A 48368-nucleotide genomic window follows, 5' to 3' on the forward strand; every position below is an offset into this window, starting at 1 on the left:
TTCAAGATCAAAAGATCGCAGCCTGCGGCAGCTCCTACATGGGGTGGATCAGGATGAAGTCGAGGCGGACTCGGTTTGCCTGCTCAGGCGCGACAGCAGCAATCGATCCAGCAGCCACACCACCACCAGCGAAGCCCCCACCAACGGGAACACCACTGCCAGCGCCAACATGATCACCACCCCGGTTTTCCACTTCGGCAAATCATGGCGCAGCGGCGGCACACCCAATTTGCCTTGTGGCCGACGCTTCCACCAGATCACCACACCGCTGACGGCGCTGAGCAGAATCATCAGGCAGATCAGCAGCACGACGATCTGATTGAAGGTGCCGAACATCTTGCCTTCGTGGAGCATCACGCCGATTTCGGTGGCGCGGGCGACGCTGCCGTATTGTTCGAAACGCACATCGGCGAGGACCTTGCCGGTGTACTGATCGACATGCAGGGTCGCATCGTTGCGCGGGTCGTCGGCGAACACGGCGATGGTGAACACGCCGGTGGCGGTGGTCGGCAAGGTGATGCTGTAACCCGGCTCGACTTTGCGCTGGGTGGCAATGTTCTGCACGTCTTGCAGGCTGATGGCGGGTGCTGCGGGGCCAGCGTTGGTGGCGCCGTGGTTCATGTGTTCGGCGTGGTCGCCGGACATCGGCATCGGCGTGTTTTCCATCGCCCATGGCACGGTCTGGCGCGTGGCGGTGTTCAGGCTGCGGGCTTCGACGTCGGAGGTCGGCACGTTGTCCCACATCGCCGCCGGGAACACGTTCCACACCTGCGCGTATTGCTTGCCCCAGAAACCGGTCCAGGTCATACCGCTGAGCAGCATCACCAGCAGCAGGGTTGCGCCCCAGAACCCGGTGACTGCGTGCAGATCGCGCCACAACACGCGACCGCGACTGTTCAGCCGCGGCCACAAAATGCCCGCGGCCTGACCGCGCGGCCACCACAGGAACAGGCCCGACACCACCAGCACCACGCCCCAACCGGCGGCCATTTCGATGAGGCGGTCACCGACGGTGCCGATCATCAATTCGCCGTGGATGGCTCGGGCGATGGCTTGCAGGTTCTGCTTGGCATCCTGTTCGCCGAGGATGTCGCCGTGGTACGGATCGACGAATACGTTGAGTTCCTGGCCGGCGTTCTTCACCACAAACTGTGCGCTGCGTTCGGCGTTGACCGGCGGCAGGTATTGGGTGACCTGGCCTTGTGGATAAGCGCTTTTCACCCGTTGCAGCAGGTCATCGGCCGGGACGGTGTGATGGCCGGCGGGGACGTTGAGCAGGCTGCTGTACATCAGCGAATCGAGCTGCGGTTTGAACAGGTAGATGATGCCGGTCAGGGCCAGCATCACCATGAACGGTGCGACGAACAGGCCGGCGTAAAAATGCCAACGCCAGGCCAGGTTGTAGAAATTCGGTTTGGGCTGTTTCATCACGTGTGCTCCGCTTGGCGAATTTTTTTAGATCAAAAGATCGCAGCCTTCGGCAGCTCCTACGGGGTGTACGCGCTCCCATGCAGGAGCTGGCGCAGCCTGCGATCTTTTGACTTTTCTTGTTAGAAACTCATGTCGACCTTGGTCCAGAGCGTGCGCCCCGGTTCATTGATCGCTTGTGGGTCGTTGGCCGGGTAGCCGAATCCGGCGTTGCCCGCCAGGTTCAGGTGTTCGGCGTAAGCCTTGCCGAACAGGTTGTCGACGCCGCTGCTGACCTTCCAGTTCTTGTTGATCCGATAGGCACCGTTGAGTGAGAACACGCCGAAGCCCGAACTCTTGTCGTAATCCTTGCCGACCACGTTGCCCTTGTTCTGGTCGATACGGTTTTGCGCGGCAACCACCCTCCACAGTGCGCCAGCGCTCCAGTTGTCTTCGGTATAGGTCAGACCGAAGCGGGCATCCAGCGGCGGCATTTGCGGCAGTGCCTTGCCGTCGCTGCTGTTCTTGCCCCAGGCGTAGGCCAAGGTCGCATCGGCTTTCCAGCGGTCGGTGAGTCTGTACGCGGCACCGAGTTCACCGCCCATGATTCGCGCGTCGATGTTCTCGGCGCGCGAGGTGCTCATGCCCATCATCCCCGGCGTGTAGTCGAAGAGGATGTAATCGCGGACCACGCCGATATAACCCGAGGCCCAGGCTTCGAGGTCGGCGCTCTTGTAGTTCACGCCGAAGTCGAACTGCGTGGTCTTTTCCGGCTTGATCGAATCGAACGCATTGACCGATCCGGCCGGACCGGACTTGGGCGAAAACAGCTCCCAGTAATCCGGGAAACGCTGCGCATGACCGAGGCCTGCATAGAGCGTGGTCGGGCTGTCAGCGAGGTCATGCTCGTAGCGGATGAAACCGCTCGGCAGGGTGTCGGCGCGGGTGTCGTCGGCGGTCGGGTTGGGACGGGACATCATTCCCGAACCGGTGGTCTGCCGGTAATCCTTGGCCGAAGCGCGGTCGACGCGGGCACCTGTGATCAGGCGATCCCGGTCGGCGGCGTACCAGGTCATTTCGCTGAACACGCCGTAGTTATGGAAATCGGCGTCCTTGCTGTACGGCTGATCCTTGTAGGTATCGATGCCCATGCCGCTGCGTTGGCGGTGTTCGTTGGTCTGCGCGTCGAGGCCAGTGATCAACTGGATATCAGCCCAGCGCCAAGTGGCTTTGATCCGTGCTCCGAGGGTGCGGCGGTCGACATTGGATGCCATGGGACCTGCCATCATGCCGGTGCCGGATGGTGTGCGCAGGGTGTAGTTGTCCATCACGTGGTCGGCGTAGTTGTAGTAGACCTGCGCTTCGAGTTTCTCCAGCACGTCAGTGATGTTGGATTTTTCGAAACGCAGGCCGAGGCTTTCCCGCAGGAACTGCGAGCCGTCCATGCCGCGTCCGGCGTAGCGCGCTTCGCCGTCGCCCTTGCCGGCGGTGAGTTCGATCAGGGTGTCGGCGTCCGGGGTCCAGCCGATGGCGACGTCGCCGTTCCACTTGTCGTAGCGCGAGGCGACGATGTCGTTGTTGCCATCGCGGTAATCGTCGGAATGCGCGGTGTTGCCGATCACCCGCACATAGCCCAACGGCCCGCCGGCAGCGGCGTCGACGACCTTGTCGAAGCGTCCGTGGGAGCCGGCGAGAATGCTCGCGTTCACGCGGGTGCCGAGTTCGCCGAAGCTTTCCGGCTCGCGATCAAACAGCACCGTGCCCGCTGATGCGCCCGGACCCCAAAGCACGGTTTGCGGGCCTTTGATCACGGTCAGTTTGTCGTAGGTTTCCGGCGAGATGTATGAGGTCGGCGCGTCCATCCGGCCCGGGCAGGCGCCGAGCATCATGCTGCCGTTGGTGAGGATGTTCAGGCGTGAACCGAACATGCCGCGTAGCACCGGATCGCCGTTGGTGCCGCCATTGCGCACCAGCGCGAAGCCGGGAATGGTCTTCAGATAATCGCCGCCGTCGCTGGCCGGCACCGGTTGGCGCGGGTCCTTGGGATTGGTGACGATGGTCAGTGGCGAGCTCGGGGCGATTGCGGTAATCACCGTCGGGCTGAGTTCTTCGTTGTGCGCGGCGTGGTCGTCGGCCAGCACCAGCGGGGACAGCAGGACGCCGCAAAGGACGGCGGTAGCGTGCCTGAAACGAATCCGCGATTCGTTCAAAGCGAAGGACGCCGGGGCAGAACCCGAGCGTGAAACAGCAGCAAACCTGGACATGACAATTTCCATCAAACAGTCGTAAACGACACGGCCGGCAGCCTGAAGCTGTCTTCTCAACCGTGTGCAATCAAAGGTGCGTGTTTACGTTGCGACGGGCGGGGCGCGGCTGCGGGCGCCGGGGAAGAAGGTCTGCCGGGCGTGGCCCAGGCGTGGGGCGGGTGGGGTGAAGGTGTTCAGCGGCGGGATGTTGAAGGCGACGAAATCGCCGCCGCCGGTCAGTGCCGGGCAATTGAACAGCAGGCTGCAATAGCCGCACTTTTCCCACAGCACGTGGTGCGAGGATTGTGGCGGGCAGTGTTCGGCTGAGGGCTTGGCGTCGTGGCCGCTGTGATCCATGCCCGGCATGTCCATCGACATGTCCATGCTCATCGGCATGGAAGCCGAGGCGTGTTGATCCATCGGCATCGACTGAGAAATCAGTGGGCCGATGAAGATCATCAACATGGCGAACAGGGCGATCCAGCTGCCGCGGGTCAGGTGTTCAGTCTGACGGCGTTGCCGGGAGGGCCTGGCGCTCAGCGGGCGCATGGGCGGAGTCTGCCGGAAGGCTTACTGGGCGTGCGCGTGGGCCTGAGTGGTTTCCGGTGGCTTCTTCTGCACCGAGACTTCAACGGTGACGTCACCGGCCTTCTCGAAATGCAGCGTCAGCGGGAAGCGTTTGCCATCGCTGAGCAGGCTGCGATCGGTCGGATTGAGCAGCATCACGTGCCAGGCCATCGGCGCGAATGTCACGTTGCCGCCGGCCGGGATTTCCACACTCGGCACTTGCTGCATCTTCATCAGATCGCCTTGCATCACGTGCTCGTGCAGTTGCGCTTCGGGGGCGATGGGCGAGTCGACACTGAGCAGCCGATCGTCAGTCTTGCCGGCGTTGTGAATGATGAAATACGCGGCGACCGTCGGTGCATTCGGTGGCAACTCTTGCGACCACGGATGGGCGATTTCCAGCTCGCCGGCCTTGTATTCGTGAGCATGGGCAAAGCACGCCGGCAGCAGCAGCGCAGCGATTACGATGAGTTTGTTCCACATGGCAGTTCTCCAGAACGATTTGAAACGCAGGTCAATTGCGCGAACAAATCAAACCAGAGGGGAAGCGCGGGGATTGAGACTCGGCCATTGCTGGCGTGGCGTGGGTGTTTGCAGCAAGGCGGGCGCCACGCTGCGATTGCTTTCGTAACGGGCGAAATACAGCTGTGGCGAGTGCCCCGGCAGCGCCACCAATGGCGCCGAGCCCGAGCAGCACCAGCAATGCTGCATGTTCGAATGCGTGTCGTTGGCCGGGGCTTTCTGATCGGTGGTGCCGATATTGATCGCCACCATTTTGGTTCCGCTGCCGGTGCAGAAACTGCTCCAGAGCAACTGTTCGACCGGTGAATTGGCCGCCTGCGCCATCGCCCCGGTCATCGGCATGGCGAGCATGTTGAACAGCACTGCAAAGCAGGCGATCCAGGCAATTGCTAGCCGGTGTCGGTTCATGGGACAGATCCATTGGGTGGGCGATCAGGCGCGGCTATTTAGCCTGATCAGGGCCGATAAGTAAAAAAGCGTCGTGCGGTTTGGTGTCGCAGCGAGTTCACAGTGTTACGGCATGCAATCGCAAACCCAGAGCCTTCATGACTTTCATGATAGTTGCGAATTCGGGATTGCCAGTGCTACTCAGCGCTTTATAAAGACTTTCGCGGCCCAAACCTGCATCCCGTGCCACTTGTGTCATGCCTTGAGCTCGGGCGATGTCATTGAGTGCTGCGCGGATAAGGACGCCGTCGCCTTCATCGTCGTCAAAACAGGCATCCAGATACGCCGCCATATCCTCGGGAGTTTTGAGGTACTCGGCGGCGTCAAAACGGGCGAATTCTTCGCTCATGATTTACTCCTCATTTCCGATGTTATGAGCCATTTGCACGGCGCGTTTGATATCTCTTTTTTGTGTCGATTTGTCGCCCCCGATCAACAGCAGATAAATCACTTCACCTCGGCGTGTGAAGTACATCCTGTAACCAGGGCCGTAATGAACACGCATTTCATAAACAGTGTCACCGACGAACCCGCAATCGCCGAAGTTGCCATGTTCGGCTGTTTTAATTCTGGAGATGATTCGGCCTTTCCCTTTGATGTCTTTCAAGGAGTCGAGCCATTCGGAAAATATGCGGGATCGTTCAAAAGCGATCATGTCGGGATCGTATTCCTTGGGATACAAGCTGGCAAGCCGCTTTTCTTGGCTGGCTGCTTGTCGGGATTAAAGGAACCGAAGTATTGGAGTGACGGTGTAGTGAAGGACAGTCGGCTGCGTCCTCAAAATTTGCAGGTAAATTCACAGATAAATAAGAAATGATGAAAAGTCTTACGACGTCAGGGCTTCAAGGACTTCAGACGCTGATCGAAACTCCCGATCAACCCCCGGCAACCCTGGTCGCTTCAATACAATCACCGGCACCCCACGCTCGCGCGCCACTTCCAGCTTCGGCTCGGTCGCGGTGCTGCCGCTGTTCTTGCTGATCAACACATCGATCTGCCGCCGCTCGAACAGTGCGCGCTCATCCTCAAGCAGAAACGGCCCCCGCACACCGATCACTTCGCAGCGTTCATTGCCCGGGTAGACGTCGAGGGCGCGCAGGGTCCAGAACTGGTCGGCGGGGATTTCATCGAGGTGTTGCAGCGGTTCGCGGCCGAGGGTGAACAGCGGTCGGCGAAACGGCTTTAGGGCAGCGATCAGCTCGGCCCAATCGCTGACCTCGCGCCAGTCATCACCGGGCTGCGGTTGCCACGCCGGGCGACGTAATGCCCAGCAGGGGATGCCGGTCAGTCGCGCGGCGGTTGCGGCGTTCTGGCTGATCTGTGCGGCATATGGGTGCGTGGCATCGAGCAACAGGTCGATGCCTTCGTCACGAATGAATTGCGCCAGTCCTTCAGCGCCACCGTAACCACCAACACGCACCTGACAGGTCAGATCTGTCGGCACTCGGCCGACGCCAGCCAGGCTGTAAATATGTTCCGGCCCCAGCGTGCGGGCAATCGCCAGCGCTTCGGTCGCGCCGCCCAGCAACAATATCCGCTTCATGCAAAACCTCCGGCATGCCCGACAATCCCGCCCTGACGATCAATCGCAAACACCTCGACCTGTACCTGCGCGGGCACCACGCTACGGGCGAAATTCAACGCATGGCGGCAGACCTCATCACCGAGGGCGACCCCCGCCGCACTGGCCATGGCCAATGCCTGCTGGCTGGTATTGGCCTCGCAAATGCTTTGTTGCAACGTCTCATCGGCGCCAATCGCCGCCGCCCACTCCGCCAGTTGCGGCAAGTCGATACTCGAATGCCGCGAGTGCAGATCCATGTGCCCGGCGGCCAGTTTGCTGATCTTGCCGAAGCCGCCACACAGGCTGAGTTTATCCACAGGCACTTTGCGCACATGCTTGAGCACCGCGCCGACGAAGTCGCCCATTTCGATCAGAGCGATTTCCGGCAGGTTGTAGACCCGACGCATGGTGTCTTCGCTGGCGTTGCCGGTGCAGGCGGCGATGTGCAAATAACCGTTGGTTTTCGCCACGTCGATGCCTTGATGGATCGAGGCAATGTAGGCCGCGCAAGAGAACGGCCGAACGATGCCGCTGGTGCCGAGGATCGACAGCCCGCCAAGAATGCCCAGCCGTGGGTTCATGGTTTTCAGCGCCAGTGCTTCACCGCCCTCGACGTTGACGGTGACGTCGAAGCCGCCGGCATAACCAGTCTCGGCGGCGAGCAGTGTCAGGTGATCGCTGATCATTTTGCGTGGCACCGGATTGATCGCCGGCTCACCGACGCCGAGCACCAGTCCCGGCCGCGTCACGGTGCCTACGCCGGCACCAGCATTGAAGCGAATCCCCGGTTCGGCCATTAGCCGTACCCGCGAATAGAGCAGAGCGCCGTGGGTGACGTCGGGATCGTCACCGGCATCCTTGATCGTCCCGGCCTCGGCGCCGTCATCGGTTAAACGACAGAATTCCAGGCGCATCTGCACCTGTTTGCCTTTGGGCAATACGATGTGCACCGCATCGGCTGAAATCCCGCCAAGCAACAGGCGCGCGGCGGCGAGGCTGGTGGCGGTGGCGCAGCTGCCGGTGGTCAGGCCGCTGCGCAAGGGCGCGGGTTGTTCGGCGGTTTCGTCACGCATCAAGGGGTTTGACCAGATCGAGCAGGGTGATCGGCAACGCCTGACGCCAAGTGTCAAACTCGCCGAGCGGCTGCGCCTGGGCGACATGAATGCGCGTCAGCTCGCCACCGTAACGTTCACGCCAGCTCATCAGGGTCACTTCGCTTTGCAGGGCCACCGCGTTGGCGACCAGTCGGCCACCGGGTTTGAGCTGTTCCCAGCAGGTTTCGAAGACTCCTTCACGGGTCACGCCGCCGCCAATGAAAATCGCATCCGGGCGCTCGAGTCCGGCCAATGCCTGCGGTGCCTTGCCGCGAATCAGATGCAGGCCGGGCACGCCCAGTGCATCGCGGTTGTGCTCGATCAATTGCTGACGGCCATCATCGGCCTCGATGGCCAAGGCGCGGCAACTCGGGTGCGCGCGCATCCACTCGATACCGATCGAACCGCTGCCGGCGCCGACATCCCAGAGCACTTCGCCGGGGGTCGGGGCGAGGCGGGCGAGGGTGATGGCGCGTACGTCGCGCTTGGTCAACTGGCCGTCGTGCTGGAATGCCGAGTCGGGCAGACCGGCCAGGCGCGACAGGCGCGGGGCGTCGCTATCGGCCTGGCACTCGATGGCGATGACATTGAGGTCGGCTATCGGCGCGTCGTCCCAAGCGTTGGCGGTGCTGTCGATGCGCCGCTCGGCGTCGCCGCCAAGATGCTCGAGAACGCTCAGGCGACTCGAACCAAATCCGCGCTCACGGAGCAATTGCGCAACAGCCGCCGGGCTCTGACCGTCATTGCTCAGCAACAACAGCCGCACACCGCTGAACAGTTGTGCATTGAGCGCCGCCAGTGGTCGGGCCACCAACGAAAGCGTCACCACGTCCTGCAACGGCCAGCCAAGACGAGCGGCGGCCAGCGAGCAGGAGGACGGCGCCGGCAGGATCAACATCTCGTCGCTCGGCACCTGACGGGCGAGGCTGGCACCGACACCGTAGAACATCGGGTCACCACTGGCCAGCACGCAGACCGCTTCGCCACGCTGCTCAAGCGCCGGTGCAAGGGAAAACGGGCTGGGCCACAATTGCCGCTCACCGCGAATACACACCGGCAGCAGATCCAGTTGGCGCTGGCCACCGACGATCCGCGAGGCGCCCAACAGGGCACGCCGGGCGTTTTTGCCCAGGCCCTTGAAGCCGTCTTCACCGATTCCCACTACCGTCAGCCAGGGTGACATCTATATTCCTCTAAACACGCCGTTCCGACGGGCAGTCTTTTCATGCCAGCGGACAAAGCAGGCATAATACCGCGCCTTCGCCCGCGAAGCGCCTTTCCCACGCAGCCGGTCCGCCCCTTGAACGAACGCCCGATGTCCACCGCCTTACGCCCCTCGGCCTGTCCGGGGTTGCTGCGTATCGTCCAGGCACTGGACGGCGGTATCTGCCGGATCAAGCTCAATGGCGGGTCGATCAGTGCCGATCAGGCTGACGCGGTGGCCGAGGCTGCCGAACAGTTCGGCGCGGCGATCGAAGCGACCAACCGCGCCAATCTGCAGATTCGCGGGATCGGTGAGCAATCCGCAACGCTGATCGAGCGTCTGCTCGCCGCCGGTCTCGGCCCGCGCACCGCCGCCGGTGATGACGTGCGCAACCTGATGCTCAGCCCGGCCGCCGGCATCGACCGGCAAATGCGCGTCGACACCCGTGCACTGGCCGAGCAGATCCTCGACACCTTGCAAAGCCATCCACGCTTTCATGAGTTGAGCGCCAAGTTCGCCGTGCAACTCGATGGCGGTGAAGCGCTGGCGATGCTCGAACATCCGCATGACCTGTGGTTGTCGGCGTTTGAGCGCGACGGTGAACGATTGTGGGCATTCGGCCTGGCCGGGTGCCCGACGGATCGCGCAGTCGGCGCCGTGGCGGCAGAAAACGGCCATGCGCTGGTGGTCGCGGTGCTGGAATTGTTCCTGCAACTGGCCCGCCCCGAGCAAACGCGGATGCGCCATTTGCTCGATGAGTTGCCGATGCTGGCCTTTCTCGACGCCCTGCGCACGCGCGTGCCGATCAAGTCGGTCAGCCAGTGGCAGCGCACTGCCGTTGCGCGGGATCTGCACATCGGCGTTCATCCGCAACATACCTCGGGGCGGGTGTACGTCGGCGCCGTGCCGCCGCTCGGGCGTCTTGATCCGGCGATGTTGCGCGCCGCTGCACAACTGGCTCGGGAGTACGGTGACGGCAGCCTGCGGTTCACGCCATGGCAAAGTCTGCTGCTGCCGAATGTCGAAGCGGCCGATGCACCTGTGGTGCTTGAGGCACTTGAGCAGTCGAACCTGCTGACCGATTCCGGCGAGCCGTTGGCACAACTGATCGCCTGCACCGGTGCCAATGGCTGCGGCAAAGGCCTGGCCGACACCAAACAGGATGCGCGCCATCTGGCGACGCTGCTGCCCTCGGGTGTCAGCGTGCACCTGTCCGGTTGCCCGCGTTCGTGCGCTGCCGCTCATCGTGCGCCAGTCACTTTGCTGGCGGTCAGCCGCGGTCATTACGACCTCTATTTTCGCGATGCCACGCTGCCGGGTTTCGGCACGCTGCACGCACGCAACCTTACTATTGAAGCGGTCGCGACCCTGCTCGCCGCCCGCTCTCGGAGCCCCCTTGATGCTTGATTACATCCGCGACGGTCAGGAGATCTATCGCAACTCCTTCGCGATCATTCGCAGCGAGGCCAATCTCGCGCGAATCCCGGCCGATCTGGAAAAACTCGCGGTGCGGGTCATCCACGCCTGCGGCATGGTCGAGGCCATCGACGGTCTGCAGTTTTCCGAAGGCGCGGGCAAGGCCGGGCGCGATGCGCTGGCCGCCGGTGCGCCGATCCTCTGCGATGCGCGGATGGTCTCCGAAGGTGTGACCCGTGCGCGCCTGCCGGCCAACAACCAGGTGATCTGCACCCTGCGCGACGACAGCGTGCCGGAGTTGGCCCGTGAGTTGGGCAACACCCGTTCCGCCGCCGCGCTGGAACTGTGGCGTCCGCACCTGGAAGGCAGTGTCGTGGTGATCGGCAACGCGCCGACCGCGCTGTTCTATCTGTTGGAAATGCTTGATGCCGGGGCACCGAAACCGGCGCTGATCCTCGGCTTCCCGGTGGGTTTCGTCGGCGCCGCCGAATCGAAAGCCGCGCTGGCCGCCGACAGCCGTGGCGTGCCGTTCGTGATCATGCAAGGGCGCCTCGGTGGCAGCGCCATGGCCGCCGCCGCCGTCAATGCCCTCGCCACGGAGATCGAATGATGCAGGCCAAAGGACGTTTGATTGGCCTGGGCGTTGGCCCCGGTGATCCGGAACTGATTACCGTCAAGGCCCTGCGCCTGTTGCGCGAATCGCCGGTGGTGGCGTACTTCGTCGCCAAAGGCAAAAAGGGCAATGCGTTCGGCATCATCGAAGCGCATCTGCAAGACGCACAGAATCTGCTGCCGCTGGTCTATCCGGTGACCACCGAAGCGCTGCCGGCGCCATTGTCTTACGAACAAGTGATCAGCGATTTCTACGATGAGGCTGCCGAAACCGTCGCGGCACATCTGGATGCCGGGCGCGACGTCGCGGTGATCTGCGAAGGCGATCCATTCTTCTACGGCTCCTACATGTACCTGCACGATCGCCTCGCCAGCCGTTACGAAGCGCAAGTGGTGCCGGGCGTTTGTTCGATGCTGGGCGGCGCTTCGGTGCTGGGTGCGCCGTTGGTGTATCGCAATCAGAGCCTGTCGGTGCTTTCCGGCGTATTGCCCCATGAAGAGCTGAAGCGACGTCTGGCCGATGCCGACGCGGCGGTGATCATGAAGCTGGGGCGCAACTTCCCCAAAGTGCGTCAGGTGCTGGAAGAACTCGGTCTGGCCGAACGCGCGCTGTACGTCGAGCGCGCAACCATGGCCAATCAGAAGATTGTGCCAATGGATCAGGTCGAGCCGATGTCGTCGCCGTACTTCTCGCTGATCATCGTGCCGGGCGAACGGTGGCAAGGCTGATGACTCAATCCACCCCCGCCATCGTCATTCTCGGTCAGGGCAGCCTGGCCACCGCACGGCGCATTCAGCAGGTCTATCCGGCGGCGCAGATCCATGGCCTCGTCGGGCGCGTCGAAGGCGCCGATTGCACCTATCAGGAGTTCGGCGCGACCCTGCGCGCGTTGTATCAGCAGGACACGCCGATCATTGCCCTGTGCGCGGCCGGGATTGTCATCCGCACACTCGCGCCGCTGCTGCTGGAGAAAGGCGCCGAGCCACCGGTACTGGCCGTCGCCGAAGACGGCAGCGCGGTGGTGCCGCTGCTTGGTGGTCTCGGCGGGGTAAATGTCATGGCGCGGGACATCGCTGCCGGGCTGCAAGTCGCAGCGGCCATCACCACCAGCGGCGAGTTGCGTTTTGGCACGTGCCTGCTCAACCCACCGAGTGGTTACGCGCTGGGCGATCTGGAACTGGGCAAGCGATTTGTCTCCGATCTGTTGGCCGGGCACAGCGTGCGCGTCGAAGGCGCTGCGCCCTGGCTGGATCAGGCGCAATTGCCGGAAGATCCGCAGGCGCAGCGCTCGATTCATGTCGGCAGTGCCGAGCGTGTGGCGTGTGCCAATGAGTTGTTGATTTATCCGCGCAGTGTCGCGGTGGCAGTCAGCGCCGAAGTGGCGGATTTGCCGAACGTCGTCCGCGCGGCGTTGCAGCAAGCGAATCTTGCAGTGCAGGCGCTGGCCTGTCTGTTGGCGGCCGAGACCGAAATGGCCTCGACGAATCTGCATGAAGCGGCAATGGAATTGGGGGTGCCGTTGCGCTTTGTCTCGGTATTGAACGATATCGAGGCGACGGTATTGGCGGCTGTGCCACAGGCGAAGGTCGTCATTGTCAACGACATGGCAATCGCTATTGCCGAACAGCCTTTGGACGTCGCGCAAATCGGCCGTGCACGTGGGCGTTTGGCGGTGATCGGTCTCGGTCCCGGCGCTGCCGAACTGATGGTGCCGGCGGTAAAAGCCGAACTGGCCCGCGCCACCGATGTGCTCGGCTACGAAACCTACGTGCGCATGGCCGGGCCTTTCCGTGATGATCAAATCCAGCACTGCACCGACAACCGCGAAGAAATGCAGCGTGCTCGTCACGCCTTCAGGCTGGCGGCCGAGGGGCGTTCGGTAATTGTTGTATCGTCCGGCGACCCGGGCGTATTTGCCATGGCGGCGGCGGTGCTGGAGGCGTTGCACGAGTCCGATGATCCGGCGTGGCACAGCGTTGACCTGGAAATCCTGCCGGGTGTCTCGGCCTCGCTGGCCACCGCCGCGCAGGCCGGTGCGCCGCTGGGCCATGACTTCTGCGTGATGTCGCTATCGGACAATCTCAAACCGTGGTCGATCATCGAAAAACGTCTGGACCTGGCTGCCGAAGCGGATCTGGCGCTGGCGTTTTATAACCCGATCTCCCGCGCCCGTCCGTGGCAACTGGGCCGGGCACTGGAAATCGTCGCACAGCACCGCACGCCGCAGACCCCGGTGGTTCTGGGCCGTGACATCGGTCGCCCGGGCCAGACCTTGCGCACCACGACATTGGGCGCGTTGACCGCGGACCAGGTGGACATGCGCACGATGGTATTGATCGGTTCTTCGACCACGTGCACGTTTCCACGGGCAACCGGTGGGGATTGGGTTTACACGCCGCGTTGGTATGGTGAAAAGCCGATTGTCTGAGTTTGCCTTTATTGATCGCCGGGGGAAGTTGTAAATAACTTCTCTCGTCGTGACATCAGGTCAACACTTGCGAAGTTGAATGCCGGCAGTAAGACAAGGCCACGCCCTTTCCGGGGGACGTGGCCTTTTCGTTGTTTACGACAAAAGAAATAACAGGCGCAGTTGTTGCTGAATCATACCGTTGTGCAATTTGAATGTTGGTCGATGTTTCATTCGACATTATTTGAGCTTGTTCAAGTTTGAGTGCGCCGTGTTTATTCAATAGTTTTGCCCGACTTAGAACTGTTGAATCAAGGAAGAATACGGATGAGTGCTACGGGAAACACTGCAGGCGAACTTTCATTCACTTCGGCTGCAGAGTATTCGACACTTCAAGGGGCATTGAGCGAGTTTGCCGACTCAGGCGAGTATGCGGCGCTGGCCGAGTCTCATGAACTTGCCAGCAAGACCTTCACAGCGGTCGAAAAACTGCTGCCGGCGAAACTGTTTCAGGAGCGACTCGAGGCCTTGATAGATCGCAAGTCGACGCCGGTGCCTATGGCCATCCATCGGATTCGAACCCGGTTGAATCGCTATGTGGCGAGATTGTCAGCCACGGTGGACATGCTGAACGGCGTTGCCCGGCCCGTGCCGAACATCATGCACTTCGTCTGGGTCGGTGGCAGTGAGGTGGGCAACAATCAGCGCGATTACTTGAACATCTGGCGCAAGGTGCTGGAGCCGCAGGGATATCGGTTCAATCTCTGGTACGACAGTGATGCACTGCTCGCTTTCGAGATGAATCGGGTGATTCTCGACAGTGCAAGAGCGGATGCGATGGCATCGGAAGGCGATAAGGTCACCAGGCCCCTGCAGTTGTCGCAGATGATTGAAGACCGCGCGCGGGTATTGAAACATCAGATGTTCGACTACCTGAACCAGCCGCAATGGGCTGGTCGGGCGGACGAGGCGCGTATCGATCTGCTGGTTCGTGCTTACGGCAAGGATCGCGCGACGCTTGAGGCTTTCCGTCGGCAGTGCCTGGAGACGCATCAGGCCATGGTCGGCACGGACTTGCAGTTGCGTGACGTCCGCCACGAATTTGCCGGGCATTTCCTACAGGATGTCTATCAGCGTGAAGTGGCCATGCGCGGCAATTTTGCCGCGGCGAGTGATGTCGTGCGGTTGCAGGCCGAGTACCTGGAGGGGGGGCGCTACAGCGACATGGATTACTTGCCGCCACTGGCCGAGACGTTGGGCGGCGTGGATATCAGTGGTTTTGATGGCAATCAGCGACTCGGGGTACTGAAACTTTTACTGGATCACAACCAAGCGCTGATGCCCGGCCGGGATCCGCACCGCTATACAGAGATAACCGGCGAAATTGGAGCTCGGCATAAAGAGGCATTAACCACTTTTGCGCGCGGTAAACCCGGTATTCATGAGGTTTTCGTCGCACCGCAGGAGCGCGCAGTGCCGCAGGATGCCCTTCGCTTGGGAACTGCCCATGGCAGTGCGAATACCGGGGAAATGAACGCGCATTTCATCGCCCACCCGGGCAGTGCCATGACCCTGTCTTACATGCAGATGATTCGAAGCAATTATGACTGCCTGCTGGAAGTGGAGAGCCGCTTGCTCGCTGCCGGCATCGATATTGCGGATGAAGGACGGGCGTTGCCCATCATTCAAAATGTGGTCAATGAAACGGCGGCCGAGGGCAAGTTTCCCGATTCGAAAACTCACTATTCGTCAGCGAAGCTGATCGATGCCATTCGCACGTATTATCAGGATGGTATTCGGGTCGATGCACGCGGCACCATTGCCCTTACCGGGCCGGGTGCAGCGGCGGCAGGACTTGGCAAATATATCGAACAGCGTCTGCAATCCGATCATATCGATGAGGTTCGCAATCGACTGAAACTGGTCGAGGGCTATAACGTTTCCACGGAAGAGGAGCGGATCTCCGGCTGGACCGTGAATGGCGATGAAAACAAATGGCTTGAGCAAGAGCAGGACAAATGGCGCAACGGCAAACTCAAGTCACGTTACGCCGGTCAGTTGGCGGATCTGCTGAGGCCGCAGACCCTGACCTTTAAACAAGGCTGGCCGGTGATCGAAGGCAAACCGGTGCTGTTGACCTCGGTGCTGCAACAACTGATGGATGACTTGGGCGAACCGTTCATTCGCGCAATGAAAGACAAGTTGAGCGGCGATGTCACTTTCAACGAAGCTTTTGCCATCGGTTTCGATGCCCGCCAGCAAATTCTCGCCCAGCCTGCCCTTGAACTGCCGCCGTCTTACGGTGCGGAGTCCACCAGTAACCTGAACGAACTGTTGGTCCGGGTTGCCCGCGGCTCGCTCGCCGTCGAACAACTCAGCCCGTTGCTGCGCGTGATGCTGGGCGGAATGTTCGGCGCGGCGAGCCTGGATATCGATGGCTTTGCCGGTGCGTGGAAGGACCTTTCCAGCCTCGCGGCGCAAACCGCCGAAGATGGGCTGTTTGCCCGCTTCAACGCTCTCGAAAGTGCCTTGCGCCAGCACGCGTCGCCGGCCTTCAAGGCAGGCCTGGCAAGCGCTGAACCTTCCACCACGTACACCGCCCGCGAACTCAAGGTGCGTGCCTTGGGCGAGCCATTGACGTTGCGTCAGTGGGGTGAACGTATCGCCCGGATCAACAGCACGGCGCGCCGTGAATATCACGCGCAGATTCTGCGCAGCGGTGAGGCGGTTCGTACCGAACTGTTCAAGGCTGGCGCCGTGTCCGCCAGGAAAGTGCCGCAGGACCTGCTCATGACCATGCCGGGCGATCCTGGTCGTCGATGCTATCCGCTGGCACTGATGATGGCGGCAGCGCTGACCGGTGGTGAGGCGGCTGAGCGTGCCCTGATTGGCCGGGTAGCGAACGTCAGCCATGCCCCGGAGGACGCCGACTCGCGGGCTTTGTTATTGGCGCTGGACGAATTGCAGGCTGTGCCGCTGACAGCCGTGGGCAAGCCACACGGCCATCATGGCCTGGACTCCATCGCACAAATGCTGGAGGCGAAAACCGCTTCGACGGTCATGCTGCTCGACACCGGCAATCACGCGTTGCTGGTGGGGAAAACAGTGCAGGGCAGCCAGACGGTTTACCGGTTTTACGAGCCGAATTTTGCGATTTACGGGTTTGCCCGGGTAGAGCAACTTAAAGAGGGCATGCAGCGCTACCTGAGCAGAGATAACGCTGCAATGGCCCGGCTATACGGTCTCGCGGAGGGCGACCGTGCGCGGTTCAATGTTGTCGAGCTCGATACCACGGCGATCATCGGCCGGACACTTTTGTCGAATACGCCGCTGGGCAGCTTTTTGCAAAACGCTCCGATTGTCGATCCAGGCAGCGCTTCGGTCTGGCAAAAACAAGCCGTTGGACGCCAGCGATCGCTGGGTGAAAACGCCCGGATGGGCGCCAGTCTGGCGCAACTGGATGCGCGTTATTGGGCGCAGGCATTCGAGCAGGCCACCGGTCAGTTACGTACCGAAAACAAGTTGGGCGGTGAGTTTCTGCCGCTGCTGGAAACGCTGCAGAAGCACCCCGACGCCGGCTACAGCGTGACGCTGGTAGACGCGCGCAATCCGCAAAACGCTCGAGTCGTTACCACCACCGACGCGCGCTTCAGCAAAGTCCAACAGCACATCCAGCGTCTGGTGCAGTCCCTGGCCGGCAAAAATACTGCAGCGGGCGAGGCCGACGGCGGTAGTCGGTTGAGTTTCGCCTTTGCGATTCAGACGCTGATTACCGAGATGCGCCATCGCGAATACCAGGCCGGGGAAGAGCAGGTGCCGGCGTTGTCGATCGCCCTGCAGGTGCAGGTCTATGTCAGTTATGCCCAGTTAGGTTATGGCGTATTGAACGATGCGGCACAGATCGTCAGTCTGGTTCGTCAAGTGGCTGCCAGTGAGCAGGCATTGGCGCTGCGCCAGTCATCGCTGTCCGGTCGGCTGCTGGGCCGGGCCTCCGTAGCTGCCGGGATTGTCTTCTCCGCCGTCAATATAGGGTTTGACCTCTATGGTCTGGCAGTGGCGACCAATCAGGAACAGCGTTCACGGTTGGCCACGCAGCTGGTATTCAATGTCGCGGCCCTGGCGCTGGATATCACCGCATTGGCGGTTGGCGGAGCGGTGGGCGGTGCCGCTGCGATTCTGTCGGTGCCGCTGCTCGGCGTCGGCATTGGTGTGACGGCGATCGCCAGCAACCTGGGACAGATCAGCGACAAGGCCAAAGGCGTGGGTGCGTACTTGCGCAAGATCCAGGACGCCTATGGTCCTGGCGTTTACGCGCGCAAGGACGGTGCGCTGAGTTTTGAACCCGAAGCCGTCATCACCGAGCTGGACTTGCAAGGCAACCGGATCCGTTTCGACAGTCAGAAGTTTTACCCCATGGATCGCGGCGGACTTGAGTTGCCGCAGTTCAACAATCACCCGTCGCGACTGCATCAGGCGATCGATATCCGCGAGACGCTCGGACTGCCGCAAGTGGTCAGTCTCATCCGGCCGGCGCCCGGTGACGTAGAGACGGTGGTGCTCCCGTGTACACCGCAGTGCTACTTCGGTTATGAGTACCAGGTCGGAACGTCCGGCTATGCCTATGAGCCACAGCCTGGCGAGTTGGCGCGCGAGCCCCGGCAAGCAAGCGAAAAGGCCTCAGCGAGCTTCCTCAGCACGCTTCTGCCATTTGGCGTCCTGGCTGATGAGCTCCACCAGCCACTCATGCAAACCTGGTATCCGAGCCTGCGCAACAGTACCGTCAACAAGCTGGAGTACGACAGGCATGGCAACCAGCGTTTCTATTTCTTCGCCAACACACCGTTCCCGCACATCCTCTACAAGCTCTACCCGTTCAACAAGCCCACACGGATTGTGGTGACGCTGGACGAACAGGTGCGCCAGTTGCTGGTGCCGACATTGCCGGCAGAATGGAAACAGTGCATTTCCTACGAGATCTTCAGCCGTTCACCAGGTGCTCGCCAGCTCTGGTTGACTCCCGGTCTGGTTGCCGTTTTCCTGCGCAATTACGCGGCGACCCAGTGGGTACTTCATGCGCCATGGGTCAGCGAAAACAAGGTGCGATTTGAAGAGTCGTTTCTCAGTGTCGATGGAATACGGATCGAGGGTCAGGTGGACTTCATCCAACTGAGCAATGGCGAGATGTTCAGTCTCGACTGGAAAAACCAGCGTCTGCTGCTGGTGTCTGTCACCCAGGAGCAACAGGATTCGCAGGCTGCGCTGCTGGCACGCGTTCGGACACGCGTGGTGGAGCGACGCGTTGCAGCGGCTTTTGTGCCGTTACACAAATTCCGGGTGCCTATGGACGCTGCGCTGCGGCCCGTCCTGGTCACCGCCTATTACGACGTTGCGCGTGCCCGGCTGTTGTATGCGCGCAACCTGCCAGAGGATGTCAATGACGGCGTTGTATTGGCTGCAGCCAACGCCGGGCAGGCATGGTTTTATCACCCCGGGCACGCGACGGTCTGGCGGGTCGATGCGATCACCGGCACGGTCAAGCATCGCTACCGACTGATGAACCCTGGCGGTGGTGCAAGGATCATTGGCTGCGAACAGACTGCCAACGGCCTGCGTCTGCGGCAGAAAATGCTTGAAGTCAACGGAGGGGTAGAGATCGCATTCGAATACCTGCTGACTGAATATTCTGCAGTGCTTGCCGGCATCCATACATCAGCCGCCTGGAGCGATTACACGCCTAGGCGTCCGGCCGATTACTGGCATGCATTGGTGGCTCGCTTCAATACGCCGCAGACCTATGCCGATGGCACGTCTGGCATGGCGTCGAGCCTGAGCACGTGGGGGCCCGCCGGGTTCGTGCAGATTCGCAGCCATGAGAAAGAAACGCTGCGAGATCTGGGCTGGATCCGTCTGGCTGACCGGCTGTATTTCCAGTTGGCCCATAGCACCGGGCTCAAGCTGGACACGATCCTGCTGACCTGGGATGACGGCTTGGACGATCTGCCGCTGTTCTACAGCAAGCAGGCCCGATTGCTGCGTCGTGGAGCCGGGCCGGCGGGTGGGCAAGTCGTCGCCGAGGATGTCATCGATGTCAGTTCATTCGCTGAGCGCTACATCGCAACCCGGGCAGACGGACGCCTGTTTGAGGTCGACAAGCAAGGCGCGCTGCAATTCGTTGGCATCGGCGCCCACTGGTTGCGCAGCCATGCCGACTGGCTCAGCGCATTACCGGCGCTGGCCGATGCTTATCGGGATGCGCCGTTTTCGATCATCGGGTTGAGTAACGTTGCCGGCCTGCACTCAGTGGCGGCGTGGTGTATCGGCGCGAAGGTATTGCTCGCTGAGGTCGGTGAAGGTACGGAGCTGGCTTTGCTTGGGCTGACGCCCGACAAGCAGGCCGCGTGGCTGCTGGACATTTCGGCGGGGCAGCTTTATCGCCAGGCGCTGGTGCAGATCCAGACGTTGCGCGCAGCGTTTGCCAACGGCCCGCGGTTACTGGATCGCACGTTGCTGCCAGTGGCGGAAAAAGTCTGGGGGCAATGGTCATTCGCCGAGGTGCTGACGCAGGGGCAAGGGTTGCTCGGGCGTACCCGCCAAGGCGTTAACCTGGAACTGCTCGATCAACAGCCGGCACGTATCGTCGGCGTCGAAAGACAATGGTCGTTAATCGCCGGGCAGACCGCCGAGCAGTTGCAGGCCCGCTTGAAGGCGTTATTGAGCGGACAAGCCCATGCACCGGTTGTGCACGTCGAAGACTCCCAGGGTCGCTATACGTACTTTGTGCCGGAACTGGATCGCCTCTTTGATATTTCGGGTCGGGCCGATGGTCAGTGGTCGGTGTTTCTTGGCGCGCGCGACACATCGGTGGCCATGCTGTTCGACCCGATTGACAGCCTGATCTACAGTCGCGGGGCGGCGCAGGGCGTCTGGGTACAAGACAGTTACGCCCGACGCGAAGGCGAGCTCCTGGCGCTCGAGGTGAGTGGTGAGGTCACCGATATCATGGCAATGCTGCCTGACGGGGTCGAAAAACTGATTCTCACCTATGGTGCCAAGGCATTGAGCTATCGGGTGTCGGAACAAGCCTGGCAACGGCTGGACTGCATCGTAGTCGATCGCCAGCGTCCGCAAGGTGCAGTCGATACGCCTATCTGTACTTTGGTACTGGACGTGGACGCTGCCGAGCGCCTGTTGGTGTCTTTGGTCGACGGGCAGTTGGTAATCTCAGACCCGGATACGGCCCACAGCCTGATCGTGCGTAATGTCGCGCCGGAAGGTGACGAGTCAGGCAGGCTGCTGCAGATAAGCATCAGGCTCGGCGCGGTGGACTACCGGCGAGGTGTCGACCAGTGGCTTGATGCGCTGGCATACGTACAGTCCGATGTAGAGGTTGCAACACTGGAGAAGTTAGTAAAACAGCTGGCCTGAAATATACAGCGAAACTAAAACGTAAAAAGGTCGTGGTCGCGAGTTCACGACCTTTTTACGTTTAATTGTTTTTATTTGTTTTAGGTTGTTCAGGTTTTAAAGGTATTGATGCTCGGCGGAAATATACGGAAAGCGATTGTTCTGATGATTGATCAGATATTTAAGTTGCACATGATTTCTGAAAATAATTGAGTTTGTTCTTTTTTGAGATTTGCCGATTTAATGATTAGCGTGGTGCTCGTTACTATTCTTTTGAAAGATTTCGAGGGCATCATGCGAGATATTGAAGTTGCAGTTGGCGAGAGTTTTGTGAACTTTGCAGCGCTCTTTGCGCGTAGTGATTTTGAACAGGCGTTGTTACTGCATAAAAACAACAAGCATTACGACGCGCTGCTGCGCTATTACGCCGCCTGTGCCGGCGCCCAGGATTCACAGCAGTTGCTTGAGCCGTTGCGGCTGTTACGTCAGACGCTGGAGCCTTTGCTGGGATCGAGTCGGGTGAGACGCGAGGTGGAACCGCCGTTGCCAACCGAGCAAGCGTCCGCCCCGGATCTGGCGCGAATTTACGAGCGGGTCGAAGCCTTCGAGTCGCGGGTGCATGTGGGGGTCGAACTGCTCAAAACCGCGCCGACACGCGTTGCAAAAACGCTGCACTTCGTCTGGCTGGGGGGCGGGCTTGGCGAGATTCAGCGTGATTACCTCAATGTCTGGAAGCAGGTGCTTGCCGGGCAGGGGTACACGCTCAATCTCTGGTACGACAGCGATGCGCTGCTGGCATATCAGACCAACAAGCTGATGGTCGAGGCTGCCAAGGCTGACGCCCTGGCCCATGTCGGCGATAAAACCGTCGATGAAAATGCGCTGGCTGACCTATACGAAGAGCGTGCCATTGTGCTGAAGCGGCAGATGCAGGCACACCTCAATGAGGCTGTGGCCAAAGGGCAATCCGCCGATGACGCACGGATTGATCTGCTGGTTCGCGCCTATGGTCAGGATGCGGCGTCATTGCAGGTACTGCGCGAGCAGAACCGTCGCACCCTGCAAGCCATGGCCGGAGGCGATCTGCAGTTGCGCGACCTTGACGCGGCGTCTGTTCCCTTGCAGCTTCAGAGCCTCTATGAGCAGGAAATGCGTTTGCGCGGCAATCTGGCGGCAGCTTCGGATATCGTGCGGGTCGAAGTGCTGTATCGCGAGAGTGGCAGCTATGCCGATGTCGATAACTTGCCGCCTTTGGTGGCGAAGTTGGCGGGGGTCGATCTTGAGGTTCTGGGTGTTGACGCCCGCCTGGGTATTTTGCAGCTGCTGCTCAACCATAATCCCGATTGGATGCCGGGCCGTCAGCCCTCCAACAGCTATGCCAAGCGCATCCCGGCAGAGCACCGTGCGGCGTTTGAAGCGTTCGCTCAGAGCCGCCCGGCACTGAGCCAGGTTTTCCAGGCACCGACCGATTTGCTGGCTCGCCCCTTCATGTTGCGAGCAGTCGCCGAAGGCAATTCGATGACCAATGCGTTCCTGATGGCCCATGCCGGATCGGCGACGCTGCAAGCGGTGATCGAACGTATTCGCTTCAACTATCAGTTGGTCGACGACACGCTACGCCAAGCGGCGCAGCGTGGTGTCGCACTGACTGACTCTGAAGGTGTGTTGTCGTTGGCGCAGACGATTCTTGAACAGACTTACGGCCCGTTCCGCGAACTGCCGAATCAGGAAGAAATGCTCGCAGGCTTTCTCGCCAGTGCGGCTGCGAGCTACTTCAGTGACGGGATCCGGCGCCAGAGCGAAGGCACCATCTATTTGACCGGCCCGGGTGCGATACGCGACGCCATGGCCGATTACGCCAGAGTGCATCTCACTCCGGAGCAGGCCAGGGAAATTCGCACCGAGGCCGCCATTGCACGCTACGCCTCGGTCAACCGTGCCACCGAAGAAGAGCTGGATCACTCCTGGAAAGACAACGCGACCGATCCGGTGAAATGGGTCGAGGATGAGCAGGCGCGCTGGAAGCAAGGCCATTACAAAACCCGCTACAAGGGCGATGTCGCGCAATTGCTCAAGGGTTCGAGCATTGAATTCGAGCAGGGTTGGCCTCTGATTGAAGGGCGTGCGGTGCTGCTGACCGATATCTTGCAGCGTCTGGTCGACGGGCTCGGCGATCGCTTTGTCGAGGCCATGCGTCAGGGCTTCGACGGGACGATGACGTTCGAGGATCCTTTGCCCCTGAGTTTTGCCGATCGTCAGCTCATCAAGGATCAGCCGCTCAGAGCGCGACCTGCGGCTTTTCCGCCAGACAGGCGATTCCTGAATCTGGGGCTGGATGAAGTGTTGAGCGCGATGGCCCATGGTGAGCTGACACTGGCCGAGACAACGCCACTGCAGCGTTTGGCGTTGGGCGTGTTGCTGGGAATCGACTCGCTGCACAGCCAACGCTTTGACGCGTACAGCGGTGATTTGGATAACCTGGCCAACAGTGTTCGTGAGCTGGGTGCTTCGAGTCGCTATGCCGTCATTGAACGACATCTGTATACCCGCAAAGATGCAGCGTTCCTGAGTGGTCTGGCCGGCGAGATCGCTGAATCGGCAGCATCGGTCAGCGCGCTGGATCTGAAAAAAGCTGCGCTGATAAAGGCGCAGACCCTGCAACAGTGGGGACGCTACGTTGCACAGATACAACAAGTGGCCACGCTTGAACATCGCTTGCAGATTGGCCAGCAGATGGATCAGGTCTTCAGTCAAATCGAAGTCAGCGGCGTGAAACCCGTACCGCAAGATCTATTGCTTGATGGCGTTGGCGAAACGATTGGGGGGCGCTGTTATCCCCTGGCCTTGATGATGGCCGCTGCCATTGCGACGGGCGAAACGGCTTCCCATCACCTGCGCGAACGTTTTTACCTGGCCGTTCTTGAGCCACAGCAGAATGATTCGATTGTTTTTGTACAAGCGCTGGAGGAACTGCGAGGGACCCGGCTGAGTGAGGTGGGCACGACGCTCTCGCGGGCTGATCTGGGTCAGATCACCACGGCACTGGAGAACCATACAAGCACCCGAACGTTGTTGCTCAACTCGGACAATCACTCGATGCTGGTGGCGAAAACCGTAGAGGGTGAAAAGGTCCTCTATCATTTTTACGACCCCAACTTCGGCGTGTTCGAATTCGAGAGTGCCGCGATGCTCAAGCGGGCGCTGGAGCACTTTTTCCTGAAGATGGGCATGGCCAAATATTATGCGGCCTACGGTGCCGAGATCCGGCCGACGTTCGACCTGATCGAGTTGCAGGGCGAGCGCGTGGCGGCCTTGCCATTGTCCACCGGGTTCGAGGTGGCGAAGATGCTCAAGGGCGAGCCGTTGCCCGGGCAGCCAGCCGGCAAGTTGCGCCAGCGTCTGAACAGCGCTCATGGTCGATCACTGGTCGAAAATTCTCATCTGGGGGCCAGCCTGCTCGGGCTGGACAGTCATTGGTGGGGGCAGCAGATCGCTCATGCGACGACGGCGCTGCAAGACCTTCATACGTCGGCCACGCCGTTGGTGCCATTGTTCGACACCCTGGAAGTCACCCCTGAGGGCCAGTATCGATTGCATATGATCGACCCGGCGCAGCCTGAACGTGTGGTGCAGGTTGTCAGCGACGACCACCGACTGCTGCGGATCAAAAACTGGTTGTCCGAGCAGTTTACAACGCTGGCGCGCAAACCGGTCGCAACCGTGGCGGTACTGGATCCGACCGAGGCTGGCAGTGTTCATACCCTCAATGCCGGTTTCGCGATCCAGGCGCTGATGAACGCCTTGCGCGGACGTGAAGGCGAAGGCCGCACGCTGACCACCGCGGTACGTCTGCACGCTTACCTCAATTACGCGCAGTTGCTGCATGGCAATGTCGTGGATGTAGTCGGTCTGGTTCAACTGGTCAAAACCGCGTTGGGGGAAGAAAAGATCATCGCCCGCACTTGTGCCTCAGTGGTCTCAGAGGCGTTGGGGCATGCAGCCAATGAAGGTATCGGGGCCGTGCTGGGACTGGCCAACGTCGGGTTTGATATTTATCAGTTGGTAACCGCTGGCGACGATGTTGAAAAAGCGCAATTCGGCACGCAGCTGGCGTTTGACTCCGCCAGTCTGGCCTTGACGGCCGGCGGGATTGGAGCGGCAGTAGCTGGCGCGTCGACTGCCGCTGCGGTGCTGGGCGGCGCCGGGGTGATTTTGGGCGGGTTGGCTGTGGGCGTGGCGGCGCTTGCCCAAGGGTTTGCCGCCATCGCACGCAACGCCCAGGAAGTCGGGACGTTTTTTGCGGATCTGCAAGAGGCCCATCGCGGCGTCGGTTATCGCTTCGATGCCGCCCTGAAGGCGTGGGTTGTGGCGCCGGCGCTGGTGGTCAAAAGAATCGATCTGGCAGCCACTGCGCTGATACTCGACAGCCCCAGGCTTTACCCGTTACGCGACCACTTCGGTGTGCCGGATTTCGACGCCGACTACTCCCGGGCGATCAATGTACGCCAACACCTGGGTTTGCCCGGGCAGCTTGCGTTCGCACCGGCCGAGGGACAAGCCATCGTCCTGCCGTGCACCCCCGAGACCTGTTATGGCTATGAATACAAGGCGCTGCCGTTTGCTTCTTCGCGGCACGACCGCGGTTTCGACATCGCCCGCCGTCTGGAAAAACGGCAAGCAAACGGCAACTGGCTTTTTCTGTTTTCGTTTTACTCATTTCCTTCGCACTACATCGTCAGCCGTCTGCTTCCTCAGTATCGCGAAACCGTTATCGAGGTTCTTCTGGACAGGACTCAACGCACGCTCGTGGTCCCGTCGCTGCCCCGCGCCTGGAAAAATCAGGTGTCATACAAGATTTTCGGCGTTGGCGCGCATTGCACACTGGCGCTAAATCCAGACGCTCACATAGAACTCGTGTCGTCGAGCCAGTACTCCTCCAGATGGGTACTGGAGGCCGGTTGGGCGCGCGAAAGTGATGTCCGGATCGAGCAACTGGGCGATCTGTATATCGGTAATGTTCACGTGAAAGTGACCGGTCATGGACGTCATTCGCTGCTGATTCGCACGGGCGATCACCAATTGTTCAGCGTTAACCGTGGCAAGCGTCAGTTGGATGTCATCCAGCAAAGCGCTCCGGAGGGGCTTGATGAGCAAGCGTTATTGACGCATTTCAGAGCGCTGGCCCGCGAGCATCGCCTGGTACTGCCCTACACGCCGGTGCATGACTGGCTGATCCCGTTCGAGTCGCCGCAGGCGCCGCGCTCCACCACCGCCTGGTATGACGCCCGGGAGGACCGTTTCGTCTACATCCGCAACGAAGACATCGCCGATACCGAGGATGCACAACTGGCACTGGTGGCCGATGGGTATGCGTATTTCTATCTGCCGGACAGCTATGACATCTGGCAGGTCGATGCCGTCAGTGGGCTGCTCAGGTATCGCTATCGGTTGATCGTGGCTGAGGGCGAAAGCCTGATTGGCCCCGTCGAGATGGATGCACATGGCGTGATTCATGTCGAGCAGACTGTCACCGGCGCCCATGGGCCCCGACGGTTCAATTACCTGATCCACCGGCAGCAACTGCTGCTGGGTTCCGTCACCCATGACATGGCGCCGGAGCTGCAGGCGACCGTATTCGCCAGCGAAATCCTGGGCGACTGGGCATCGGTGCTGGGCGAGCACACAGTGCTTCGTCCCGTCGCTGAGCGAGACGGTGAGACCACCGTCGACTGGCAACCGGCGACGTACGTTTCCGTCAGTTGGACATTCGACACGGACAAGCGCGATATCGTCTGGATTCGCAGTCTCGATCGTTTGTTGATTCATCCATTGCCTGAGGCGCGTCATGCCCGTGGCTGGCCGGACTCGATCAAGAATCTGGCGGACCTGGTGCTGTTGCCGATGGCGCAGCAAAAAAATGTCTACTTCATCTACAACCGTCTGGAGCAGACCCTTTGTCGCCGGCAGCGGGTGGTAGTGCAAGGTGTCGAACAGTGGTCGGATCGCTGGGTGCAGCCGCCAGGGCTCAAGCAAATCGTGGCGGTCGAGAACGGCTACCTGATTCTGGACGACGAGGGACGACTCTTTAATCTGTCTGCCCAAGGCGAGTTCCCCCTGTACGGTGTCGGTGAGCAGTGGCTGAAGGATCATACGCACTGGTGGCTGGCGCTGGAGCCGCTTGCCAAACGTTATCCGGTGGACAGTTTTGCGATCGTCGGTTTACGCAACCTGGCCGGAGACGGCAACCTGAGTGCCTGGTGTGTCAACGGCCGTCTGCTCTTGTGCGATCCGGGACGCGACGTTCCAGTGCGCTTGCTGGGCATGGCCTCCGATAATCGGGCGGCCTGGCTGTTCAATATGTCCACAGGTGAAATCTGGACACAGGGGTTCGTTGAACCACAGCAGCTTGTCCGGGCATTTGGAGAAGGGGCGCAACTGCTGCACAACGACGTTCTGCCAGTTCCCGAGCGGGCGTGGCGTGACTGGCGGTTTAGCGACGTCGCCGTGGATGGCTCCGGGTTGCGCGGTACAACCGTTGACGGCGTAACGCTGCAACTGGGGCATCAGCAGACAGCCTTGGTCACCGCTGTCGACCGTCGTTGGGTGGCGGCACAAGGCGAGCAACTGGTAGAGCACATGAAAGCCTTGTTGGCCAGGGTTGAACATGGCGCATTTGTGTCAGTGGAGTCTGCGCCTGGCCATTTGCAGTGGTACGACGTGCGCAGCGCTCGGCTGGTGAGCATTGCCGCCGACCGCCTGCCTGCGGACGTTGTCATGCTGGGCACCCGCAATCAGGTCAATGTCTTACTGCACGAGCGTCGGCAGGGCACGGTGCAGGCGTATCCAGGCCTGCACAGCTTCGGGCCGTTCGACTATCTTCAGCGCGATGCACAGGTCATGACCCTTGAAGGCCACGACAAAATAAATGATCTGCTACCGCTGATTGCCGACGATGTCAGAACGCTGGTCGTGCGATTGGGACAGGGCGGTGTGACCTGTCATTTGTCGAAGGACGCCTGGTCGAGACTGGACGCGGTTGTCGTCGACTGTCGCCATGCACTGGGGCAATCGCCGGCGATCCCGGGCAAGTTGATCTGGGACGTCGACACGCCGGATAACCTGTTGTTCGAGATCGTGCAGGAGCATTTGGTCATCGTCGATCCAGCCAATGAGCATGCACTGATATTCCGTGATGTGGGCTCATCCGATCCGTCATTGCGCGGGGAAGTATTCCTCGCCTTCAAAGCCCGGCAATCCTTGCCGATCTCCGCGTGGGTGCGGCAGTTGCAGGCCAGGAAAGGACGTGGCAGCGTGACATTCCGGGCACTGACCGCCGAGCCGGCCATTGCCGGCTAAGCCCGCCTCACGATAGAACGCCGCGAACAAGGCTGTTCGCGGCGTTCTGCTGTCCGATCATGGTTCGAGGCACTGGTTCAGGACACCAGATAGCCTTTGACCCCGGTGAAGATGATCTGCGCTGCCAGTGCGCAAACAAACAAACCCATCAAACGACTGACAATCTGCAAACCCTGGTCGCCGAGAATCCGCTCAATGCGGTTGGACAGGTAGAGCACCACGCCGACGGTGAAACTGGCCAACGCAATACTCATGATCGCCGTGAGTTTGTCGTCCCAGTGCGGCTGGCTGACCCCCATCACCAGCAGTGCACCGATAGTGCCGGGGCCAACGGTCAACGGAATGGTCAGCGGTACGATGGTCACGTCCTGCTGCACGTTGTCGGTTTGTACCACGGACTTGCCTTGCGCCATGCCCAGCGCAGAGATGAACAACACGCTGCCGGCACCGATACGGAAGGCATCGACCGTGATGCCGAACACATCGAATATCACCCGCCCGAACAAATACAGCAGCACACTGGAAACCAGAGTGGCGATCGCCACCTTCCAGGCCAGGCGCCGTTGCTCCTTGCGCGAATAACCACGGGTCAGGCTGATAAAGCAGGACAACACGAAGAACGGGCTATAGAGCACCAGCATCTTCAGGTAAACGCTGAACAACACGTGGAGCATGGTCTTGGCTCGCAGCAGGAGAGTGTGGGAAGGAGTCTATCAGTCGTTCAATGACTTGTGGGTGTCATGACTTTAAAGTCTTTTGAAGTTGTTGTGTTATTGGTTGGTTATGTGTTGTTTAGTTGCTTTGGTAATTGGTGTTACATGTTTTGGTTTGTTGTTGGTTAATGCTTTGGTTATGGTTGTTTTCACAAGTTCATGAGGGCTTGTTTTAATAAGGATAAGGAATCCATGATGCATAACCAATACATTCAACGAGCTTATATTTCCAACTGCGTTGGCAACTTGCAGCAATATGAAGTTGATGAGCCTGCGGCTATTCAGAGTCGCAGTTTTGCTCTGAGTATCGACTCGGGAGACGTGGTTGAAGCCCCGACCAAAGGTTCTATCGTTGGCGAAGGTATCTTGTCCTTCTCGGGTGGTCTCAGTGACCAGAATCGATCCGATGCGCAGAACGCTTTTCTTTTCGCAAGTCTGGTGGCGAACAAAAAGTATCCGCTGGAGCATCAGGGCCAGGAGTGGTATCTGTTATTCCGCGAGGTCATGACCAACGCCGGCTGGACACCGGTCAGCAAGTACTACAGTAACCTGGAAGTCGCCGGTACCAGTGTCCGGATGGATAAACTGGTGCTGGAAATTCTCGGCTCGGTGATTGCAGGTGTCGCCGTCCCGGGTCCCACCACCGCGTTGATGCTGAAAGTCGCTGGGGACGCCATCGCCGCGTTGCAAAAGCGTGACACCGCCCTGACGGTGTACGAGCGAAATCTGCTGAACAATGGCGTCGGTGGCGTTACGGCCGCAGCCTGCACTGAAGTAAACGGCGAAGCAATCATGGCGATGGGTGCCGTACGTTTCCTGCGCAGGAACACTTCAACCAAAGTCTTGTTTGTAGACGTGGATGTCCGCAATGTTAAGTTGTACCGTGGTGAAACGGTATTTGCCAAAAATACACTGGTCGCTGATGCAGCTCGCGATACTATCCGGAAAAAACTGGGCCTGAATGCTGTTTCGAAAATCGAAGAATATGATATTTAATTGATGTGAAAGGGTGGTCGAAAGTCGGCCGCCCTTTTTTGTATGGGAGAAAACAATATGACTGACGATTGTTTGATATTGGTTGTCGGCGCTTCCATTCTGGTTTTGCCTGAAACGGATCAGATGGAAGTTTATGATGATCTGATTGACTCAACGTTATTGGCGCAACTGGTGGCCAACAAAAGGATTGAAAAGTTTCCGGGCGTGAATTGGTACGACGCTTATGTAGGCGTTCTCGATGACTTCTGGTTGCGCCATCAAAAGTCCAGTCAGACCTGGAAGGTCAGCGACGAAGCGGAAGAAACTTCCCTGGATTTTTTTACCGCCGCGCTAAGCCAGGGCGCTTTGGGGCAAACCCGCACAATGACCAATGTGCTGGCACGAATGGCAAAGATGTCGGGCGAAGAGCCTGGCATCCAGTTGTTGCGCAGTTACATGACAGTTTCTGACGCGGGGCAATCGATCACCGCACCGGCATCGTCGATGGATTTGCGCTTGCTGGTCACCTGCGCGAACTCACCGTCCTCGATCACAACCTCGTATGTCCAATTCAAGACTCGCAAAGCGCTGACTTCCAATCCGTTGCAACAAGTGTTTCAACCCGCTGATGTACGAGGCGTGGTCCAGGCGAATCACGCGCGGGCCAATCTTTCCGAAACCCTTTATGGCCCTGCGCGCAGGGCCATTGCCTTGAAAGTCAGGGATCGGCGTGCCAGCAGCGTCGCAACATTGACTCTGCCAGCGGAGATTGAATCGTGACGGACCTCAATACACCGCAGGCCGCAGTGGTGGGTGCCAGTGTCGTGGCATTTGCCGGTGGTCTGCCGGCGTCACATCGGGACGACATCTACATGAGCACCGCCTATGCACAACGGGCTACGCGCGCGGCATTCAATGACGGACTGTCGGGTGACTGGTTCGAGTATTACTGCAACGTGCTCAGGTTTGTCGGCTGGGATATGCCGAAACCGCAAACACTGGCGCCATTGAATAACCGCCGGATGTCCACGCAGGCCACGCAGCGTATCTCAAGCAACCTCGGCGAAGCATTCTGCGAGCCAATGCGCCGTGCTCTGGTGGCGATGGAGCGAAACGCAGTGGCGCTCAACCTGTTTGAGTCCGCCAGCCTTCGCGCTAACGCTGGTTTTTTTCAGATGATTCCCTGCGTCCTGAACGGACCGAACAAGGTGGAAATGGGCGTCTATCATCGACAGTTTCAGATTGAGCGAGCCGTGCCGGGATTTCTGTTCAGCGAAGATCAAACACTGATCCACGACAGCGTTGAACAGTTCGCCGCCATCACCTTCAATACCCTCCACTACGCGCAGTTTCGAGAGAAGGTGAAAAAGTCGGTAATTACTGGCTCGCTCAAGTACTTGAGCGATCTGGAAATATGATCGACTCGGCGACCAGGACAATTCAGAACGTCGAGGCTGTCCGGTTCTGCTGATCACGCTGGGCGACCCAGTGCTCGATCAGCTCGCGCAACTGCGACAGCTCGACGGGCTTGGACATGTGCCCGTCCATCCCGGCCTGGCGCGCGCGCTCTTTGTGCTCGGCGAGAATGTGCGCCGTCAATGCCACGATGGGCGTGCGAATGCGTTGGTTACTGACTTCCCATGCGCGCAATTGCTGGGTCGCGGAGAAACCGTCGAGTATCGGCATTTCGCAGTCCATCAGCACCAGATCGTAGCGTTGCGCCTTCATCGCTTGCAGCGCTTCCTCGCCATTGCTGGCGGTGTCCGGTTGCAGATTGAGCTTGCCGAGCATGCCGCGAATCACTTTGGTCGAAATCGTATTGTCTTCGGCAACGAGGATGCGGAAATCGCTTGGCACTTTCGCCGCCGTGGCCGGGCTGACCACTTGCGGCTGGAACACCACCTGGCCTTTGTTGCGCTGGTTCAGTTCATCGGCGAGCGTCGTCTTGAGGGTGTAGCCGGCCACCGGTTTGGCGAGGATGCGTTTGATCCCCGAGTTGCGCGCAATGATTTTGCTTGGCGCATTGCTGATGCCGGTAAGCATGATCAGCAAGATGTCGTGATTCAGACTCGGGTCTTCCTTGATCTTGGCCGCCAGTTGCATGCCGGTCATGCCCGGCATGTTCTGATCGAGCAACACCACATCAAAGTAATCACGCAAGTGCGCCTTGGTGCGCAACAGTGCCAGCGCTTCTTTGCCTGATGGCACGGCGCTGACGTTCAAGCCCCAGGCACTGCATTGCTGGACCAGTACTTTGCGGCAAGTGTCGTTGTCATCGACCACCAGCACCCGTGCCCCTTGAAGCGGACTGTCGAGGTCGGATGTCGGGTGTTCGAGGCGATCCGGATCCAGTGGCAGGGTCAGCCACAAGGTGCTGCCCTGAGTGGTGCCGCTCTTGATGCCGAACTCACCGTGCATCAGACGAATCAATTGCCGTGCGATCACCAGCCCCAGATTGCCGCCCAGGCGATTGGCCGAGAGGAAATGCTTGCTGTGCAGTTCGGCGTGCATCAAGGCATCACGCTCTTCCTGCTCCATTGGCTGGCCGCTGTCCTGCACGGCAATGCGCAGGCGCGGTTTGCTGCTGCGCTCATCGAGGGCGACGACGATCAGTACTTCGCCCTCGTCGGTTTTCTTAAGGGCGTTCTCCAGCAGGCTCAGCAGTGTCTGGCGCAGGCGCGTCGGATCGCCACTGATCACGCGCGGAACCTGAGGCTGGATGAAGCTGATCAGCTCGACGTTCTGCTGCTCGGCCTTGGCCCGGTAGATGCTCAGGCAATCATCGATCAGGGCATTAAGGTCGAACTGCACGTCGTCCAGTTCGATCTGCCCGGATTCGAGCTTGGAGATGTCGAGGATCTCGTTGATCAGCGTCAGCAGTTCGTTGCCGGCGCTGTGGATGGTCTGCACGTAGTCGCGTTGCTTGACCGACAGCGGCGTACCCAGCAGCAGTTCGGTCATGCCCAATACGCCGTTCATCGGCGTGCGGATTTCGTGGCTGATCTTGGCGAGGAATTCGGCTTTGGCGTTGATCTCGGCATTGCTCGCGGCGAGATCGCGGCTGACGCTGAAACGGCTTTCGGTGATGCTGCGCTGGCGCTCGCCGAGGGCGATGCTCATCAACAGACCGCTGATGCAGATGAACGCCATCAGGGTCATGATCAAGCCTTGCGGCGAGACCAGTGTCAGCCCCAGCAAGGCGGGAAGAATGATCAATGTGCCGATGTTGAACACCACCATCGCCGCGACGAACAAGCGCGCCGGGCGATAACCCTTCTGCCAGTGATAGAACGCGACAAACAACATGCTCAGGCCGGCCAGGGCCACCAGTGCATAAGTGATGATGTTCAGCGGCAGGGTGTTGACGAACAGCAACAACAGGCTGCAGGTCACGATAAACAGAATGTCGCCCAGCAACAGTTTGTTCAGTGGATGCGGACCAAGCGGGGCGAAGAAGCGCAACGCAAACATCAAGCCGGCGGGGGCGGTCAGCAGTAGGGCCAGATAGGCGCCCGGTGTCTGGATCGCGTGCCAGTTCGGCAGCCAGGGGCCGGCGAGGTTGAGCAATAGCAACAGACTGAGGCCCAACAGGCCTTCGCAGACTGCCAGCCATAAGCTGCTGCGCGAGCGCGAGTAGGCGTAGCGCACCAGGTTGTGCAACAGCAGCATGCCGAGGCAGCCGAACAGTAAACCGAAGACCAGCGTCTGATTGTGGTTGGCCGCGCTCATCACCGCCGATTGCAGGGTGACGTGCGGGCGCAACTGATGGTCGGACACCAGGCGCAGATAGACCTCGAGGGGTTTGTCGCTCTGCGGCAACGGCAACATGAAGTCGCTGCTCGGCAACGGCCGTTCGGCCTGCGGCTGGTCGGTGCCGGTGTTGCGTTGCTCGATCAGCTGGTTGCCGTCGAGCACGTAGAGATTGAGCTGTGACAGGTCGGGGGCAAAGATGCGCAGCACTTGTTCGTGCTTGCCCGGTGCCAGCCGGAAACGCAGCCACAGGGCGCCATCGGGCGCGGACGCGGTGAGGCGGTCAAGGTCGATGGGGCTGAATTGATTGGTGTAGCGAGCGGAGCGGATATCGCTCAGTTGCAGATTGCCCTGATCGTCGAGCAATACCGACCAGCCACTGCCTTGCGCGGCCTGGGCCGGGAGCATGCAGAGCAAGGTCAGCAACGTGACGGTGAAGCTTATGGCAATCCTGAGCCAGCGCACGGCGAAATCCCTTCGTAGGTTGATGCCAGAATATAACGATGCGCGACGGTGGAACAGCCCGGCAGGGAATGGCATTCCTCGCCGGGCTACAACGACAGCTTATTCCTGGGTTTCGCCACGTTCACGGGCAATGGCGCGGTAGCCAATGTCCTTGCGGTAGAAGCAGCCTTCCCAGTCGATGGCGGCCGCCAGCTTGTAGGCTTGCTGCTGCGCTTCACCGACGCTGGCGCCCATTGCCGTGGCGCAGAGCACGCGACCACCGGCAGTGACAACCTGAGCGTCTTTCAGTGCGGTGCCGGCGTGGAAGACTTTGCCTTCCAGCTTCGCCGCAGCATCGAGACCGTTGATCGCGGCGCCCTTGGCGTAGTCGCCCGGGTAGCCGCCAGCAGCCAGCACGATGCCGACGCTCGGACGTGGATCCCACTGTGCTTCAATCTTGTCCAGCGCTTGCGCCAGCGCGGCTTCGACCAGCAGCACCAGGCTCGATTGCAGACGCAGCATCACCGGTTGGGTTTCCGGATCGCCGAAGCGGCAGTTGAACTCGATGACTTTCGGGTTACCGGCCTTGTCGATCATCAGACCGGCATAAAGGAAACCGGTGTAGACGTTGCCTTCTTCGGCCATGCCGCGCACGGTCGGCCAGATCACCAGATCCATCACGCGCTGGTGCACGTCGGCGGTGACCACCGGGGCAGGGGAGTAGGCACCCATGCCGCCAGTGTTCGGGCCGCTGTCGCCGTCGCCAACACGCTTGTGGTCCTGGCTGGTGGCCATCGGCAGCACATTCTTGCCGTCGACCATAACGATGAACGAAGCTTCTTCGCCGTCGAGGAATTCTTCGATCACCACGCGCGAACCGGCGTCACCGAAAGCGTTGCCGGCGAGCATATCGCGCACGGCGTCTTCGGCTTCAGCCAGAGTCATGGCGACGATCACGCCTTTACCGGCGGCCAGGCCGTCGGCCTTGATCACGATCGGTGCGCCTTTTTCACGCAGATAAGCCAGGGCTGGCTCGATCTCGGTGAAGTTCTGGTAGTCGGCGGTCGGGATCTTGTGGCGTGCGAGGAAATCCTTGGTGAAGGCTTTCGAACCTTCCAGTTGCGCAGCACCGGCGGTCGGGCCGAAGCAGTCCAGACCACGGGAACGGAACAGGTCGACAACGCCAGCCACAAGCGGCACTTCCGGACCAACGATGGTCAGGGAAACGTTTTTCTCGGCGAAGTCGGCCAGTTGCTCAAGGGCCAGCACGTCGATGGCGACGTTTTCGCACTTGGCTTCAATGGCGGTGCCAGCGTTGCCCGGTGCAACGAAAACCTTCTGCACGCGCGGATCCTGAGCCACTTTCCAGGCCAGGGCGTGTTCACGGCCACCGCTGCCAATGATCAAAACATTCATTTCAAAAACCTCGGATGACGCTAATTCTGTTGAGCGCCGCAGGGACGCTTTTCTGTAGGAGTGAGCCTGCTCGCGATTGCGGTGTGTCAGTCACTGCAGCTTTGACTGATCAATGGCTATCGCGAGCAGGCTCACTCCTACATTGGAACGTGTTCTTAGTGACGGAAGTGACGCATGCCCGTAAAGACCATCGCGATGCCAGCCTCGTCGGCAGCGGCAATCACTTCAGCATCACGCATCGAACCACCCGGCTGGATCACCGCAGTGATACCGACCTTGGCCGCATTGTCCAGGCCGTCGCGGAACGGGAAGAACGCGTCGGAGGCCATCACCGAACCGGCCACTTGCAGACCGGCGTGCTCAGCCTTGATCGCAGCGATACGCGCCGAGTTTACGCGGCTCATCTGGCCAGCGCCGACACCGATGGTCTGACGGTTCTTGGCGTAGACGATGGCGTTGGACTTGACGTACTTGGCGACTTTCCAGGCGAAGATCAGGTCGTGGATTTCCTGTTCGGTCGGCGCGCGCTTGGTCACGACTTTCAGGTCATCGGCGCTGATCATGCCGATGTCACGGCTCTGTACCAGCAGGCCGCCGTTGACGCGCTTGTAGTCCCACGCAGCGGCGCGGTCAGCCGACCACTCGCCGCAGGCCAGCAGGCGCACGTTGGCTTTGGCTGCAACAATGGCGCGAGCTTCTTCGCTGACGCTTGGAGCGATGATCACTTCAACGAACTGACGCTCGACGATCGCTTTGGCGGTCTCGGCATCCAGTTCACGGTTGAAGGCAATGATGCCGCCGAACGCCGATTCGGTATCCGTGGCGTAAGCCAGTTCATAGGCCTGACGGATGCCGCCTTCAGCGTCCGGGCTGACTGCCACGCCGCATGGATTGGCGTGCTTGACGATCACGCAGGCTGGCTTGACGAAGCTCTTCACGCATTCCAGCGCGGCGTCGGTGTCGGCGACGTTGTTGTACGACAGCTCTTTGCCTTGCAGTTGGGTCGCAGTGGCGATGCCGACTTCGGCAGGCTTGGCCTCAACGTAGAACGCCGCGCTCTGGTGCGGGTTCTCGCCGTAGCGCATTTCCTGGGCCTTGATGAACTGGCTGTTGAAGGTGCGCGGGAATTCGCTGCGGCCTTCAGTGCTCAGGGTTTCAGCGGCCTGGTTCACGGTGCCCATGTAGTTGGCGATCATGCCGTCGTAGGCAGCGGTGTGTTCGAAGGCCTTGAGCATCAGGTCGAAACGCTGAGCGTAGGTCAGGCCGCCGGCCTTGAGGCCTTCGAGCACGCTGGCGTAGTCGCTGGCATTCACCACGATCGCTACGTCTTTATGGTTTTTCGCTGCCGAACGGACCATGGTCGGGCCGCCGATGTCGATGTTTTCGATGGCGGTCGGCAGGTCGCAGCCTGGCTTGTTGATGGTGGCTTCGAACGGGTACAGGTTGACTGCAACCAGATCGATCGGCTTGATGCCGTGCTCGCTCATGATCGCGTCGTCGATACCGCGACGACCGAGGATGCCGCCGTGGATTTTCGGGTGCAGGGTTTTCACCCGACCGTCCATCATCTCGGCGAAACCGGTGTAATCCGCGACTTCCACTGCGGCAACACCGTTGTCGCGCAGCAGCTTGAACGTCCCGCCGGTGGAGAGGATCTCGACGCCCAGAGCTTCGAGCTCCTTGGCGAATTCGAGGATCCCGGTCTTGTCGGAAACGCTGATCAAGGCGCGGCGGATCGGCAGGCGGGTAGTCTGGTCGGTCATCTCAATTTCCATCAAAAGCAAAGGAAGTCAGCAAAAAAGGCGACCGTTTTTTACGCGGGCGCCTTTCTGGTTTGATTGAATGCTTACAGCAGATCGTACTGCTTGAGTTTCTTGCGCAGCGTGCCGCGGTTAAGTCCCAGCAGCTCACTGGCCTTGGTCTGGTTGCCCTTGACGTAGTTCATCACGCTTTCGAGCAGGGGCGCCTCGACTTCGGAGAGCACCAGGTTGTACACATCCGTGACGGACGCGCCCTCAAGGTGGGCGAAATAATTGTGCAGCGCCTTCTCGACACTCCCGCGAAGGGTCTGACCTTCTTCGCTCGGGGTATTGAGGTGCTGTTTCAAATTCACGTTGTCGCTCACGGGTGCTGTTCCACTCACTAAAGTCTCGGTCATCATCGTCATGCGGCCACCCCTTCTTCGTCCCCTGTCAGGCTCTTGTAACGCTCGGCGAAGAACTCCCGAACGTTGGCGCATTGTGTTTCCGTACCATCCAAACGATTGAAGTGGGCGCGAAACTCCCTGGCGCCCGGCAAGGTTGCGAGATACCAGCCCACATGCTTGCGCGCAATGCGCACGCCCATCACATCCCCATAGAAAGCGTGAAGTGCGGCCAGATGCTCTAGCAGTATGTGTTCCACCTCGATCAGTTCCGGTGCCGGCAATTTCTCGCCTGTGCGCAGGTAATGATCGATCTCGCGAAAAATCCATGGCCGCCCTTGGGCAGCGCGGCCTACCAACAGGCCATCGGCACCGGTCGCGTCGAGCACGTAACGGGCCTTTTCCGGCGAATCGATATCGCCATTGGCAAACACCGGGATCGACACGGCCTGCTTGATCGCGGCAATCGTGTCGTACTCGGCTTCGCCCTTGTACAGATCGGCGCGAGTGCGGCCATGCACTGCCAGCGCGGTGATCCCGGCCTGCTCGGCGATCTTCGCCACGGTCAGGCCGTTCTTGTTGTCGCGATCCCAGCCGGTGCGGATCTTCAGGGTGACCGGCACATCAACCGCCGCCACAACGGCATGCAGGATCTCGGTCACCAGTGCTTCATCTTTCAACAACGCGGAACCGGCGGCCTTGTTGCAGACCTTCTTTGCCGGGCAACCCATGTTGATATCAATAATCTGTGCGCCCAGTTCGACGTTGGCCCGGGCCGCGTTCGCCAGCATCTGCGCGTCGCCACCGGCAATCTGTACCGAGCGTGGCTCGGGATCGCCTTCGTGGATCATGCGCATGCGCGACTTGCGGGTGTTCCACAGGCTCATGTCGCTGGTGACCATTTCCGAGACAACAAGCCCTGCGCCCAAACGCTTGCACAGCTGACGAAAGGGCTGATCGGTGACCCCCGCCATCGGGGCGAGAATCAAGCCGTTCTGCAATGTGTATGGGCCGATGCGTACCGCCGACATAGGACTTCCCTGAAGTGGGGCCGGATCATGAGAGTTCGAAAAAGGGTTGGCATGATACCCGCTCTCGATGACTGGATAAAGGCTGAATTGAACAAAATCTGAACAGTTATTCTGTTATCGCCACAGGTTTGGTTGTGGGTGGCAAAGTCAGAAAACCGTCGTCAATTCAGAAACGATGAAGCGACTCACTCGGGCGAGTGGAAACTCAGGCTGTAGTTCACCGCCTTCGGGCCTGGATCGAGAATGTCCAGCGCAATGTGGATCGGCGTCTGCGGCGGCATTTCCGCCAGACCTTCGAGATCACCTCTGAGGTATTCGCCGGGTTTGAAGCGACGACTGGCGATCAGGTGGCCGTTGAGGTCGGCAAAGCGCAGCTCCAGCAATGGAAATGGCTGGGAGAATGTCGCGCGGTTATAGATGATTGCGTCGACCACCAGCGCACCGTTGAACTCCGGATGGCTGCGCACCACCAGGTTGCTGCTCTTGATTCGGGCGATGTCCACTTTGGACGGCACCGTGCAGCCGATCTGCGGGCAGATTTGCTGGAACCACGGGCGGTATTGATCCTGCCGGGCCAGTTCATCGAAATGATAGGAGATGTACTGGGCAGCCAGTCCGCCTGCCGCCAGCAAGACCAACACCAGCCAAAGCAAGCGACGTCCCCACGGCGAGCGGCGTTTCTGCCAGTCCAGTTGCAGCGGGTCGTCGGTCAGGTCCTGCAGCACTTCGGCGCGTACGCCGGGTTCTGCGCGCTCACGTTTTTTGCGCAGCGGCTCGATCGATGGCAAGTCGTCGTCAGCGCTTTCGTCGCTGGCCGACAAGCGCTCGCGGCGGGCATTCGGGTCGATCGGGTCGTGCAGGCGCAGATGCGGGATTGCCGGTTCGTCATCCAGATCCACCGGTTCCAGCGATAGCGAAGGTTCGGTTCGCTCGGATTTGACCGGTTCGATGTCGGCGATTTCTGCCTCGTCGTCCTCGGGCTCAGCCGTGTGTTCATCGGCGCGCTCGCTGAACAGGCTGTCGCGCCAGAGCGTTTCATCCGGTTCAGGGGTGTCGCGGCGTGCGCTCAGGGCATCTTCGCGTGGACGACCGAATTCGGTGGTCGGCTGGATTTCCCGTTGTTCGAGGCGGGCCAGTTCTTCGTCCAGATCGAGGCTGTCGAGATCCAGCTCGGATGCGCTCCACTGCTTTTGGCTGATGGCACGCGGCGCGGGCTGTTCGAAGATGGCCGGCGCCTGGACAACCGGCGGGGCCTCGATAATCGGCGTCGGCTCGACAACCGACGGTGCAACCGGCGTCACCGCGTCCTTGCCGGCGTGTTGTTCCAGCAGCTGTTTGGCGGCGTTGAACACTTGCAGGCAGGAGCCGCAGCGAACCACCCCGCGGGCCACGCTCAATTGAGCATGGCTGACACGGAAACTGGTTTGGCAATGCGGGCACTGGGTGACGAAGCTGTCGGTCATGCGGCGATCCGGATTATGCAGGCGGTCATATTAGCGCCGACGGCCAGTGATGCGCACCCAGCCATCGCGGTTGGCGATCGGGTCGAGGTCGAAGTCCTGCGCATAAGCGGCGGCGACTTCCTCACCTTGCTCGGCGAGAATGCCCGACAGCGCCAGACGTCCACCGGACTTGACCAGGTTGGACAGTTGCGGCGCCAGCGAAACCAGTGGGCCGGCGAGGATGTTGGCGACCAGCACGTCGGCTTGAACCTGCGGCAGATCTTCCGGCAGGTACAGCGGGAACAGTTCGTCGGCAATGTTGTTGCGCCCGGCGTTGTCGCGCGAGGCTTCCAGCGCCTGCACGTCGATGTCGGTGCCGACGGCTTCCTTGGCGCCGAGCAGCAGGGCGGCAATCGCCAGAATCCCCGAGCCACAACCGAAGTCGAGCACGTTGCAGTCTTTCAGGTCCTGACCGTCGAGCCATTCCAGGCACAGTGCGGTGGTCGGGTGAGTGCCAGTGCCGAACGCCAGACCCGGATCCAGCAGCAGGTTGACCGCATCAGGCTCCGGCGCGGCGTGCCAGCTCGGCACGATCCACAGGCGCTGGCCGAAGCGCATCGGCTGGAAGCCATCCATCCAGCTGCGTTCCCAGTCCTGATCTTCGATGACTTCGCTGTGATGCTCGGGCAACGGGCTGCCGGTCAGCAGTTCCAGATGAGCCAGAACCGGTGCCGGTTCAGTGCCGCCTTCGAACAGCGCCAGCAGATGCGTGTGCGCCCACAGCGGGGTGGTATTGAGTTCCGGCTCGAAGATCGGCTGATCTTCGGCGTCCATGAAGGTCACCGACACGGCGCCCACTTCAAGGAAAGCGTCTTCGTAGGTTTCGGCTTGTTCCGGGCTGATGGCGAGACGTACTTGCAGCCAAGGCATGGCGGGCACCTTTGAAAAATATTGATTGCAGCCTAGCGGCCGGCGAGAAGCGCGCAAGTTTACGCGAGCTCGGCGCAGAACACGAACATGGTTGAAGATCAAAAGATCGCAGCCTTCGGCAGCTCCTACAGGAGTTTGCATTCCAAGGTAGGGGCTGCCGAAGGCTGCGATCTTTTGACTTTGCTGCAGAAACAAAAAAGCCGCCCGAAGGCGGCTTTGTCTGGTGCGGGCTGAAGCTTAGTGCTTCTCGCCAGCCAGCTTGTGCTCGAGGTAGTGAATGTTCACACCACCCTTGCAGAAGCCTTCGTCACGAACCAGATCACGGTGCAGCGGGATGTTGGTCTTGATCCCGTCAACCACGATTTCGTCCAGGGCATTGCGCATGCGGGCCATGGCTTCGTCGCGGGTCGCGCCGTAAGTGATCAGCTTGCCGATCAGCGAGTCGTAGTTCGGTGGAACCGCATAACCGCTGTACAGGTGCGAGTCGACGCGAACGCCGTTGCCGCCTGGAGCGTGGAAATGCTTGACCGTACCCGGGCTCGGCATGAAGGTTTTCGGGTCTTCAGCGTTGATCCGGCATTCCAGCGAGTGACCGCGAATTACCACGTCATCCTGCGTGAACGACAGCTTGTTGCCAGCGGCGATGCTGAGCATCTCCTTGACGATGTCGATACCGGTGACCATTTCCGAAACCGGGTGCTCCACCTGAACACGGGTGTTCATTTCGATGAAGTAGAAACGGCCGTTCTCGTAGAGGAACTCGAAAGTACCGGCGCCGCGGTAGCCGATGTCGATGCACGCCTTGACGCAACGAGCCAGAACTTCCTCGCGCGCCTTCTCGTCGATGCCCGGTGCCGGCGCTTCTTCGAGAACCTTCTGGTGACGACGTTGCAGCGAGCAATCGCGGTCGCCCAGATGGATCGCATGACCCTGGCCGTCGGAAAGAACCTGCACTTCGACGTGACGTGGATTGGTCAGGAATTTTTCCAGATACACCATCGGGTTGCCGAACGCCGCGCCAGCTTCGGTGCGGGTCAGTTTGGCGAAGGCGATCAGGTCTTCTTCCTTGTGCACAACACGCATGCCGCGACCACCACCGCCGCCAGCGGCTTTGATGATCACCGGGTAGCCGACTTCACGACCGATGCGCAGCGCCGTTTCTTCGTCTTCCGGCAGTGGGCCGTCCGAACCAGGAACGGTTGGCACGCCTGCTTCGATCATCGCGTGCTTGGCCGAAACCTTGTCGCCCATCAGGCGGATGGTTTCGGCTTTCGGGCCGATGAAAGCGAAGCCGGAGTTCTCGACCTGCTCGGCAAAATCGGCGTTTTCCGCGAGGAAACCATAGCCTGGGTGAATGGCGGTAGCGCCAGTCACTTCAGCGGCAGCGATGATGGCCGGGATGTGCAGGTAGGACTGAGCGGCAGACGCCGGGCCGATGCAGACGGATTCGTCTGCCAGACCCAGGTGCATCAGCTCTTTGTCGGCCTTGGAGTAAACGGCGACGGTCTTGATGCCCATCTCTTTGCAGGCACGCAGAATCCGCAGGGCGATCTCACCGCGGTTAGCGATCAGAACTTTTTCCAACTTCGCAGTCATCAAAGGCTCTCCGCAGTTCAAACGATGGTGAACAGCGGTTGGTCGTACTCAACCGGCTGGCCGTCTTCGACGAGGATGGACTCGATCACACCGCTGGTTTCAGCTTCGATGTGGTTCATCATCTTCATGGCTTCGACGATGCACAGAGTGTCGCCTTTCTTCACGGTCTGGCCGACTTCAACGAAGGACGGCGAGGTTGGCGAAGATTTACGGTAGAAGGTGCCGACCATCGGCGAACGGGCAACAGTGCCGTTCAGCGCAGGAGCGGCAGCGGCAACCGGGGCTGCAGCAGCTACCGGAGCAGCAACAGGTGCGGCAGCCGGTGCTTGCATCGGCGCTGGCGCGTAGTACTGCTGAGCCGGGGTCTTGCTGTGACGGCTGATGCGTACGGACTCTTCGCCTTCCTTGATCTCGAGCTCGTCGATGCCGGACTCTTCCAGCAATTCGATCAGTTTCTTAACTTTACGGATATCCATGAATCATCAACTCCCAAGGGTCGGTCAGGGGCGCTTAACGCTTGTATTTCAAGTCGTTGCCTGTGTTTCAAGCTGTTCTAGTGCAGCCTCCAGGGCCAGTCGGTAACCGCTGGCGCCAAGGCCGCAGATCACTCCCACCGCTACGTCGGAGAAGTAAGAGTGATGGCGGAAAGGTTCGCGTTTGTGCACGTTGGACAAATGCACTTCGATGAATGGGATGCTCACTCCCAGCAACGCGTCACGTAATGCGACACTTGTGTGTGTAAAAGCTGCTGGATTGATCAGAATGAAATCGACACCTTCGCCGCGCGCGGCGTGGATGCGGTCGATCAATTCGTACTCGGCATTGCTTTGCAGATACAGCAGATGATGGCCGGCTTCACGGGCGCGGCGCTCCAGATCCTGATTGATCTGCGCCAGGGTCGTTGAACCGTAGGTGCCGGGTTCGCGGGTGCCGAGCAGGTTCAGGTTGGGGCCGTGCAGCACCAGTAGGGTTGCCATCTGCGTAGTCCTTGTTATGAATGAGCAGTCGTCAGAACCCGGCGACTATGCCGCAAAGACTTTGTGACTGTCCAGTTCTATGCAATAGCCAGCACGATGGCCGATGTTTGCGCGAAATATGTGACCAAGTGATTTGATCCGGTCACTAGCGGTGATGAGGCGGGCCCCTTCGCGAGCAAGCTCGCTCCCACACTGGAACGCATACCCCCTGTGGGAGCGAGCTTGCTCGCGAAGGCGGCTCATCAGACGCGGAATGCCTGAACGGCTGTATGCAATTGCCCGCCCAATACCAGCAGATTCTCACCCTGCTCACGGCCACGACCGATACGCAGCAAGTTATCCCCACCCAACTGATGAATCCGCTCGCTGTGATCGCGAATCTCGCTGACCGCACCGCTTTGCTGCGCGGTGACATCGGCAATGCGGATCGCCGTCTCGGAAATGGTCTGGATTGCGTCGACGATTTTATCCAGCGCACCGTCCGCCGCTTGCGCCTGATTGGCGGTGGCTTCGGCGTGTTCGACCTGCGCGCGCATGCCTTCGACCGATTGACGAGCAGCGGTTTGCAGGCCGGCAATCAGCGTCTGAATTTCGGCAGTCGCGCCGGCAGTACGCTGAGCAAGCGAGCGCACTTCTTCGGCCACCACGGCAAAACCACGGCCCATTTCCCCGGCGCGCGCCGCTTCAATCGCTGCGTTCAGCGCGAGCAGGTTGGTCTGGTCGGCAATCGAGCGAATCACCGTCAACACGCCGCCGATGGTCGCCGACTCTTCAGCCAGATGCTCGATCATTTGCGCGTTGCCCTGAACCTCACCCACCAGCGCGTGCAGGCCGGTCAGGCTCTGGCCAATCACGGTCTGGCCATGCACAACGGCCAGTCCGGCGTGACGGCTGGCCTCTGCTGCCTGTTGTGCATCACCGGCAACCTGCTGGATTGTCGCTTCAAGTTCGCCGAGAGAATCGCGGATCAGCGCGGTGTCGCCGGCCTGATGTTCGGCGCCGCTGTGCAAGTCGTTGCTCAGCTCGGCGAGGGTGCGGCTGCTGCCCACGACTTGTTCGGCGTTGCCACGAATCGTCCCGACCAGATCGACCAGATACGCACGCAAGCGGTTGAGCGAGGCTTCAATGTCGTGCAGTTCACGGTTGGTCTTGCCCAGTTGAATATCGCGGCTGAAATCGCCTTCGGCCCAGGTCGATAGTGCCGGCGCGAGATTGGTCAGCGTACGGGCCAGTCGCCGCTGCAAGGTGTCGATCAACAGCGCGATCAGCAGAATCAAACCGATCATCACGCCTTGCATCAAGCGTACTTCGCCTTGGATTTGTCCGTGCTGGGCCCGCACGACTGGCTCCAGTCCGGCAATGGCTTGCTGCACTGCGGCGATTTTCTGGTGGGTGGCGGCGCTGAGGTCGGTGCGTTTCTGAATCTGATCGCGGGTGCGCTCAAGCTCCGCCGGATAACGTCCGAGCAAACTGTTGAGTTCGCGCTTGAGGCCGACGCCAGCATCTTCCGCGACAGTTTTTTCCGTGTTTTCGATGCCCATCATCGCCGCGAAGTCGTCGCTGCCCGATTCACTCTTGGCCACAACGCCGAGCAGGGGCAGGGCATCAATCGCTTGGGCCTGCGAGCGGATGTTGCTGACCTCGCGCTCTACATCGGCGGCCAGTTCACTGCGCCCGCTGCTGACCAGTTTGTCCCGCGCCAGCGACAGTTTGCCCAAATGCTGCGAAGCGGCGAGCAGCGGTGCCAGATAAGCCGCGTTACCGTTGGCGTAAGTGCTGAGCTGATCGAGGCTGGCGCTCAGTTCGCGCTCAGCCTGCAACAATAAGGCTTGCGGATCACCGGCCAGTTTGCCGGCCGCGAGCAGGTCGGTTTTGCTGAATTCTTCCAGCCCCGTCAAGCTCGGGCGCAGGGGGGCGGCCAGCGTCGGCGGCAACTCATCGAGTTCTTTGCGCAGGCTATCGATGGCCTGACTGGCGCTGCTCAGGCGCAGGGCGTCACCGCTGGCGAGATAGTCCTCGACGTTGCGCGCCACCTCATTCTGAAATTGTTGCGACAGCCCAAGATAACGCTCCATCAACAGATACGGGCGTTCGAGGGCTTTTTGCGACCACCACAGCGTGGCGCCGAGTGCGAGGCACACGGCGACCAGCAGCAGCGTATTGAGATTGGTGAGCAACTTCAGGCGCATGACGGCTACCAACGGCAGAAATGGTAAGCGCCTGAATTTATTGCGGTTCTGTTACAGGGTTATGACCGAATCAGTGGAATCCGATGAAAAAGTGGCACTTTGCTTTGAGTCGCGCGCGGTCTGCACGCGATTGCGCCCGGCACCCTTGGCGCGGTACAGCGCCTCATCGGCCTGGCTGGCCATCATCAGGCTGTCGCAGTCGTCGTGCATTTCCACCACGCCGGCACTGAAGGTGCACCACAAATCCTGCGGCTGCGCCGGGTAGTGGATCTCGGCGAAGCGCTGGCGGATTTCGTCGAGGACTTTGTGCGCGGCTTCTATATCGGTGTCGGGCATGACGATGGCGAACTCTTCACCGCCGTAGCGGCCGATGAAGTCGGTCTTGCGCAAACGCTGCTTGAGAAACAGCGCGAGGCTCTTGATCACACGGTCGCCCATCGGGTGGCCGTGGCTGTCGTTGACCCGTTTGAAGTGGTCGATGTCGAGCATGGCAAAACTCAGCGGCTTGTTCTCGCGACGGGCGCGGAACGAGCAGTCTTCGAGCAGTTGCAGAATGTGAGTGTGGTTGTACAGACCGGTTAGGCTGTCGCGGACCATCCGCGCTTTGAGATTGCGCGCGCGGGCGGCGCGGTTGCGCACGGTGGTAATCAGATGGCGCGGCTTGATCGGTTTGGTCAGGAAGTCATCGCCGCCCTCGCTCATCGCGTCGAGCTGCTTGTCCAGATCGTCCTCGGCCGACAGATAGATGATCGGCACGCTGACATAACGGTCGTTGTGGCGAATCACCTTGGCCAGTTCGGTACCGGTGCAGGCCGGCATGTACATGTCGAGGATGATCAGGTCGGGCTGGAAATCGGCCAGTTCGGCCATCGCCTGAATCGGTTCGATCAAGGTGCGGGTGACAATGCCGGCGCTGTTGAGCAGGCGTTCGGTGTGCAAGGCTTGCGCACGCGAATCGTCGATGATCAGCACTTTATAAGGTTCGTACTGCGCGACGCAGGTGAGGACCTCGATTTTTTCCAGCAGGCTCGACGCTTCGAGGGTGCCGGTGAGAAATTCCTGGCCACCAGCACGCACCGCCGCGAGACGGGTCGGCGTGTCGGTTTCGTGCAGGCTGAAGAACAGCAGCGGCAGCGGTTCTTCCAGGCCAACCTGGGCTTCGGCGGCGAGCTTCAGGCCGATGCCGGCGCCGCTGAAATCGACGTCCATGACGATCGCCGCTGGCAAACGCTCGACCATCGATGAGCGAAACGCCGAGACACTGTCCAGCGCCTGCGCGCTGAGACCGAAGAATTCCAGTTGTTTGGCCAGCCGTTCGGCGCGGTCGTGATCCTGCAGCATCACGTAGATCGGTTTACGCAGCGGCGGCAGGAAGGTCTGGTCGAGTTGATCGCCGTGGCGCAGGCCGGTGCGCGACAAGCGCTGCATCAAGCGATTGAGGTCGGTGATCAGGCCGCTGCTGAGGCGGCCGCGATTGGCGTCCACTGCTTCCAGCGATTGGCTGATGTGACGCGCGAGCTGAGTGTGTTCCGGCTGTTCGAAGCGCTCGGCAAAACGCAGCAGGCGCAGGTTGGCCTCGCTCAGTTCGGCGAGGTCGACAGTGGACCACTCACTGCGTTGCAGGCGCTGCCATATCTCAAGAATCTGACGTGCCTGATGAATTACCCGCTGGGCAAAGTGGTGCTTGAGACGCTCACGGCTGGGGTCTTCTGGCTCGGTCATATCCTGACTACTAGTTAGGCTGCATGCTGAGATCGACTGGTGGCTCTATGCTAGCACCTCTTTTCCCTTACACGAGTGTCGTACGTCAATAATCTGCAATGCGTCACCATTCAGTTTCTGACCGGGCGGTTTTGTTTTTGACCTGCAGGGTGGACGAGGAGCCCGCTACCAGGGTGTTTAGAGACGTTTCCTATCCTTTGCGGCGACACTTCCCGATCCTTGGCGGAGGGTGTCTGTCAGTTCTTTCTGATTTCTCGCCGAAGCATTTTCACCGCGTTATGGATCGGTAGAGTTCAGGGATTCCCTTAGAGGCTTTCTATAAAAATCTTCTGCTGCAAAGCAGGGGAGGTGCCTTGGGGATGCGCTCTTTGTAACTGGATTACAAGGATTTCAGCACCATCAGAGTCGTGGTGGCGGATGTGCAACATTTAACTCCTGATACATGAACACCAAGGACGAAGCTCCATGACGGATCAGACGCAGCGTTGGCGGAGAGTTCTCCCCTTCATCAAACGATTGGCTCAAAACGTGACACTCAGCAGTTGCGTCGCCCTGACATTGGGTTGTTCGGCTGTGGGCAAACCGAACACATTCGCCTTTGTTCCTGACTTTCCACCCAACTTCAGGTACGACCTGACGGCCACCTATGTGCCCGCCAAAGATCAAACATGTTCGGTACCGGGTGGGAAAGGTACTCAGCTTGGGTTCAACAAAACCAACATGAAATACGAAGGCACTTCCGTAGTCCCGCTTTACAGAACCGTAAGCGACTGCCCGCTGGCGCTGAACCATG

33 protein-coding genes and 1 pseudogene are annotated in these 48368 nt (G+C 60.1%); 11 read left to right on the forward strand and 23 right to left on the reverse strand.

The annotated features are described in order from the left end of the window. Positions 1–48 precede the first annotated feature (48 nt). The 10 genes from ACW9IR_RS14145 to cbiE all read right to left on the reverse strand — a co-directional run bounded on the left by ACW9IR_RS14145 (position 49) and on the right by cbiE (position 9030). Positions 49–1428 (reverse strand): PepSY-associated TM helix domain-containing protein, encoded by a 1380-nt coding sequence (locus ACW9IR_RS14145; RefSeq protein WP_457463729.1) that lies wholly within the window; start codon positions 1426–1428, stop codon positions 49–51. 122 nt (positions 1429–1550) lie between these two features. Further along, complete coding sequence (locus tag ACW9IR_RS14150) at positions 1551–3671, reverse strand: TonB-dependent copper receptor (RefSeq protein WP_457463731.1); 2121 nt, start codon at positions 3669–3671, stop codon at positions 1551–1553. Between the two features lie 84 nt (positions 3672–3755). Then, a complete protein-coding gene (locus ACW9IR_RS14155) occupies positions 3756–4202 on the reverse strand; it encodes a DUF2946 domain-containing protein (protein ID WP_457463733.1) in 447 nt (148 codons plus the stop codon). 21 nt (positions 4203–4223) lie between these two features. Then, complete coding sequence (locus tag ACW9IR_RS14160; protein ID WP_457463735.1) at positions 4224–4703, reverse strand: copper chaperone PCu(A)C; 480 nt, start codon at positions 4701–4703, stop codon at positions 4224–4226. A gap of 48 nt (positions 4704–4751) precedes the next feature. Further along, the gene (locus tag ACW9IR_RS14165; RefSeq protein ID WP_110719605.1) at positions 4752–5150 is read right to left on the reverse strand and encodes a DUF2946 domain-containing protein; all 399 of its coding nucleotides are present in this window, start codon (positions 5148–5150) and stop codon (positions 4752–4754) included. A 97-nt stretch (positions 5151–5247) separates the two neighbouring features. Further along, positions 5248–5538 (reverse strand): addiction module antidote protein, encoded by a 291-nt coding sequence (locus tag ACW9IR_RS14170; protein WP_077570750.1) that lies wholly within the window; start codon positions 5536–5538, stop codon positions 5248–5250. 3 nt (positions 5539–5541) lie between these two features. Further along, complete coding sequence (locus tag ACW9IR_RS14175) at positions 5542–5844, reverse strand: type II toxin-antitoxin system RelE/ParE family toxin (protein ID WP_457463738.1); 303 nt, start codon at positions 5842–5844, stop codon at positions 5542–5544. Positions 5845–6015: 171 nt separating this feature from the next. Continuing rightward, the gene (locus tag ACW9IR_RS14180; RefSeq protein ID WP_457463740.1) at positions 6016–6732 is read right to left on the reverse strand and encodes a cobalt-precorrin-6A reductase; all 717 of its coding nucleotides are present in this window, start codon (positions 6730–6732) and stop codon (positions 6016–6018) included. After that, positions 6729–7826: a cobalt-precorrin-5B (C(1))-methyltransferase gene (locus ACW9IR_RS14185; RefSeq protein WP_110719607.1), complete on the reverse strand. Its 1098-nt coding sequence runs from the start codon at positions 7824–7826 to the stop codon at positions 6729–6731. The genes ACW9IR_RS14180 and ACW9IR_RS14185 overlap by 4 nt, the downstream gene beginning before the upstream one ends. Then, the gene (gene cbiE, locus ACW9IR_RS14190) at positions 7819–9030 is read right to left on the reverse strand and encodes a precorrin-6y C5,15-methyltransferase (decarboxylating) subunit CbiE (protein WP_457463742.1); all 1212 of its coding nucleotides are present in this window, start codon (positions 9028–9030) and stop codon (positions 7819–7821) included. Before cbiE ends, ACW9IR_RS14185 begins: the two co-directional genes overlap by 8 nt. 132 nt (positions 9031–9162) lie before the next feature. On the opposite strand from cbiE, the gene cobG reads away from it, so the two are divergent. From cobG to ACW9IR_RS14220, 6 genes are all read left to right on the forward strand, one after another. Then, a complete protein-coding gene (gene cobG / locus ACW9IR_RS14195; protein WP_457463744.1) occupies positions 9163–10458 on the forward strand; it encodes a precorrin-3B synthase in 1296 nt (431 codons plus the stop codon). Then, positions 10451–11077: a precorrin-8X methylmutase gene (locus ACW9IR_RS14200; RefSeq protein WP_102899398.1), complete on the forward strand. Its 627-nt coding sequence runs from the start codon at positions 10451–10453 to the stop codon at positions 11075–11077. The genes cobG and ACW9IR_RS14200 overlap by 8 nt, the downstream gene beginning before the upstream one ends. After that, positions 11074–11808, forward strand: coding sequence for a precorrin-2 C(20)-methyltransferase (locus tag ACW9IR_RS14205; RefSeq protein WP_371850966.1), 735 nt, complete (start codon positions 11074–11076; stop codon positions 11806–11808). The genes ACW9IR_RS14200 and ACW9IR_RS14205 overlap by 4 nt, the downstream gene beginning before the upstream one ends. Further along, positions 11808–13508, forward strand: coding sequence for a precorrin-3B C(17)-methyltransferase (cobJ, locus tag ACW9IR_RS14210; protein WP_457463747.1), 1701 nt, complete (start codon positions 11808–11810; stop codon positions 13506–13508). The genes ACW9IR_RS14205 and cobJ overlap by 1 nt, the downstream gene beginning before the upstream one ends. A gap of 306 nt (positions 13509–13814) precedes the next feature. Beyond that, the gene (locus tag ACW9IR_RS14215; protein WP_457463749.1) at positions 13815–20912 is read left to right on the forward strand and encodes a TcdA/TcdB pore-forming domain-containing protein; all 7098 of its coding nucleotides are present in this window, start codon (positions 13815–13817) and stop codon (positions 20910–20912) included. A gap of 273 nt (positions 20913–21185) precedes the next feature. Then, positions 21186–28247, forward strand: a complete 7062-nt coding sequence (locus tag ACW9IR_RS14220; protein ID WP_457463751.1) for a TcdA/TcdB pore-forming domain-containing protein — start codon at positions 21186–21188, stop codon at positions 28245–28247. A 77-nt stretch (positions 28248–28324) separates the two neighbouring features. Here the strand turns inward: ACW9IR_RS14220 and ACW9IR_RS14225 are convergent, their stop codons facing one another. Then, positions 28325–28921, reverse strand: a complete 597-nt coding sequence (locus tag ACW9IR_RS14225; protein WP_095121928.1) for a MarC family protein — start codon at positions 28919–28921, stop codon at positions 28325–28327. 234 nt (positions 28922–29155) lie between these two features. On the opposite strand from ACW9IR_RS14225, the gene ACW9IR_RS14230 reads away from it, so the two are divergent. The 3 genes from ACW9IR_RS14230 to ACW9IR_RS14240 are packed head-to-tail and all read left to right on the forward strand — an operon-like array spanning position 29156 to position 31353. Beyond that, positions 29156–29956, forward strand: a complete 801-nt coding sequence (locus ACW9IR_RS14230) for a hypothetical protein (RefSeq protein ID WP_457463753.1) — start codon at positions 29156–29158, stop codon at positions 29954–29956. 57 nt (positions 29957–30013) lie between these two features. Then, entirely contained in the window at positions 30014–30715 is a 702-nt protein-coding gene (locus ACW9IR_RS14235; RefSeq protein ID WP_457463755.1) for a hypothetical protein, read from the forward strand. Next, positions 30712–31353 (forward strand): hypothetical protein, encoded by a 642-nt coding sequence (locus ACW9IR_RS14240; protein ID WP_457463757.1) that lies wholly within the window; start codon positions 30712–30714, stop codon positions 31351–31353. The genes ACW9IR_RS14235 and ACW9IR_RS14240 overlap by 4 nt, the downstream gene beginning before the upstream one ends. A 22-nt stretch (positions 31354–31375) precedes the next feature. Here the strand turns inward: ACW9IR_RS14240 and ACW9IR_RS14245 are convergent, their stop codons facing one another. The 7 genes from ACW9IR_RS14245 to prmA all read right to left on the reverse strand — a co-directional run bounded on the left by ACW9IR_RS14245 (position 31376) and on the right by prmA (position 41091). Further along, on the reverse strand, positions 31376–34150 hold the full coding sequence (locus ACW9IR_RS14245; RefSeq protein WP_110719615.1) for a hybrid sensor histidine kinase/response regulator: 2775 nt from the start codon (positions 34148–34150) through the stop codon (positions 31376–31378). 99 nt (positions 34151–34249) lie between these two features. Then, positions 34250–35545 carry a phosphoribosylamine--glycine ligase gene (purD, locus tag ACW9IR_RS14250; RefSeq protein WP_457463759.1) on the reverse strand — a complete coding sequence of 432 codons (1296 nt, stop codon included), beginning with the start codon at positions 35543–35545 and terminating at the stop codon, positions 34250–34252. A 155-nt stretch (positions 35546–35700) separates the two neighbouring features. Further along, entirely contained in the window at positions 35701–37308 is a 1608-nt protein-coding gene (gene purH, locus ACW9IR_RS14255) for a bifunctional phosphoribosylaminoimidazolecarboxamide formyltransferase/IMP cyclohydrolase (protein WP_007914589.1), read from the reverse strand. A gap of 83 nt (positions 37309–37391) precedes the next feature. After that, positions 37392–37712, reverse strand: a complete 321-nt coding sequence (fis, locus tag ACW9IR_RS14260) for a DNA-binding transcriptional regulator Fis (protein ID WP_003221275.1) — start codon at positions 37710–37712, stop codon at positions 37392–37394. Further along, positions 37709–38719 (reverse strand): tRNA dihydrouridine synthase DusB, encoded by a 1011-nt coding sequence (gene dusB / locus ACW9IR_RS14265; RefSeq protein ID WP_102899389.1) that lies wholly within the window; start codon positions 38717–38719, stop codon positions 37709–37711. The genes fis and dusB overlap by 4 nt, the downstream gene beginning before the upstream one ends. A gap of 185 nt (positions 38720–38904) precedes the next feature. Then, positions 38905–40182, reverse strand: a complete 1278-nt coding sequence (locus ACW9IR_RS14270; RefSeq protein WP_457463762.1) for a DUF3426 domain-containing protein — start codon at positions 40180–40182, stop codon at positions 38905–38907. Positions 40183–40212: 30 nt separating this feature from the next. Then, positions 40213–41091, reverse strand: coding sequence for a 50S ribosomal protein L11 methyltransferase (gene prmA, locus ACW9IR_RS14275; protein WP_102899386.1), 879 nt, complete (start codon positions 41089–41091; stop codon positions 40213–40215). Between the two features lie 87 nt (positions 41092–41178). On the opposite strand from prmA, the gene ACW9IR_RS14280 reads away from it, so the two are divergent. Beyond that, entirely contained in the window at positions 41179–41325 is a 147-nt protein-coding gene (locus tag ACW9IR_RS14280; RefSeq protein ID WP_457463765.1) for a hypothetical protein, read from the forward strand. 3 nt (positions 41326–41328) lie between these two features. On the opposite strand, the gene accC is transcribed toward ACW9IR_RS14280, so the two are convergent. The 5 genes from accC to gcbA form a co-directional block, all read right to left on the reverse strand. Next, positions 41329–42687: an acetyl-CoA carboxylase biotin carboxylase subunit gene (gene accC / locus ACW9IR_RS14285; protein WP_038360556.1), complete on the reverse strand. Its 1359-nt coding sequence runs from the start codon at positions 42685–42687 to the stop codon at positions 41329–41331. 17 nt (positions 42688–42704) lie between these two features. Then, positions 42705–43163 (reverse strand): acetyl-CoA carboxylase biotin carboxyl carrier protein, encoded by a 459-nt coding sequence (gene accB / locus ACW9IR_RS14290; protein ID WP_095121948.1) that lies wholly within the window; start codon positions 43161–43163, stop codon positions 42705–42707. 48 nt (positions 43164–43211) lie between these two features. Next, the gene (aroQ, locus tag ACW9IR_RS14295) at positions 43212–43664 is read right to left on the reverse strand and encodes a type II 3-dehydroquinate dehydratase (RefSeq protein ID WP_007914604.1); all 453 of its coding nucleotides are present in this window, start codon (positions 43662–43664) and stop codon (positions 43212–43214) included. Positions 43665–43906: 242 nt separating this feature from the next. Further along, complete coding sequence (locus tag ACW9IR_RS14300; RefSeq protein ID WP_457463767.1) at positions 43907–45853, reverse strand: methyl-accepting chemotaxis protein; 1947 nt, start codon at positions 45851–45853, stop codon at positions 43907–43909. 51 nt (positions 45854–45904) lie between these two features. Next, positions 45905–47575 carry a diguanylate cyclase GcbA gene (gcbA, locus tag ACW9IR_RS14305; RefSeq protein ID WP_034151562.1) on the reverse strand — a complete coding sequence of 557 codons (1671 nt, stop codon included), beginning with the start codon at positions 47573–47575 and terminating at the stop codon, positions 45905–45907. A gap of 465 nt (positions 47576–48040) precedes the next feature. Between gcbA and ACW9IR_RS14310 the strand changes: the two are divergent. Further along, positions 48041–48368, forward strand: a pseudogene (locus ACW9IR_RS14310) (hypothetical protein); the annotation flags it as partial.

Source organism: Pseudomonas sp. SDT291_1_S447 (genome assembly GCF_054070155.1).

Excerpts from the sequence above, each read along its gene's own strand:
- ACW9IR_RS14200 (WP_102899398.1), top strand. The coding sequence starts at position 10,451 with ATGCTTGATTACATCCGCGACGGTCAGGAGATCTATCGCAACTCCTTC.
- ACW9IR_RS14160 (WP_457463735.1), bottom strand. The coding sequence starts at position 4,703 with ATGTGGAACAAACTCATCGTAATCGCTGCGCTGCTGCTGCCGGCGTGC.
- ACW9IR_RS14270 (WP_457463762.1), bottom strand. The coding sequence starts at position 40,182 with ATGACCGACAGCTTCGTCACCCAGTGCCCGCATTGCCAAACCAGTTTC.
- ACW9IR_RS14225 (WP_095121928.1), bottom strand. The coding sequence starts at position 28,921 with ATGCTCCACGTGTTGTTCAGCGTTTACCTGAAGATGCTGGTGCTCTAT.
- ACW9IR_RS14280 (WP_457463765.1), top strand. The coding sequence starts at position 41,179 with ATGGTTGAAGATCAAAAGATCGCAGCCTTCGGCAGCTCCTACAGGAGT.
- ACW9IR_RS14145 (WP_457463729.1), bottom strand. The coding sequence starts at position 1,428 with ATGAAACAGCCCAAACCGAATTTCTACAACCTGGCCTGGCGTTGGCAT.
- cobJ (WP_457463747.1), top strand. The coding sequence starts at position 11,808 with ATGACTCAATCCACCCCCGCCATCGTCATTCTCGGTCAGGGCAGCCTG.
- accB (WP_095121948.1), bottom strand. The coding sequence starts at position 43,163 with ATGGATATCCGTAAAGTTAAGAAACTGATCGAATTGCTGGAAGAGTCC.
- gcbA (WP_034151562.1), bottom strand. The coding sequence starts at position 47,575 with ATGACCGAGCCAGAAGACCCCAGCCGTGAGCGTCTCAAGCACCACTTT.
- ACW9IR_RS14170 (WP_077570750.1), bottom strand. The coding sequence starts at position 5,538 with ATGAGCGAAGAATTCGCCCGTTTTGACGCCGCCGAGTACCTCAAAACT.
- ACW9IR_RS14175 (WP_457463738.1), bottom strand. The coding sequence starts at position 5,844 with ATGATCGCTTTTGAACGATCCCGCATATTTTCCGAATGGCTCGACTCC.
- ACW9IR_RS14180 (WP_457463740.1), bottom strand. The coding sequence starts at position 6,732 with ATGAAGCGGATATTGTTGCTGGGCGGCGCGACCGAAGCGCTGGCGATT.
- ACW9IR_RS14230 (WP_457463753.1), top strand. The coding sequence starts at position 29,156 with ATGCATAACCAATACATTCAACGAGCTTATATTTCCAACTGCGTTGGC.
- prmA (WP_102899386.1), bottom strand. The coding sequence starts at position 41,091 with ATGCCTTGGCTGCAAGTACGTCTCGCCATCAGCCCGGAACAAGCCGAA.
- ACW9IR_RS14150 (WP_457463731.1), bottom strand. The coding sequence starts at position 3,671 with ATGTCCAGGTTTGCTGCTGTTTCACGCTCGGGTTCTGCCCCGGCGTCC.
- purD (WP_457463759.1), bottom strand. The coding sequence starts at position 35,545 with ATGAATGTTTTGATCATTGGCAGCGGTGGCCGTGAACACGCCCTGGCC.
- ACW9IR_RS14215 (WP_457463749.1), top strand. The coding sequence starts at position 13,815 with ATGAGTGCTACGGGAAACACTGCAGGCGAACTTTCATTCACTTCGGCT.
- dusB (WP_102899389.1), bottom strand. The coding sequence starts at position 38,719 with ATGTCGGCGGTACGCATCGGCCCATACACATTGCAGAACGGCTTGATT.
- ACW9IR_RS14155 (WP_457463733.1), bottom strand. The coding sequence starts at position 4,202 with ATGCGCCCGCTGAGCGCCAGGCCCTCCCGGCAACGCCGTCAGACTGAA.
- ACW9IR_RS14205 (WP_371850966.1), top strand. The coding sequence starts at position 11,074 with ATGATGCAGGCCAAAGGACGTTTGATTGGCCTGGGCGTTGGCCCCGGT.
- ACW9IR_RS14220 (WP_457463751.1), top strand. The coding sequence starts at position 21,186 with ATGCGAGATATTGAAGTTGCAGTTGGCGAGAGTTTTGTGAACTTTGCA.
- ACW9IR_RS14165 (WP_110719605.1), bottom strand. The coding sequence starts at position 5,150 with ATGAACCGACACCGGCTAGCAATTGCCTGGATCGCCTGCTTTGCAGTG.
- fis (WP_003221275.1), bottom strand. The coding sequence starts at position 37,712 with ATGACGATGATGACCGAGACTTTAGTGAGTGGAACAGCACCCGTGAGC.
- purH (WP_007914589.1), bottom strand. The coding sequence starts at position 37,308 with ATGACCGACCAGACTACCCGCCTGCCGATCCGCCGCGCCTTGATCAGC.
- ACW9IR_RS14185 (WP_110719607.1), bottom strand. The coding sequence starts at position 7,826 with ATGCGTGACGAAACCGCCGAACAACCCGCGCCCTTGCGCAGCGGCCTG.
- aroQ (WP_007914604.1), bottom strand. The coding sequence starts at position 43,664 with ATGGCAACCCTACTGGTGCTGCACGGCCCCAACCTGAACCTGCTCGGC.
- cbiE (WP_457463742.1), bottom strand. The coding sequence starts at position 9,030 with ATGTCACCCTGGCTGACGGTAGTGGGAATCGGTGAAGACGGCTTCAAG.
- ACW9IR_RS14300 (WP_457463767.1), bottom strand. The coding sequence starts at position 45,853 with ATGCGCCTGAAGTTGCTCACCAATCTCAATACGCTGCTGCTGGTCGCC.
- accC (WP_038360556.1), bottom strand. The coding sequence starts at position 42,687 with ATGACTGCGAAGTTGGAAAAAGTTCTGATCGCTAACCGCGGTGAGATC.
- cobG (WP_457463744.1), top strand. The coding sequence starts at position 9,163 with ATGTCCACCGCCTTACGCCCCTCGGCCTGTCCGGGGTTGCTGCGTATC.
- ACW9IR_RS14235 (WP_457463755.1), top strand. The coding sequence starts at position 30,014 with ATGACTGACGATTGTTTGATATTGGTTGTCGGCGCTTCCATTCTGGTT.